Origin of the sequence: uncultured Roseibium sp. (assembly GCF_947496995.1) — a bacterium.
In the GTDB taxonomy this organism is placed as follows: Bacteria; Pseudomonadota; Alphaproteobacteria; order Rhizobiales; family Stappiaceae; genus Roseibium.
This window is the reverse complement of sequence record NZ_CANMFD010000002.1, coordinates 287,661-345,331: the sequence shown is the minus strand read 5'-3', so window position 1 is coordinate 345,331 and position 57,671 is coordinate 287,661. Positions and strand designations below refer to the sequence as shown.

Genomic DNA, 57,671 nt, shown 5'->3' with positions numbered 1-57,671 from the left:
AAATCGTCGACCGGACACGGATCCCCCTTGCCGATGCTGGTTCATGGTGGGCCCGGCAGGGCCGGAGGCGGGGAGGAGCTTGGCGGCATCCGGGCCATCAAGCATTACATGCAGCGCACTGCCGTCCAGGGAGCCCCGCATCTCTTGGGCGCCGTGACGGGCAAGTGGGTCACAGGTGCTCCGGGCCGCACGGACAGCCAGCATCCGTTCCGCAAGTCGCTTGCCGAACTGAAGATCGGCGACCGGCTGATGACGAAATCCCGGACCGTGACGCTTGAGGATATCGAACACTTCGCCACCTTCACCGGCGATACGTTCTACGCCCATATGGATGAAGACGCTGCAAGGCGGAATCCGTTCTTCGAGGGCCGCGTCGCACACGGCTATCTCATCGTCTCCTTCGCTGCAGGCCTTTTTGTCGACCCGGATGAGGGACCTGTCCTCGCCAATTACGGCGTCGATAACCTGCGCTTTCTCACGCCGCTGAATGCGGGAGACGACTTGAAGGCGCAATTGACGGCCAAGGAAATCTCGCCGCGGATTACAGCCGATTACGGCGAAGTCAGATGGGACTGTCTCGTGACCAACCAGAAGGACGAACCCGTTGCGCACTACGACGTCCTGACACTTGTTGCAAAGGAATGGTCGGGGAAAAGAACGTCATAAAAAAGGAGCGGGCGAGCCGGACAGGAATTCGGCTGCATGTTTCGGGGAACTTTTCCGTCACCGGTGGGTTGAGCCCATATGGAAACACGTATCTACAAGCTCACGCCCTCAGCCGCCGACTGGGACCCGAACTGGGATCTTGCGAAAAATCAGGGTGAAGTGATCGTTCGGGCGCAATCTCCGGCAGACGCCCGCATTGTGGCGAGTGAGGCGGAGCCTGATTTTCTGGACACGGGCGGTAAGCCCGCTGAAGGTGCATCAACGAGGAATGCCAGCGCTTTTCGCGATGAAAAGCTCTATGCCGTAGCGGAGCTTTCGAGCAGCGAGTTTTCTGCCGAAGGCCCGCGTGAACTGCTCCGGGGATCGATCGGAAACCCGCTCAAAGCCGGCTTTTCTTCCTGATCAGTTTTTCGGCCGGTTGTCCACCACCCGCTTGGCCTTGCCAGCGGAGCGTTCAACCGCGCCGGGTTCGGTCACGTTGATCACAGCCGATACGCCGACGACGCTCTTGATGTGATGCGCCAGCTCCTTGGAAGATCGCGCGCGCTGGTCTCCCGAAGCGGCTCCGGGCAGGGCCTCCACATGGACCGTCATCACGTCAAGGCGATCCGCCTTTTTCAGTTCGATCTGGAAGTGCGGCGACAGCCCCTTGCATTTCAGGATCTGTTCCTCGATCTGTGTCGGAAACACATTCACTCCCCTCAGGATGATCATGTCGTCCGAGCGACCGGTCACCTTTTCCATCCGCCGCATGCTGCGCGCCGTACCCGGCAGCAACCGGGTCAGGTCGCGGGTGCGATAGCGGATCATCGGCAGGCCTTCCTTTGTGAGGGTGGTGAACACGAGTTCGCCGATTTCCCCGTCGGGCAGCACTTCGCCCGTCTCCGGGTCGATGATTTCCGGATAAAAATGATCTTCCCAGATATGCAGGCCGTCCTTGGTCTCCACACATTCGTTGGCAACGCCCGGACCCAGAATTTCGGACAGTCCGTAAATATCGACGGCATGCATGTCGAAGGCCTGTTCGATTTCGCGGCGCATGGAATTTGTCCAGGGCTCGGCCCCAAAAACACCCACGGCGAGCGAACTTTCCCTCGGATCGATTCCCTGGCGGCGGAATTCGTCCAGAATGGACAGCAGATAGGACGGGGTCACCATGATGATGCGGGGTTTGAAATCCTGGATCAGGGTGACCTGGCGCTCGGTCATTCCCCCGGACACGGGAATGACGGTGCAGCCCAGCTTTTCAGCGCCGTAATGCGCACCGAGACCGCCGGTGAAAAGACCGTAGCCATAAGCGACGTGGATGATGTCGCCGGCGCGGCCGCCGGCAGCGCGGATCGAGCGGGCGACGAGATTGGCCCACATTTCGATATCGTTGGCCGTATACCCGACTACGGTCGGCTTGCCGGTGGTTCCAGAAGACGCATGAATCCGCACGATCTTGTCGCGCGGAACCGCGAACAATCCGAAAGGGTAGTGATCCCTGAGGTCGGACTTTGCCGTGAACGGGAACCTGGAGAGATCGCTCAGCGTCTTCAGGTCGGAAGGGTGAACACCTTTGGCGTCAAATCGCTCCCTGAAAAAGGGAACGTTTTCATAGGCATGGCTGAGCGACCATTTCAGGCGCTCCAGTTGCAACGCGCAGAGTTCGTCCCTGGATGCCGTTTCAACAGGTTCCAGATCACCGGGCCGCGGAGCCAGATCTTCCATGATGTCCTCCCAAAAGCCGGACGCAAGGGTCCGTCTCTCCTACTCAGGCAATATCGTGCCTTTTGTTGTTCTTGAATTGCCGCGGAATTCGGCAATCGTATCGCCGTTCTGATTTTCTATCGTCACATCGTAAAGACCTGACCGGCCCTGCCGGGACCGTTCGCGCGCCGTGGCGGTCAGCCGGTCGCCCAGATGGGCCGGTGCCAGAAAGGTGATCGAGCACTGCTGCGCGACCGTGACCTGGTTGTAGGTGTTGCAGGCAAAGGCGAAGGCGCTGTCGGCAAGGGTGAAGAGATAGCCGCCGTGACAAGTTCCATGGCCGTTGGTCATGCTTTTGGACACGTTAACCGACATCACCGAATGGCCCGGAGCGATATGGTCCAGGCTGAGGCCGAGGTCCTGCGATGCAGTGTCCTGCGACCACATCCGTTGCGCACAGGCTCTGGCGAGGTCTTCATGCGTCATTCAACTCTCCGAAAACATGTCGTCAGGAACCGGAGAACCGGGCCTGGCGTTTTTCCAGAAACGCGGCGACGCCTTCCCGGTAGTCGGATGTCCGCCCGGCCAGACGTTGCGCATCGCGTTCCGCATCGAGATGACTGTCGAGAGACTGGACCGACGCATCCTGAATGAGCTGTTTTGTCAGCGCCAGGCCGCTGGTCGCACCGCCTGCGAGTTGCCCGGTAAACGTCCTGGCTTCCTTGAGGAGTTCCATGTCGGGCACGGCCTTCCAGATAAGGCCCCAACTTACCGCCATTTCGGCACTGAGCGGGTCACCCGTCATTGCCAGCGCCTTGGCACGCGCTTCGCCGATCAGCCGCGGCAGAAACCATGTTCCGCCGGAATCCGGCACCAGTCCGATTTTGGAAAACGCCTGGATGAAACGCGCCGAATGGGCTGCCAGGACGATATCGCAGGCCAGCGCAATATTCGCGCCGGCTCCGGCGGCGACCCCGTTGACGGCGCAGACAACCGGTTTCGGCAACGCACGTATCTGGCGGACGAGCGGGTTGTAGAGGGTTTCAAGCGTAAGCCCCAGATCCGGCGCTTCGCTTCCCCCGCGCATGTCCCGGTCTGAAAGATCCTGACCGGCGCAAAAGGCGCGTCCGGCACCCGTCAGCAGAACGGCGCGAATGTCATCATCCGATTGCGCCTCGTCCAGGCATTGGCGCAATTCATGATGCATGGTTTCGTTGAAGGCGTTCAGCCGGTCCGGGCGGTTGAGGGTTATAAGGAGAAAGCCGTCCTGCCGCTCCGCCAGCACCGTTTGTGTGTCAGCCATTCGCTCCTCCCAAAGCGTCACAAGTTTTTGTGAAAGTGCTAAATTTGTGTGACATTAATGCACGATGGGCGGCTCCGGTCAAAGCCGGAATAGATCTTTTTTCACACGGGCCGCGCAGAGCGGCAAAATGGCGGTCATGCCGCAATCGTTCAGGACATCCGGTCCGGGAAAATGCCGGATACATCCGTAGCGTAACAGACCGTTGTCCCGGTGAGCGCAGTGCAGCGCCGGGACAACGTGAGACCGATTCCCCCGCAGGGCTCGGGGGAACTTATTGCGTTTACAGAACCGCGCGTACTGCCTTGCCTGTGGCGGCAACGACCTGGTCGATCTCTGCTTCCGTAATACACAGCGGCGGCGCGAATCCGAGGATATCGCCCTGGGGCATCGCCCGTCCGATGACGCCTTCCTTCAAAAGAGCGGCCGCCACTTGCGGTCCGACCTTTTTGGCAGGGTCGAAGAAGGCCCGGCTGTCCCTGTCTTCGACAAATTCAACAGCGCACAGCATCCCGTCGCCGCGGATATCGCCCACATTGGCGTGATCGCCGAGTTCGCCCTGCAGGGCGTTCTTGAAATAGGCTCCGGCGGATTTCGCGTTTTGGATCAGACCGAGCTTGTCGATAAGTTCCAGGTTGGCGACACCGGCGGCAGCTCCGATGGGATGAGCGGAGTAGGTCCAGCCATGGCCGATGGGACCGAATTCATCGGCGCCGTCTTCCAGAACCTTCCAGACCTTGTCTGAAATGATCGACCCGGAAAGCGGTGCGTAGGCCGAAGTCAGGCCCTTGGCGATGGTGATGAAGTCGGGTTCAATCCCGTAGTGATCCGATCCGAACATGCTTCCCAGTCGACCGAAACCGGAGACGACTTCGTCGGCGATCAGCAGGATATCGTGTTTCTTCAGAACCTTCTGAATGGCTTCCCAGTATCCGGCGGGCGGCGGCACGATGCCCCCGGTGCCGAGCGCCGGTTCGCCGATGAAGGCGGCAATCGTGTCCGGGCCTTCACGTTCGATCATGGCTTCCAGTTCCGCAGCGCAATGGGCGACGAAATCCGCTTCCGACATCGACAGATCCTCCCGGCGGAAATAATCGGGTGCGATCGTATGCAGGACCGTGTCGAACGGAAGGTCGAACTTCTTGTGAAAAAGCTCCAGGCCGGTAAGCGAGCCGGTCATCAGGCCAGAACCGTGGTAGCCGCGCCAGCGTGATATGATCTTCTTCTTTTCCGGACGGCCGAGAATGTTGTTGTAGTACCAGACCAGCTTGATGTTGGTCTCGTTGGCGTCGGAGCCGCCAAGGCCGAAATAGACCTTCGACATGTGTGCGGGCGCCCGCTCCATCACCATTTTGGCAAGGGTGATGGAGGCTTCCGTGCCGTGGCCGACATAAGCGTGGTAATAGGCAAGCTCCTTGGCCTGGGTGGCGATGGAATCGGAGATTTCCGTTCGCCCGTAGCCGACATTGACGCAATAAAGCCCGGCAAAGGCGTCAAGCAGGCGCGTGCCGTCCCGGTCCTCGATAAAGACGCCACTGCCGCCTGTGACGATGCGGCTCGGGCTTTCACCGCGCGCATGCTGTGCCAGGTGTGTGGAGGGATGGAAAAAATTCTCCCGGTCCCAGGCATCCAGTCGATCGTTCTTGAGCATGTTGTGATCCTTTCTTCTGGCCCTGAAATCAAAGATTCAGGTCAGGTTGTGAGTGTCGTTCCTGCCTGGGCTTTCACTACCCGCCCAAGTGTCAGTGTCGCGATTGCCGTATCCTGGACGCCGGTTCCGGTCAGGTCGCAAACGGTAATCTGATCGACGTGCGTTCTGCCCGCTGCGGTGCCTGCAATCACCGCGCCAAGCTCGACGGCTTTTTCCGTCCGGGTCATAAGGCCGTTTTCCAGGGCAGTTCTCAGTTCGCCAAGACTTGCGCACTGGCTTATGCGGTCGCACACCAGCACATCCGCCTGCGCCAGGATCCGTGGTGAAAGTTCGTTCTTGTCTTCCTGATCGGATCCCATCGCCGTGATGTGCAAACCGGGATGCAGGCAACCTGCGTCCAGAATGGCATCCCTGGCCGGTGTTGTGGTTACGACAAGCTGGCACGCGGCCACGAGCTCGTGTCTGTCTGGAACGGCCTGAACCTCGACACCTAGTGTTGTCCGCAATTCCGTTGCAAGCAGATCCGCTTTTTCCCGGCTGCGCCCCCAGACAAGAACCTTTTCAACCGGCCTGACCTTCGCAGCCGCAATGACCTGCAACCTGGCTTGAACGCCGGTTCCCAGAACGCCCATGGTCGTGACCGTTTCGGGTGCGAGGTGGCGGGCGACAACGGCGCCAGCGGCGGCCGTGCGAATATCCGTCAGATAGCCGTTGTCGAGAAACACCGCCTGCACCTGGCCGGTCTGAGCCGACAGAAGCACCATGAGGCCGTTGAGGCTCGGCAGGCCCAGGGATGGATTGTTGAAGAACCCGGGAGAGACCTTGATCGCAAATCCGTCAAGGCCGGGGACATAGGCGGTCTTGACGTCAACTTCGGCATTCACATTTGGGAGCGCCATGGAAAGCACCGGGGGCATGACAACGTCCCGTGTGGCAAGCGCGGAAAAGGCGCTCTCGATGCAGTCGATGATTTCAAGGCCCAACTGGACGACACGCCGCAACTCTTCTTCGGTGACGAGCCTGATGTCATGCGGCATACCGCGCTCCTTTCACGACTTTGGCTCCAAGCACGATATCCCTGCCACAGACGATATCGGTGAACTGCGTCATGTCGACGGTCCTGCCGGTGATGATGGTGGCGACCGGTCCCGTCAGGTTCGGGAGTTTTCCGGAAAGGCATGCCGCGATGCCGACGGCAGCGGCACCCTCGGCAACCAGGCGCTCCTCGAAATAAAGCACCTGCATCGAGCGGTAGATCTCCTCCTCGGAAACCAGGACGATGTCGTCGAGAAGATCCCGGCACATGCTGAAAGAGAGTTTGTTGTCCAGCCCGATCCCGCCACCGAGCGAATCCGCAAGGCTGGCGACCTCGGTGATTTCCACGGGATGACCGGCCCTGATGGACACGTCCATCGCGGCTCCGCGATCCATCGTTACTCCGATGACGTTTATGGCCGGATTGATGGATTTCGCGGCGAGAGCGACACCTGCCGCCAGTCCTCCGCCGGAGAGCGGCACAAGCAATGTCGCGAGATCCGGAAGGTCCTCAAGGATTTCAAGACCTGCGGTTCCCTGACCGGCGATGACATGGGGATCATCGAAGGGAGAAATTTCATGGATGCCGGGTTGAAGGCTCAATCTCCGGCACTCCGCCTGAGCATCGTCCTGACTGGTGCCGATGATCGTGACATCCGCGCCCAGCGCCCTGATGCCATCGACCTTGGTCTGCGGCACCAGTGAAGACATGCAAACGATCGCCTTGAGACCCGCCTGTCGTGCCGCATGGGCGACGCCCCGGCCGTGATTGCCGGTGGAACAGCAGGTGAGGGTGGTCGTTCCGAAGGGAACATTCCGCGCCGCATTGGTCGCGCCGCGCAGCTTGAAAGCACCTGTCGGCTGCAGGCTTTCCATCTTCAGATGGAAGGGCACGCCGGTCTCCTGCGTCAGGAAAACCGACGGCAGCAGCGGTGTCCGAACAACATTGCCGTCAATCGCCTTCCGCGCGGCGAGAATGTCTGCAAGTGCAATCTGCATGGAAGCCCTGAAACAAGCCGGAATTTGTGAGTGTGCGCTGGAGGTGATTAAGCCACCTCACGCCATTTGTGTACAAATAATAAGAAATCGCAAGAGGCGCTACGCGTGGCTGCGATTTTTCTTGCCCGGAAAACACGGTTTGTGATTATTTGTATACAAATATCTTTTCGAGGACACATGATGCCCGGGCACGACCTTCCTTTCAGCCAGTCGGAATACGAGCGGCGTCTCAAACTTGTCCGCAGCGACATGAGTGCGCGCGGAATTGACGTCCTCTTCGTCGAAGATCCGTCGAATATGTCCTGGATCACCGGTTATGACGGCTGGTCCTTTTATGTTCATCAGGGTGTTCTGGTGTTCCTGGACGAAGACCCGATCTGGTGGGGCCGGGCACAGGATGCCAATGGGGCCCGGCGCACGGTCTGGATGGATGACGAACGGGTCGCCTCATATGCGGACAACTACATCCAGTCTCCCGACCGCCATCCGATGCAGAACCTTGCTGCTCTTCTGAAATCCAGCGGCTACGCCGAAAAACGGATCGGTGTCGAGCTGGAGAATTACTATTTCTCGGCAAAGGCTTATCTGACCCTGCGTGAGGAACTGCCTCAGGCGGACTTTCCCGATGCAACCGGCATGGTGAACTGGCTGCGCGGGGTGAAATCCGACGAGGAGCTGGTTTTCATGCGCAAGGCGGCGCGCATATCGGAAAAGATCATGGATGGCGTTTTTGAACGGGTCCAGCCGGGCATGCGCAAGGCAGATCTCGTCGCTGAAATCTACGCCGACGCAATCCGGGGTCTGGACGATGCCTGGGGAGACTATCCGGCAATCGTACCGCTGCTGCCGAGCGGAGCGGACGCCTCTGCGCCGCACCTTACATGGGACGGCCGGTTCATGCAGGAGGGGGAGGCCACCTTCTTCGAGCTTTCCGGCTGTTTCCGCCGCTATCACGCCCCCCTGTGCCGGACTGTCTTTCTCGGCAAACCGCCGCAATACATGCTTGATGCCGAAAAAGCGCTTGTCGACGGCCTTGAGGCCGGACTTGAAACCGCACGTGCCGGCAACACGGCCGGCGACATCGCCCGGGCACTGGCCAAACCGCTGGAAGCGGCTGGCATTGAACGCGGCGCCCGCGCCGGATACCCGATCGGCATTTCCTATCCTCCCGACTGGGGAGAGCGCACCGTCTCCATCCGGGAAGAAGACACCACGGTCCTGAAACCCGGCATGACCTTTCATTTCATGCCCGGCTTGTGGATGGACGGCTGGGGGCTGGAAATTACCGAAAGCATCCTGATCCGCGAAGAGGGACCGGCTGAATGCCTGTGCAACCGGCCCCGCAGCCTCTTTGTGAAGACCTGAGGCGGCAACGGCTTTGGACCACATTTCCCGGACTGTTGAAATTCTCGACCGACTGATCGCTTTCCCCACCGTGTCGGCTGACAGCAATCTGGCTTTGATCGACTATGCCGCCGGACTGCTGGAGGACAGCGGCGCGCATGTAAAAATTTCACACGATGAGAGCGGCCGTAAAGCCAATCTCTTCGCGACATTGGGACCGCGAACCTCGGGGGGGCTGGTCCTTTCCGGTCATACCGATGTGGTTCCGGCCGGCGATGCGCAATGGAGGGGCGACCCATTCGCGCTGCGCGAAGAGGACGGACATCTTTTTGGCCGGGGCACCTGCGACATGAAGGGCTTCATCGCCGCGGTTCTCGCCAAGATGCCGGACTATGCGGCGCTGGATATCAAGCGGCCGTTGCATGTCGCTCTGACCTATGACGAGGAGGTCGGCTGTTTCGGCGCACGTCATCTGGTGGAAGAACTGAGGGAAACGGATATCAGACCCTCGGTTGCCATTATCGGCGAACCGACGGATATGCGGGTCATCGAGGGTCACAAGGGCTGTTATGAATATACGACCTCCTTTCACGGCACCGACGGCCACGGATCCGAGCCGGACAAGGGCGTCAACGCCATACACGTCGCCGCAGCCTTTATCGGCAGGATGATGGAACTTGCCGACGATCTGAAGCGCAAGGGCGGACCCGAAGGTGCCCGATTCAATCCCCCCTGGACGACCCTTCAGACAGGCAGGATCGAGGGCGGTTCGGCGCGCAACGTGATTGCCCGCCACTGCAGCGTCGAGTGGGAAATGCGGCCGGTTCGTGAGAACGACGCGCGGGAGGTCAAGTCAGCCCTCGAAACCTACTGCCGAGACGTTTTGCTGCCTCAGATGCGGGAAATTTATCCCGAAGCCGATATCGTTACCGAAGTTATCGGCGAGGTCGCGGGCCTTGCCGTTACGAGCGAGAACGAGGCCCGGGACATCGTCGCGGCGCTGACAGGCGAAAACCTGTGCGATGTGGTGGCCTTCGGGACCGAGGCCGGTCTGTTTCAGGCACTTGGCATGTCTGTGGTCGTTTGCGGGCCGGGATCCATAGCCCAGGCGCATCAGCCCGATGAATTCGTATCACTCGAGCAGCTTGATAAGTGCATTTCCATGCTCTCGGGTCTGGAAAGAACCCTGGTGCGCCCGGCATGACCAGGAGCGAGACACAGGATCCGGACATCGCCGGTCAGCTTGAGGCGGCGGCGACGGCGCAGGAGCGCTTCCAGATCATGTACACGGTCCTGCGCGACCGCATCTCGATGCTCGACTATCCGCCCGGCACGCAGTTGAGCGAGGAAGTTCTGGCGGGCGAATTCGGCATCAGCCGGTCTCCCTTGCGCAAGGCGCTGCAGATCCTGGAGGCGGACGGGCTCGTGCTCTCCCAGCAGGGTGTCGGCACACTCGTGACCGACGTCGATCTGGACGAGCTTGCCCAGGTTTACCAGTTGCGCATGGAACTGAACGAATTGACCGGCAGTCTGTCGCCGACCTTGGCTGACGATAGCCTGAAGACACTGTTCGCCAGCATGCGGCTGAGGGCAGAAAGACTGCGCGCCACACCTGACCGCCAGGCCTTTGCACGTCTGAATATCGATTTTTTTCATGCATTCCAGCTGCTGACGGAGAACCAGCCGCTGCGAGACGTGTCCGAAAAGCTTTTCTACCGGACATGCCGCATCTGGCTCACCCTGATCCCCGACAGGGATCTTGCAGCGGAAGTCGCCATTTTCAGCGATGAGATACTCGCCATCGCAGATGCCGTGACGGTGGGCGATGTCGGTGCGGCTGCGCATATAAGGCGGGCGCATCTGTCCATGGGATTCAAGCGCCTGACGGAAATGCAACAGGCCGAAGGCGCGCAGGCGGGATAATCAGGCGTTGACGAGGCTTCGGTGAGTTTTCTCCCCGGTTACTGCTCCGCCGGCCAGTCATGCAGGCTGAACTGCCGGGCCCAGTCCTGCATGGCCTCCAGGAACCCCTCAGGATCGTCATCTCCATCTACCGAGAGAAAGGGGAGTTCCTGAAGGGCGTAGCGATAAGACCTGAACCTTTCGGGAGACTGCGCGACGCGGCGGGCCAGCCAGTTCAGGCTTTCCGGCAGACCGCGTTCCCATCGTGAGGACGAGTAGTACAAGGCAAGAGGGGATGCATTCAGGCGAATGCACAGATCGGCCAGCGCGGGCAGCAGGATGTCGTCGTTCCTAACGTTCAACGGATCGCGAATGCGCAGGAGGACGGTGAAGCCGCGCCCTTGCACCACTGTCTGGGTGATGTTCAGGACGAAAGTGACCGACAGCGTCAGCACCACCATTCCGCTGACCGCGGCCACGGTGGAAAGATTGTCCCAGAGTGCCGAAGACGGCTGAACATTCGACGCGCCGACCGTGGACAGGGCGCTGCCGATAAAGGCGAAGGTAGACGCCCAGTCTGCAGGCTCTCCGGTCGATTTCATCACCAGAGCCTCCGGGTAACTGCGAAAGATGAGCAGCCAGCCGACAAAGGTGAGAGCCAGCCAGACAAGCGCCACGCCACTCATGACAACCGGTCCGGCAAGGCGCAAAGCCGCGCTTTCGCCCGGCAGCCGGGCGAGGAGACGGAACACGTACCAGTAGACCGCGGCGGCTCCGCGCGTCAGCGGGCCGGCCTTGTTGGCGCTGATGGTGGTGAAGGCGAAGTCAGCGGCTGTCACCGCAAGAACCAGAATTCCGGCTATCAGCAATATCACGTTCATCGAAAACCTTTGTTGTCAGGTTGCCTGCGGTCGGAACCGTTCTGAAAACACAGGATGTGCACTTCAAAATTCGGGGCCTGACCGGAGCGCGGGCCTATTCCCAATCGGTGCCGACGGGCGGCCTGTTGCGATGCTTCTCCGTTGCGACGACGTCATCTGCTTCCTTGAGATCCGCCTTCGTCCCAGGAGGCGGCGGCTGATTGTTGTCGGCGTCCGTCAGAGCAAAACGGTAGAACATCGGAAAGTGGTCCGAGCCGATGAAAGGCAGTCGTTCCATGTCGACGAGTTCAAATCGGACCGAATGAAAGATGTGATCCAGCGGCCAGCGCATGTACCAGCGCCTCGCGTCGAATGAATTGAAGAAACCCCGGCCCTGACGCGGGTCGAGCAGACGGGATAGGCGCAGAAACCGCCGGGTCGTTCTGGACCAGGCAACATCGTTGAGATCCCCGGTCACGATGGTCGGAAGCGGCTCTTCGCTCGCCATCTCACCCACAAGCAGGATCTCGGCATCGCGGCCCAGCGTATCTCGCGTCGGCAGGGGAGGTTCAGGATGGATTGCAACGATCCGCACGTCCTGACCGCCGGGCAAGGTGGCGATACAGGAAATGCTCGGCACTTCTTCGTTCAGGAGGAATTGAACATCGTAGCTGCGCAGCGGAAGTCGGCTGGCGAGGATCATGCCGTAGGTATTCGACTGCGGACAGGCGGCTATATGCTTGAACTTTGAAAGGGAAGGGCGCAGCGCCTCGAACCAGGCCTGATCGGTTTCCATGAATATGGCGATATCCGGGTCCCGTTCCGCCAGCAGATCGGCGACCCGCGCATAGTCGCGATTGCCCTGTTTAACGTTCGATACGAAAAACGAGATGACCTCGGCCTTTTCAAGGTCCCCGGCATATCGGGCGGTCTGGGTAAACCAGACGGGTGTGAACGGGAGCACATAGACCATCTGGATCGCCAGTGTGGTCACGGTCATGGCGGCCAGGACGATCATGGCCGTCTGAGGTATCGGAAGGAGCGCTGCAGCGATCAAGACAAGGGTTGCGATCCCGATCACTTGCAGACGCGCAAAGTCGAAGGAGCGGACCGCCCCGTGAGCGATGGGCAGGAGGGGCAGCAGAGTCGCCACAATACAAAGACCCGACAGGCACACGAGTATCGCAGTAATCAAGGTCATTCTGGTCTTTTTTCCCGACTGCAATTCCCAGCTTTCGCCAAAATCAGATGTTTGCCAACGTTCTGATTGCTTGAACGCCCCGGCGGACAAATCGTTCCCTTCAAGTTGTCTGGAATTTACTTCGGTTCGGCTTGGGAAGAACGCTCTGCGTTGCTTTCGCACCCCGGCACAAAAACATCCACGTAGGGAACCAAACTGGAATTTTCACGTTTCGGAGGAACTGGCGTGCGGCTTGTTTGGGCTGCGTGCTCCCCACCGAAAGCATGAGGACGACATGGCCAAAGGCACTGAGCAATCCCGTAAAACAGTCAAATTCGGCGACCAGACGGCGCAGCGCGGCGAGGGAGGCGAATTGCACCAGACTGCCGGGGAGGGTGTCCCCACCCTGACCACCGCCCTCGGAACGCCTGTGGCTGACGACCAGAATTCGCTTCGCGCCGGTCCGCGTGGCCCCACCTTGATGGAAGATCAGCATTTCCGGGAAAAGATCTTTCATTTCGACCACGAACGCATTCCAGAGCGCGTCGTCCATGCGCGTGGTTTCGGAGCCCATGGTTATTTCGAAGCGACCGACGACATTTCGGATCTGACCCGCGCCGCCGTCTTTGAAAAAGGCGAGAAGACGGATGTCTTCGTTCGGTTCTCGACTGTTGCAGGCAACAAAGGGTCAGCTGATTTGGCCCGGGATGTCCGCGGCTTCGCGGTGAAATTCTATACGCGCGAGGGCAACTGGGATCTCGTCGGCAACAATATCCCGGTCTTCTTTATTCAGGACGCCATCAAGTTCCCCGATCTCATCCACTCTGCCAAGCAGGAACCGGATCGCGGTTTTCCGCAGGCCCAGACGGCCCATGACAATTTCTGGGATTTCATTTCGCTCACGCCTGAATCGATCAACATGGCCCTGTGGATCATGTCCGACCGGACCATTCCACGTTCGCTCCGGTTCATGGAAGGCTTTGGCGTCCATACATTCCGATTGGTGAATGCGGACGGCGAAGCGAAATTCGTCAAGTTCCACTGGAAGCCGAAACTGGGCATGCAGTCCGTCGTCTGGAACGAAGCGTTGAAGCTCAACGGCGCCGACCCGGATTTCCATCGCCGCGACATGTGGAACGCAATTCAAAAGGGTGATTTTCCGGAATGGGAACTCGGCCTGCAGGTGTTCGACGAGAAGTTTGCAGAAGAATTCGAGTTCGATGTCCTCGACGCAACCAAGATCATTCCCGAAGAACAGGTTCCGGTTCGGATCGTCGGGCGCATGGTGCTAAATCGCTGTGTCGATAATTTCTTCGCAGAGACCGAACAGGTGGCCTTCCAGACGGGCAGCGTCGTTCCCGGAATCGATTTTTCAAACGACCCGCTGTTGCAGGGGCGCAACTTCTCCTATCTCGACACGCAGCTGTCGCGGCTCGGCTCGACAAATTTTACCCATCTCCCGATCAACGCCCCGCGCTGCCCATTCCATCATTTCCAGCAGGACGGACACATGGCGTTCCGCAATCCCAAGGGGCGGGCGAATTACGAGCCCAACTCCTGGGGCAGCGAAGGCGGTCCGCGGGAAGATCCGGAAAAGGGTTTCCGGTCCTATCCGGAGGAGATCGACGGGCAGAAGAGACGTTATCGCTCGGAAACCTTCGCCGATCACTACAGCCAGGCCCGTCAGTTCTATCATTCGCAGGCGGAAATCGAGCGGGCACACATTGCCGAAGCCTTCGTGTTCGAGCTGTCGAAAGTGGAAACGCCTGCCATCCGCGAACGTATCGTCTCGCATCTTCTGAATGTCGATGAGGCACTGGCCGAGAAGGTGATGGAAGGGCTGCGGTTGAAGAACAAGCCGAAGCCGGCCGATGCCGCGATGCAGCCCCGTGACGATCTCAAGGTGTCGCCGAAGCTTTCGATTGTTCGCAACGGCCCGGACAGCTTCTCAGGACGCAAGCTCGGCGTGCTCGTGACCGACGGCGTCGACATGGCGGTCGTCGACGGGCTGAAGCAGGCTCTCGAAAAGGAAGGCGCGGATATCGAATTCGTTGCGCCGATGATCGGAGGTGTTGAAGCCGCTGACGGCACGTGGATCGAAGCCCAGCAGAAGATCGACGGAGGTCCGTCCATTCTCTATGACGCTGTCGCGATCCTGGCCTCGGAAGACGGTTTGAAGGACCTGATCAACGTTCCCGAAGCCCGCGATTTCGTCGCAGACGCCTTCGCGCACTGCAAATACATCGCCTATACGGCCGCGACCAGGCCGTTGCTTGAAAAGGCCGGGATCTGGTCGGATCTCGATGACGGCTGTCAGGAACTTGCAAAACAGGGCGATGGTCAGGAGTTCGTCAAGTCCTGCCGGTCGCTCCGGTACTGGGATCGCGCCTCCAAGCTGGACTGATTTTCAGCCTTTCAGGACACGGCCGGCGGACAAAGCACTCCGCCGGCTGCCTTTTCGTTTCGATACCTCTATTTCATGAGGGTGTCGAAGCAATCGCGAACAGGAAACCGATATGACCGCCACGGCTTACCTGGTTGTCCTGCCTGCGCAGGGAAAACAGGACGACCCCTCGGAGATGGTGAAACTGAATGGCGCGAGCATCGAGGGCTATTGCTGGCTCTCGGAGCAAATGGTGATTGTCATGACGGATCTGAGCCGCTCGAAACTCTACCATGCGGTGAAGCGCCAGTTTGACGACGACCGGCCGCTGCTGGTCGCGCCTTTATCACAGGCGCCCAAATTCAAGGGCCTTGCGGCCGGATCCACGAAATGGGTTCGCCAGCACATGTAAGTTGGCAGACCGGCGAGCCCGACATGCTCCCCGGGACCTTGAAAACCCGGTCCGGAACCACGTCAGTTTTTTCCCATGAAAATCGTGCTGGCAACGCCGGTCACTGATTACGGTTTTCCTGGCGATTGCTGCTTACCTCTCCGGAACCACTCGGTCTCTTTCCCGTTGAATAAATACATAAGAAAAATGGGAACGGAGACTCCCGAAATGTCGAATAGAGATGCGTGTCAGGCTTTTCGTGCTTTTATCCAGAGCGCCGAGTTTCCTTGTGTCGGCGCGAAGTCAGCGCTTGCACGAGATGCATTGACGATTTTTACAGCCGGCAACATCCAGCGTGCCACGGACGATATCGAGTTGCATCGCGCGCTGGCTGAATACAACAAAAGCCTGGACCTCGACAGTCCGGTCGTTCAGTCGTTCGTCGCGATTTTCGACGGACCGGCGGATCTTGATGAAGAAGCTTTCGAAACAGCGCTGTGGGACCGCCTGCAATGCCTGCACAATCTGGACGTGGCGTCCGGAACGGAGTGGAGCGAAAGTGTCGATCCGGATCCGGGCTCTCCGCATTTCTCATTGAGCATCGGTAGCGAACCTTACTTCGTCATCGGGCTTCACCCCAATGCCTCCCGTCCTGCCCGCAGGTTTGAAAGACCAGCGCTCGTTTTCAACTCGCATGAACAGTTCGAGAAACTTCGGCTGGACGGCCGGTTCCAGAAGATGAAATCGATTATTCGCGAGCGCGACGAGCAGCTTGCGGGCGAAATCAATCCCATGCTGGCCGATCACGGCGAAGCCTCGGAAGCCCGCCAGTACAGCGGCCGTGCTGTCGGCGAAAACTGGAAATGTCCCTTCGAAGCAAAGGAAGTCGCGTAGATGCAAGTCCGTATCCCCCCTCGCAGCGGGACAGCCTTTGAAATCCGCAAGGGACAACTCCTCACTGTCATCGACCCGGAAGGCGAGCAGGTCTCCGATCTGGTTGCCTTCAGTACGGCGGATCGATCCGAGCGCATCTCTTCGGGACGCTCCATCGACTACGCAAGCCGTCTCTTCCTGACGACCGGGGACATTCTGTATTCAAATCGCTCAAACCCGATGTTCACCATCGTCGAGGATGAAGTCGGACGGCATGACTTCACCCTTACGCCGTGTTCATCGGACACTTTCAGAAAGATTTATGGAGACAGCGATCCCCACCACGGCTGCCAGGGCAACCTGGAACGTGCGCTGGAGCCCTATGGCATCGAAGGCGACGACATTCCCATCGCCTTCAATGTTTTCATGCATGTTTCGGTCGATGGTGACACCGGCGAAATCGCTGTGCTTCCGCCCAAAAGCAAACCCGGCGAGAAGACCGTGTTTCGGGCTGAAATGGACCTGATCGTCGGAATGACGGCCTGTTCGGCCGGTCAGTCAAACAATTTCAAATACAAACCGATCGAATTTGTCCTCAGCGACTGATGACATCCAGCCCTCCGGCCGGGGAGAAAAACATGCCCTCGACATCGCTGTTTGATGGACCCTGCCGGCTCGCCGCTCGAAAATCCGCCTGTTACGTTGCGACCGGTCTGGCACTCCACTCGCCATGGCGCGCACGATGGCTGTGTCTCATCACGCTCTGTATCGGGATCCTCTTTTCTGAAACGGCATTCCCGCAGGAGAAACCACCGGAAACCTGGTACGAAGTCGAGGCTCTGGCGAATGACCTGACGGAGGAGCAGCGTCAGGCTCTCGCAACGCCCAGAGGACTGGTTGAAACCTTTCTCAGGTTGAGCGAGGAGCAGCGCCTCGAAGAGGCGGCCATGTGCCTGAACCTCAGCGAATTTCCGGGTCAGCTCAATGCCTCGGAACCTGCGCGCCTGGCGCGGATGTTCGCAGGCGTCCTGCAACGCCGCGTGGTAATCGACTGGGCCGCCTTGCCGGATCGACCTGACGGAGTGAACACTGCACTTCCGACCAATCATCCGTTTTCAGGACAGCCGCGCCGGACTCTCAAGATCGCGGAATTGAGCGCCGAGGGGCGCCCGATCACAATCAGCATATCCCGCTACAAGCCTGAAGGTGCCGAGGCGGTCTGGCTGTTTTCCAAGCAGACGGTCTCGCGCATTGCGGAAATGCACGCTCTTTATCGACCCGGTTTGCTCGACCGGTACATCCCCCAGTCTCTGAATATCGAGGTGATCGGACCGGTTCGCCTGTGGGAGCTCTTTCTGGTCCCCTTGCTGATCGTGCTGTTCGTGGCAATGGTCATGGTACTGCGGGCCGTTATCGGCGCGCTTGCGCGTTACCTGCCGGTGAGGTTCATTCAGCGTGCCTCCCGAAAGATACGAACACCTCTGGCCATCGCCCTGACCGCACTGGCGGTTGAAAACCTTCTGGAGACCTTTCTGAGCTTTTCGGGGCCGATCAACTCCCTGCTTGCACCGGTTTTGCTCTTCACGTTGATATTCTGCCTGACACTCGCCGTCCTTCGAACCATCGATACAAGCCTGGATCTGGCGACGGAGCGCTATGTGGGCGATCTGGACAGTGAAGCGGACTCCGACCGTCGTCATCTCTACACCAACATCTACGCCGCAAGGCGCTACGTGCTGCTGGTCGCGGTGGTGGTCACGCTGGTTCTGTTTCTCATGCAGTTGAACCTGTTCGACAGTTTCGGCATGTCCTTGCTCGCATCGGCCGGGGTCGCCACGGTAATCCTGGGGATCGCTGGACAGACGGTCCTCGGAAATCTGCTGGCAAGCCTTCAGATCGCCATAGCCAAGCCCATCCGCATCGGCGATGCCGTGCTTTATGAAGGCAAGTGGTGCTACGTCGAAGCCATCTACTATACGTTCATAACGCTGCGGTCCTGGGACAGCCGCCGACTGATCGTGCCGGTAAAGTATTTCATCTCCCAGCCATTCGAAAACTGGACGATGACGGACGCCAAGAGCACGCGCAGTTTTTCCATGGAACTCGACCTCTGTGCGGACCCTGCAGCCCTTCGGGACGTGTTCGAGCGGCTGGTGAAGGACGAAGAACACTACATGCCCGACGAACTTCTGCTGGTGACCGTTGAGGAGTACGGCCAGTCAACGCAGAAGGTCATGTTCTACGCAACTGCGGACAGTCCCAGTGAAGCCTGGATGATGAACGTGCGGTTGAGTGAAAAGATGGGCAATTGGGTCAGGGAAAACAGACCGGAATGGTGGCCCCGCCTGCGTCTTGCCGATGTCGGTGTCACCAGCCGAGGGATGAGGGATGAAGTTCCGGCAAAGAGAGCAGGCTAGGATGCAGCCGACGCCGGATGCCCGGTCTTTCTGGGCGACCCGGATTGCAGAAATCAGCATCGCCGCGGATAGTCTGACCCACTTCGGAATTAATCCTTGGGCCGGCTGAATTGAGGAATGTTCTCGCGGAAAATGGTCTCCATCTTGACGGAGGTCGGCCCGGCGGCATTTTCGTCCCTCGGTTTGCCCAGCAGCCTGAGAACCGCTTCGATGATGGCGTCGGGATCCGAATTGATGACCGCATCCATCGAGCCTTCGATAAGCAGTCTGCGCGTATCGGGCGTAAGCCCGTGGCCGATGAAGACAACTTCCTCGGACTTTTCCTTTTCTCTCAGCGCTCTGGCGATACCGTCGGAGGAGCCGCCGACGTTGTAGATCCCCACAAGGTCCGGGTTCTGCTCCAGCAGCGAGATCGTATGGCGGTAATTCTGGTCGCGGTCGTCCCGTCCTTCGCGAATGCCGACAATGCGAAGGTTGGGATATTCTTCTTCCAGCAAGCCCAGAAACCCCATCTCCCGTTCGGCATGTGCCCGGTAATTGCGGCTGCCGGCCACCAGAGCGACGCTGCCCGTGTCTGAGCGGCAGAAACGTCCGAGCAGATAGGCCGCTGTGCGGCCCGCCGTCTGGTTGTCGAGACCGATATAGGCCTCGCGCGCGGGATGCTGAAGGTCGGAAACGATTGTCACGATCCTGCACCCTGCTGCACCGAGTTCCTCGACCGCCTCGCGCACCAGCGGGTGGTCGATGGCCATGAAGGCGATGCCGTCGGCCCACTTCGCATGATGGCGGACAGCGGCGGCCAGAGCGGCGGCGTTGAAACTCTCGATGAAAAAGCAGCGCACCTGCGTCTGATCGCGGGACGTCGTCTGCGCGATTTCTTTCAGCTTTTCTCCCAGGAGCCGGAAATAGGGGTTGCCGCCCATGGGGATCAGGAAGGCGATATTCGGCGGGCGCGGATGCTGCAGGCGTTCGAGTTCCGCGGCATCCATGTAGCCGAGGTCAAGCGCAGCCCGAAGCACCCGTTCCACGGTGCGTGACCTGACTCCCTTGCGCCGGTTCAGGACCCGATCGACAGTCGCAAGCGAAACATTGGCCATTTCCGCGACGTCGCTCATGAGAGGCGCCCGTTCCAAAGGTGCGGGCATTTTGCCGGGCTGTTTTGAAGACACCTCAATAAACCTCAAAAAATCTCGTTTGACCAGAAGCATGCGGTTTCCTAGCCTCAAGTCAAGTCGCGGGTTTTTCTGCTGTGAGGAGATTGAGCAGCCAGGGAAGACCCATCAAAACACATCAAGGGAGGAAATGATGAAACGTAATATCCTGACTCACTGCGCCGGCAGTATGACCCGCAGGTCCGCGCTTGCGCTCTGCCTGGCCGCTTCCGCTTCTGTAATGCTGCCGAGCCTGGCGTCGGCACAGTCGACCTCGCTGCGTTATGCCCATAACAACGAACCGGCAAGTGTCGCCGGCGCGCAGGCGGACTGGTTCGCCGAAGCCGTCGGCAAACATTCCGGTGGTGACATCGAAGTGCAGGTGTTTCCGTCCTCCCAGCTTGGAAAGCTGAAGGAGCTGGCGGAAGCCGTATCTCTGGGAACGATCGATTTTTCCCACAACACGGCCGGCGGCATCGGGTCCCTGTATGAGCCGTTTGCCGCACTCGACACGCCCTACCTCTACCGCGACGTCGACCATCTCATGAAGGTCATGGACGTCAACTCGCCGGTCATGCAGGAGCTGAACGAGGGGCTGATCGAAGCCGCGAACATCCGGGTGATCTACGCCCACTATTTCGGGCGCCGGAACCTGACCGCCAACAAGGCCGTTCGGTCTCCTGAAGATCTCGCCGGTGAAAAAATCCGCGCCGTACCGTTTCCGATCTACACCACGGCCGTTGAAGGCCTGGGCGCGGCAGCTGTTCCCGTCGACTGGTCCGAAGTGCCGACAGCCCTGGCAACCGGTGTGGTCGCCGGCCAGGAGAACCCGGTCAACGTGGTTCTCAATGTCAAGCTTTACGAAGTGCAGTCTCACCTGATGCAGACCGGCCACATGTCCAATGCCGAAGTCGTCGTGATGAACGAGGATTCCTGGCAGAGACTGTCCGATGAACAAAAGGCAGCCATCACTGCCGCCGCCAGTGAAATCCGCGAGCGCGCGACAAAGGCGATCGAGGAGAACGAGGAAAAGGACACCCAGGCCCTGCGTGATCTTGGCATGACCGTCATCGGACCGGATGATGGGCTCCAGGTCGAGGCCTTCCGGGAATCGGTGCAAAAACTTGTCGATGAGCGCTTCGGCGAAAAATACGGTGCGCTCTACGACAAGATCAGAGCGATCAAGTAAGACCAGACGGTCCGGAAAAGAGCAGGCGGTCATGAGCAGCATTCTTTCAGTCAGCCGAGAGGTCTTGATGCTCGCCGCACGTCTTTGCCGGACCGTTTCCGTATTCCTTCTGGCACTCATGGCCATTTTGATCGTCGCACAGGTTGCCGGTCGCAACATGCTTGATCTGGGTATGCCCTGGGCGGACGAACTGGCCCGTTTCTGCGGTGTTTCGCTCGTGTTCCTGGGCGTGCCGGTCCTGGCTCTGCAAGGTCGCCACGTGGCCGTCGACATCGTGCCGACGAGCCTTCCCGAAAGGCTGGGCCGGTACCTGAATTGCCTCAGCGAATTCGCCGTCCTGGCGTTCGCAGTCATCACCCTGATCGGCTTTCAGTCCTTTCTGTCGCGGGCCTGGAAATTCTCCACACCATCGCTGGGACTGCCAAACTGGGTCTTCTACGCACCGGCCCTGATCGGCTTCGCACTCCTCCTGATGATATCCGCCGTTCGACTTGCCGAGCTTCTCAGCGGCAACTCACCGGACGGGGAAAACAGCAAAAACCCATGAGCCTTGTCCTCGTCCTTCTGTTCATTTTCTGCCTGCTGATCGGCGTGCCGATTGCCGTGGCTCTCGGTCTTGCCTCGTCGGTGGTGATCGTTGCGTTCGGATTGCCGATCAACGTCTTGGCTCAACGTGCCGTCAACTCCCTCGACACCACGCCGCTGCTGGCGGTTCCGTTGTTCATTCTTGCTGCAAGCCTGCTGAATGCGATGGGGGTGACCACGCATATATTCGATCTGGTGCGCTTGCTCGTCGGCAGGTTCCGCGGCGCGGTCGCGCAGGTTTCCATTCTCGTCAGCCTGATCTTTTCCGGTGTCTCCGGTGCGGCGCTCGCCGATATCGGTGCGCTCGGCAAGATCCAGATCGATCAGATGACGGCGCAAGGTTACAAGAAGAATTTCGCGGCGGGGATCACCATAGCGGCGGCCACCATTGGCCCGATTTTCCCGCCGTCGATCCCGATCATCATCTATGCCAGCGTCGCCAACGTTTCAGCTGTTCAGTTGTTGATCGCCGGCATCGTTCCGGCTGTCCTGATCACCATTTTCCTCATGATCCAGGTTGCCATTGTCGCCCGGATCTACGACCTGCCCAGAGATACGGTCAGCCCGTCCTTGCGGGCGGTTGCCCGGAAGGCGCTTGTCTCCATACCGGCGCTGCTGGCCCCCATTCTTCTGATCGGTGGTCTGATCAGCGGCTATTTCGGCCCGACCGAAGTTGCCGGGGTGACAGTGGCCTATGCTCTCCTTATCGGATTTTGCATATATAGAACGCTGACCCCACGGGCGGTCCTTGAGAGCCTGAAGGAAACGGCGGAGGCGACTGCGGGCGTACTCTTCATTGTCTCCACGGCGGCGCTTTTCGCCTGGGTCCTCACCCTGGACCAGGTACCTGCAAAGGCGGGCGCTTTCCTGCTGGGTCTGTCGGATGATCCTTTCGTCCTGCTGCTTTTGCTGAATGTGCTGCTGCTCGTCGTCGGCATGGTGCTGGAATCCATCGCAGCCATCTTGATCATCGCCCCGATCGTCGCGCCCGCGATGCATGCGGCCGGCGTCGATCCGCTGCAGCTCGGGATCGTCTTCGTGCTCAATCTGATGATCGGACTGCTGACGCCGCCCATCGGCATGAGCCTCTACATGGTGGCGATCGTCGCAAAGATGCCCGTCCATTCGGTCATCCGCGGCGTGCTGCCGTTCTTCATTCCGCTTCTTCTGTCACTGCTCGCCGTTTCCGCCGTTCCGGCCGTCTCGACGATGCTTCCAAAACTCTTCATGCAATAGGTACAAAGATGAGCAGGTTCCTGGGACCGATCCGTCAGCTTGGCTACGTGGTTGACGACATTGAGGCCGCGATGGCCCACTGGTACGATGTCATGGGCGTCGGCCCGTGGTACTACAATCCCAAAGTCCCGATTGAAGACTATCTCTATGACGGCAAGGCCTATGAGGTGCACAACTCGGTTGCGCTCGCCAACAGTGGCCCGGTGCAGGTCGAACTCATCCAGACGCGCAACGATGCGCCGTCGATGTACAGGGATTTCAAACAGGCCGGGCACCTGGGTCTTCAGCATGTCGCATTCTGGACCCAGAACTACGACGGCGATCTTGCAAGGATGGAAGCCGACGGTTTCTGTCAGAAGATGAGTGGCAAGGTCGGCGAGAACGGACGCTTCGTCTATTTCGACCGGGAAGCCCATCCGGGCACCGTGATCGAACTGTCCGAGGTTGTCGGCCCCAAGGGCCGTCTGTTCGATCTGATCCGGGAAGCGTCAAACGGCTGGGACGGTTCCGATCCCGTCCGTCCGTTTCCGGACCTGTCCACTTTTTGAGGCCTGAATGACCCGAGAAACCATAACAGCGGACTATCTGATAGAAACGCCGCTCGATCCGGAAACCGTCGCGGGCATCATGGCGGGCGAGCAAAGCTGCGGGACCTTCGTCCGGGTCGCGGGGGAAACCGACGAACTGCGCTTGCGGGCCGCGGCCCAGGTGATGTCGGTCGAGGAGCTGGAGCCAGCCGGCGAGGCAAGTCTCCCGAGTTCCTACATGGAGCGCAAGGGATATACCGGCCCGTGGCGCCGGGCGAAGATCAGAATAGCCTATCCGACCGCCAATATCGGCGCCAATCTGCCGACGTTGGCATCCACTGTCGCGGGCAATCTTTATGATCTCGGCGAAGTGTCCGGTCTTCGTCTTGTCGATGTGACCCTGCCTGCGTCCTACAGGGCCCGTTTCGAGATGCCGAAACTCGGTGTCGAGGGCACACGCAAAAGCCTGAATGTTAAGGACCGGCCGCTCTTCGGGACCATCGTCAAACCGAATGTAGGGCTTTCTCCCTCCGAGATCGCCGATCTGGTCTCCATGATGTGCGAAGCCGGTGTGGATTTCATCAAGGACGATGAAATCTGCGCCAATCCGGACCATGCGCCGCTCGCAGAACGGGTTCCGGCCGTCATGGCCGTCATCAGGGCCTACCGCGAACGCACCGGCCGCAATGTGCTGATGGCGTTCAACGTCACGGACGAAACGGACGCCATGCGCCGTCATGCGGACCTTGTGGCGCAGGAAGGCGGGGACTGCGTGATGGCCAGTCTCAACTGGTGCGGACTGTCGGCAATGCAGTCCCTGCGCAAATCCACCCCGTTGGCCATACACGCACACCGGAACGGATATGGCGCCCTGTCGCGCCACCCGCTGCTGGGGATCGGTGTCGAAGCCTATCTGGCACTCTACCGGCTTGCGGGGATCGACCACCTGCATGTCCACGGGATCGGCGGAAAGTTCTCCGATTCCGACGACGAGGTGGTGACGGCCGGGCGGCGCTGCCTGCAGCCGGTCGCGGTTGATGCCAGGGACACTTCGGATCTGGTCATGCCGGTCTACTCTTCCGGCCAATGGGCAGGTACATTGCCCGCAACCATGAAAGCTGCCGGTTCGTCCGATTTCATGTTTCTTGCCGGTGGCGGCATCCTGGCGCATCCCGAAGGTCCCGCGGCTGGCGTTGCAAGCCTGCGTCAGGCCTACGAGGCGACTGCCGAGGGCATTGAGCTGGACCGGGCCGCAGAGGAATATCCCGAGCTTGCTGCCGCGCTCGCGTTTTACGGAGGACGGTGAGGGTGGCGCCGGTGCCCTATGTCTTCATCGGCGACGATTTTACCGGTGCTTCCGATACGCTCGCCACGCTTTCCGAGCGGAGATGGCGGACGCAGCTCTATCTCCGGACACCCGCTGCAGACACCGTAAGCAGCGAGAATCTTGATGCGCTCGGCATCGCAACGGATCTGAGGGCCTTGCCGCCAGAGGTGATAATCCGCCATATCGATATGCTTGCCCCGCAAGTGGCGGCGTTTCGTCCGCGCATTGTCCACTACAAGGTCTGCTCCACCTTCGATTCCGCGGTGCATACAGGAAACATCGGGGCTGCGGTCGGCGCGCTTGAACGGCATCTTCAACCGGCCGTGACTGCGATTATCGGCGGTCAGCCGAGCCTCGGCCGCTACTGTTCTTTTGGAACTCTGTTTGCCCGGGGAGGCGACGGCGAAACTTACCGCATAGACCGGCATCCGGTGATGAAACGCCATCCGATCACACCGATGACGGAGGCGGATCTGCGCCTGCATCTGGGTGGGCAGGGTCTTGATGGTCTTCAGCTCGTCGGTTTGACCGAACTTGCCAAGGGAGAGAAAGCCCTGGCATCGCTTCTGCGCGAGGCCGTTCAGCCCGGGCAAAAACGCTTTCTCTTCGATGCGACGGACCAGCATCATCTTGAGATCATCGGCAGGGTGCTCACCGAGATAGCAACAGGTAGCGGCGATCCGCTGCTGTTGGTCGGAGCGAGCAGCGTTGCAGAGGCGCTGGTAACCGCTAGGCCTATCCCCAGGGAAAGCATGCAAGCGGCTCCGGCGGATCACCCGGGCGCACCCTGCCTGATTGTCGCTGGAAGCCGCTCTTCCGTCACGGCCGAGCAGGTCGCGACCGCCGTGTCCTTCAGGAAACGTGCCGTGACTGCAAAAGACCTTGAAGACGAGACGCTTTTCGCAGCGCTCGTGGAGGAATGCTGTGAAAGCATCCGGGAAGGCAGGCACATGCTGGCCCACCTTCTCCCCGAGGAGGAATATGGGCTTTCCGCCAAGGACCTGTCGTCACATCTTGCCGAACTGGTGTCACGTGTCTTGGCCCGGGTCCCCTTGCAGGTTCTCGGAATTGCAGGCGGCGACACATCCAGCATCATCGCGCAGAACATAGGTCTGGAAAGCCTGGAATTCGAAAAAAGACTGGGGAAGGGCGTTGCCGTTTGCCGAGCCCGTTCCCGCATCGCTCATCGGGACGGCCTGCGCGTGATGTTCAAGGGCGGGCAGGTCGGGGCACCGGATGTTTTCGATGCTTTCGTTCTCGGGTCCTGAAGTGAATGGCCTCCAGCCGCAGCCGGTTGGAGGCCAAAAGGTCGGACATTTTCAGGAAATATCGCCTTCAGTCCGGCAAACACGGAACACTGCCCCGGCAGTTCCCTAGAACCCGAACGTGTCGGGATCCGGTCCGAGCCGTTTGTTCTGATCGAGCGCGTCAAGAACACTCATGTCCGCCTCGGAGAGCTCGAAATCGAAGATCCCGGCATTTTCCTGAATGCGGCTGGCGCGGACGGACTTGGGGATGGTCACGACACCATGCTGCAGGTCCCAACGCAGGACGATCTGGGCAGGGGTCTTGCCGTATTTTTCTCCAAGGGCGGCGAATGTTTTATCACTGGCGACCTGTCCCTGCATTAGGGGGCTCCAGGCTTCCACGACAATCTTGTGCTCCTTGCAGAAGCCAAGCAGGTCCGGCTGAACCAGATGGGGATGGAATTCTACCTGATTGACCGTGGGAACGACCTCGGCGACCGCCAGAAGTTCCTCAAGGTGATGAGGAAGAAAGTTGCTGACCCCGATGGCCTTGGCGCGGCCGCTCGCGTAGATCTCCTCCATGGCCTTCCATGTCTCGGTAATGTGTTCCCGGACGGGCCAGTGCACGAGGTAGAGGTCGACATAGTCGGTTCCGAGGCGGTCAAGGCTCTCCTGAAAAGCGCTCGAGGCCCGTCTTGAGCGCTGGTCGTCATTCCACAGCTTCGTGGTCACGAACAGCTCCTCGCGCGCAATGGACGTCTCGCGGAGCGCCTGGCCGACGCCGGTTTCATTCTTGTAGACCGCAGCGGTGTCGAGGCTGCGATAACCGGCGTCGAGCGCATGAAGGCACGCCTGCCGTGCTTCGTCATCCGACATCTGAAAGACACCGAGCCCCAGCCAGGGCATCCGTGTTCCGTTGTTCAGTTCAACCCGGTCGTTGATGTTGTTGAGTGTGCTCATCCTGTGCCTCCGTTCGGGTTTGTGGACTGCGGCCGCTTTTTCCGCTCACGCATGTCGGTTGTGTTACCAGGCATAATCTTCCGGCGCTGTCTTGTGTCCGGGAAAGATCTCGTCGAGCCGCGACAACGCCGTCTCGTCAAGCGTCAGGTCCAGGGCACGGATTGATGCCTCCAGGTGTTCGGACGTTCTCGGTCCGATAATCGGACCCGTGACGCCCGGCTGATGCAAGAGCCAGGCCAGGGCAACATCGCCGGGTTCATGACCCAGTTCGTCGCAGAAAGCCTCGTATTGTTCAATCCTTGGACGAAGCGCCTCCAGCGTCTTGGCGGCGCGGCCTTCCAGGCGTCTGATTCCCTGATTCTGCTTTCGTAGGACGCCGCCCAGCAATCCTCCGTGCAGGGGTGACCAGGGAATGACCCCAAGACCTAAGTCCCGGCAGGCCGGAAGGACCTCCAGTTCGAGGCTTCTTTCGATCAGATTGTAGATGGACTGCTCTGATACAAGCCCCATGAAATTGCGCGAACTGGCGACGCCCTGCGCCTTGGCGATATGCCATCCGGCAAAGTTCGAACTGCCGGCATAGAGGATCTTGCCCTGTTGAACGGCGATCTCCATTGCCTGCCAGATCTCCTCCCAGGGTGTGTCGCGATCGATATGGTGAAACTGGTAGAGGTCGATGTAGTCGGTCTTCAGGCGCTTGAGGCTGGCATCCAGCGCCCTGCGGATATTCAGGGCGGAAAGCTTGCCGTCGTTCGGCCAGTCTCCCATCAATCCGTAAAGCTTGGTTGCAAGGACAGTTTTATGACGGCGTGTGCCACCTTGCGAGAACCAGTCTCCGATAAGGGTTTCGGTATCGCCATAGTCGGGGCGGCCGTAGCGGTTGGCGGTATCGAAAAAGTTGATTCCGTGTTCATGCGCCGCATCCATCAGCGTGAACGCGTCCGGTTTTCCAGTGGTCCATGTGAAATTCATCGTGCCCAGGCAAAGGCGGCTGACTGTGAGGCCGGTGCGGCCCAAACGGGTGTATTCCATGAGTTTTCGATGTCCTGAAGATATCGCAAAGTCCGCTTTGCGGAAGGGTGAGATCCGGAAAAATTACAAGGTCCAGTGTAAACGCTTTGCCCTCGTGTTGACTACTGGTATAATAAGTACATATGATATTATCATAACGGCGATAATCCGGTATACCATATACAAAATAAACAATTGAAGGGGAGCGAAGGGGAGAGACAGACTGAAAATATGCGAATGAATGTAGATATTTGCCAGCAAGCAAGAACTCAAAAATAAAAATGATAACGGGTCTCGTTGAGCATTGAGGAGTGCTTCGGTGGGGTCCAGTTTGAAACGGCAAATGTTGTTAGTTACCGCATAATACAAGCAGAATGGGAGGAAGTTTATGAATCCGTTTCGCCAAATACTCTTGGCGTCCGCGGTGGGAGCCCTGTGGGCTACAGCCGCGACAGCACAGATGACCGATGTAGGTACGCCGAGAAACGAAACGCTCATCGTACAGACATTCGATGGCCGCTCGTCCAACGCCACGCAAATGAACCCGCTGAACAGATACGCACACTGGCGCGGGTTTCGCGAACTTGGCTGGAGCTATCTCTGGGAAATGGACACCTCGACAGGTGAATCCTACCCCGAACTGGCCGTCGGCTTTCCTGAGGTCCTGAACGACGACCACACCAAATTTCGCATCAAGATTCGTGAAGGCGTCCACTGGAGCGACGGCGAGGAATTCACGACCGACGACATCATTTTCACGATCGACACCGCCTTCAAGTATCGCGACAAGCTGACAAACGTCACGAACTACGTCACCTTCCTCAAGGACTGGAAGAAGATCGACGATTACACGTTCGAAGTCGAGACGCAGAAGCCGTCCTACGACTTCGTGACCCGGATGGGTGTCTATACCTGGGGCTCGCATATCGTCTGGCTGCCGGAACACGTTTTGGCTCCCATTGGCGATGAGATCGTCACCTACAACAACGAAAAACCCGTTCTGCTTGGTCCTTACACGGTCAAGGAATACGACCCGAACGGCTTCTGGCAGCTTTGGGAAAAGCGTGACGACTGGGAGCGTTCTGGCTGGGGAAATCTCGGCGAACCGACACCGAAATACATCCTTTACAAGGACTTCGGGACGGAAGAGACCCGCAGTCTGGCATTCGTTCAGAACCAGTACGACATCGACACCTTCATGAGCCCCGACACCATCGAGGCCGCCCAGAAGCGTAATCCGGCTATCGAAACCTTCGCGCCGGTGTTCCCCTTCCATGACATGAACGACGCATGCGGATGGGGTGTCTATTTCAACCTGCAGAAGTCGCCCTATGACATAAAGGAACTTCGCTGGGCGCTTGCCCTGTCGCTGGACCTCCAGCAGGTCGGCATCAGCGCTCTCAACGGCCAGTTCAAGTCGACGGCTCTGCCCGTTGCCGACACTCCGGTGACGCGGCCGATCTTCCACGAGCCGATGCGGGATTTCCTGACGAACCTCACGCTGTCAGACGGCTACAAGCCCTTCGACACCTCTTTCAACCAGGAACTCGTCAAGGTTCTGGCGGAGCAGGGTGTCGATCCCGAGAAACTGCCTGTGGGCGATGCCATTGTGGATTCCTTCGGCTTCGGCTGGTGGAAGCACGATCCGGCGGAAGCGGAAAAGCTGCTGGCCTCGGTCGGCATCGAAAAGGGCAGCGACGGGTTCTATGCGCTTCCCGACGGATCGCCGATGGTGCTTGAGTTCGTTTATCCGGCGGACTGGAACAAGATCCTGCAGCGGCTTGGCTTCTCGATTGCCGACAGCTGGCGTCAGGCCGGGTTCAACATCAATGCGCGCCAGGTCGATAACGGTGAATTCAACACCTACATGCGGACCAACGCACGCTTTCAGATGACGATCGCCTGGAACCAGCAGTGCGTCTTCAACGCCAACTGGCGCAACAACTGGCGGCAGTGGTCTCCCGAATTCGTCCTTCCGGCGGATTCCACCGACGCCGACCAGCGTCTGGACGGCAACTACGTTCGTATCACCGACCCGAGGATCTACGATCTGGTGGCCGCCGGTGCGACCGTTCCCACGGACGACCCCAAGATGGCTGAACTTGGACGGGACATCCAGGAGATCGTGGTCGAGGAGATGTACATGCTCCCGCTCATGAGCATTCCGACGACCATCCCGACCAACAACACCTACTGGACCAACTACACCAAGGCGGACAACTTCTATGCGCTGCCCTACTCGTGGTGGAGTTCGTTCAAGAAAACCGTCGTGAATATCGAGCCGTCAGGCAAGTAATCGCGGCCAGGTGTCGAAGACGAGGCGGTCCTACGCCGCCTCGTCGAACGTCCATCACGAAATTTGCGGGAGCACACCGTGGGCGTCCTAACGTTCATCGCCAAACGGATAGCGCTATATTTCGCTGTTCTTTTTATCGGACTATCCATCACGTTCGCCCTTCCACGGTTCATGCCGGTCAATCCGATTGACGGCTATATCGGCGAACTTCAGAGCCGTGCCAGCGCGACGATCGCGCCTGAGGGGCTCGCCGAGTTGCGCAAGAGCCTGGAAGAGCTTTACGGCCTTCAGGGCAGTGTCTTCGAGCAATATCTGGCCTACATGAAGCGGGTCGTGATCGATTTCGATTTCGGACCGTCCTACACGTATTTCCCGCATCCCGTCTCGTCCATGCTGGCAGAAGCCCTGCCATGGACCATGGGCCTGCTCATGACTGCAACAGTGATCGCCTGGTGCCTGGGAAACACGGTGGGCCTGGTGGCAGGCTATTTCTACAAGAAACGGGCCGCCTCGATCCTGGAGTTCGTGGGTATTCTGCTCTACCCGATCCCGTACTACATCCTGGCGATCTCGGTCCTGATGATCTTCGCCTACATATTCCCGATCTTTCCATTGTCCGCGACGTTCCCGGTCGGCGACATGACCTGGGCCAAGGTCGGCACGATCCTGTACAATTCACTGCTGCCGGGCCTGGCGCTCGTCCTTGCCGGTTTCGGATGGAACATCCTCAGCATGAAGGCGCTGGCGATCGCAACCAGCGAGGAGCCTTACGTTACCTTTGCGCGCCTCAAGGGGACTACGCATCGGACCCGGATGCTCCGCTATGTTTTCCGCAATGCGCTGTTGCCGCAGGTGACCGCCCTGGCCTTGTCCCTGGGTGTCATCTTCAACGGCGCGCTTCTGACGGAAATCATTTTTTCCTATCCGGGCATCGGACTGATCATGCGCCAGGCCGCCAGTGGCGGAGACTACAATGTTCTCTATGGCGCAATAACCGTCTCGATCATCGCGGTCGCCACGGCAGGGCTCCTGATCGACCTTGCGTATCCTCTTCTCGACCCAAGAATCCGGCATAAATAGATGGCAGAAATTGGCGAAACCGCACCTTCATTACCGGCGCCGGCAGTCCGGACCTCCTCGCGACGCAAGGAAACAATCCTCTGGCTGCTTACGCCCCGGTTGATCATCGGCCTGACCATCCTGCTCGTCATGGGAGGCGGCAGCATGATTCTTCCGGTGTTCGCACCGGTCGATCCCTCTTTTCAGGGGTCCTACACACGAAACCTGCCACCCTCGTTCGATCATCTGCTTGGAACCACCGCGCTCGGCCAGGATATCTTCTGGTATCTGGTCTATTCCATCCGCAACTCGTTGATCCTGGGCATCGTTGTCGCGATAGGGGTCACGGTGATCGCCACGACCGTCGGCCTCAGTGCGGGCTTTGTCGGTGGCAATTTCGAGCGGTTCGTGATGCTCATCGTCGACACGATCATCACCATACCGTTGCTGCCGGTTCTGATCATTCTGGGCGCATTGATCCGCGGCAACACCTCATTTCTGGCCGTGGGCTTCATCATCATCCTCTTCGGCTGGGCCTGGGATGCCAGAACCGTCAGATCCATGGCGTTGTCGCTGCGGGAGCGTGAGTTCATCAACATGGCGCGGTTCTCGGGGGCCAACACGCCACAGATCATCCTCAGGGAAGTCTTTCCCTATGTCTCCGCCTACATCCTGGTCGGTTTCATCAATGTGATCCTTTTTGCGATCAACACGGAAGCCGCCCTGGCGGTGATCGGCCTGTCGAAGGTCGAGGTTCCGACGCTTGGATCGATCATATTCTGGGCGCTCAATTTCAACGCGCTCTTTACCGGCCATTACGCCTGGATGATCGCCCCGATCGTGGCAACGGTGACATTGTTTCTGGGCCTCTTCCTGACATCGACCGGCTTCAACGCCGCATTCGCAACCAAGCGTGGTGTGCAATGATTGAATTGAATGACATCGTGGTCAGCTACCGGACCGGACGCGGCAGCATCAACGCTGTGGACGGGGTGAACCTGCAGATACCCGAAGGCTGCATCGTCGGCATTGCCGGGGAATCGGGCTGCGGAAAGTCGACGCTGATGCGCGCGATATACGGTGACATTCTCTCACCGATGTCGCTGTCTTCGGGGACGATCGAATACGGGTTCAACGACAGCAGCGGCAAACCGGTCACGAGTGAAAACGTTCGCGACGAATGGTTCAAGACGCTGTCCTACATCCCGCAGAGCTCGATGAACTCGATGAACCCGGTCATCAGGATCCGGGAGCAGTTCATCGATTTTCCCGGCACTGACCCGAACAAGAAACGGGTTCTGGAGAAGGTGAGGGAGTATATCGGCAAACTCGGTCTGCCGGCGGAGGCACTCGATTCCTTTCCGCATCAGCTCTCCGGAGGCATGCGGCAACGGATGATGATCGCCCTTGCCACATTCTTCCAGCCCAACCTGATCATCGCCGATGAACCGACGACCGCCCTGGATGTTGTCGTCCAGAAGGAAATCCTGCTTTTGCTGATGGAACTGCAGGAGCAGATGGGCAATACGATCCTGATCGTGTCGCACGACATGGGGGTGCACTACCAGGTCACCCACAAGATGCTCATCATGTATGCGGCCAAGGCCGCGGAATATGGCGATTCAGACAGTGTTTTCGCCGAGCCGCTGCATCCCTATACGAAAATGCTCATCGGGTCGCTTCCCACCATTGGAGAAGATCGTGCCCGGCACGGTATTCCGGGCAGTCCACCCAGCCTGTGGGGAGACCTGCATGGCTGCCGGTTCGCCGAACGCTGTCCGTTGGCGACCGGTCTTTGCCGGAGCCAGGAGCCGCCGCTCGTGGAACACAAACCCGGCCATTTCGCCGCCTGTCACTTCGCAGGTGCAGATCTTCCCGACACAGGAGACGCCGGATGGCAGTGATCCTCAAGACAGTCGGTCTGAACAAGGTTTACCGCCTTGGCAGTTTCTTCCGGGCGAAGAAAATTCAGGCGCTGGACAACGTCAACATCACCGTCGAAAGCGACCGGCCGGTGATCATCGCCGTCGTCGGGGAATCCGGAAGCGGCAAGACGACCCTGGCCAAGACCTTGCTGCGGCTGGAAGTGCCGACATCCGGCTCGGCCATCGTCTACGACAAGGAAGTCGCCGGCGCAGGCTCACGGCCCTCGCGGCGGGAGTTCCTGCAATCGATCCAGCCGATTTTCCAGAACCCTTTCGAGGCATTCAGCCGCTACCGGAACGTCGACGCCTACCTTCACGAGACCGCCATTCGCGTCGCGGGGCTTTCGGCAGAGGACGCCAGGGATGCGGTTGCCCATGCGTTGTCGTCGGTCGGTCTGGAATACAATGACGTGGTCGGCAAATACACCAACCAGTTCTCGGGCGGTGAACTGCAGCGGATTTCCGTCGCCAGGGCCCTGATACCCGAACCCAGCCTTATCGTGGCCGACGAACCGGTGAGCATGATCGACGCATCGCGCCGGATGATCATCATCAACCTGTTCAGGAAACTGCGCGACGAGGAGGGCCGCAGCTTCCTCTACATCACCCACGATCTGGCAACCGCCTATTACATCAGCGATTTCATCGCCGTGATGAAGAAGGGGCAGGTCGTCGAGTTCGGCAAGGCGCAGGCCGTCATGTCCGATCCGCAGCACGACTACACCCGCCTTCTACTCAATTCCATTCCCACAACCCGTCAGCGCTGGCGTCCTCGCAACGTCGCGCCGGCCACCTTGAACTGACGGCCCTAAAGGGCCTCGGACAATCAACATCAATACGCCAAGGGAGGGACGTTCCATGTCCAGCGCAACCACGATCGCACAATACGATATCTTCGAACACGAGATTAAGGCCGACATACCCGGCAATCCTTATCTCGACAACGAGTTCTGGGGTGTCTTCGCCCTGAACAACCGCAAGATCAGGGTCCCCGGGTTCTACGATGGCGATGGCGTCTTCAAGGTGCGTTTCAGCCCGGATCATCCCGGCAACTGGACGCTGACGACCGAGTCGGAGACCGCCGCGCTCAACGGTCAAACGGCAAGCTTTACCGCGACGGGGCCGCGTGAAGGGGTGCGCGGTCCGGTCCATGTGCGCAACCGGTTCCATTTCGCCTATGCGGACGGAACGCCGTATTTCCCCTTCACGACAACCTGTTACGCCTGGACCCATCAGCCGCTGGAGATGCAGGAACAGACCCTCAAGTCGCTGGAGGACACGGGCGCGTTCAACAAGCTGCGCATGTGCGTCATGCCGAAATCCTATCCCTACAACCAGAATGAGCCGCTGCACGACGTTTATGAACTTCGCGCAGATGGCAAATACGACCCGGACCGTCCGAACTTCGAGGCTTTCCGGCATTTCGAGAACCAGATTGCGCGTCTGGCCGAGATGAATATCGAGGCGGATGTCATCATCTTCCATCCCTATGATCGCTGGGATCACTGCATGTGGACGGAAGAGCAGGACTATCGATACCTGCAATATCTGGTCGCCCGCATCGCCGCCTATCGCAATGTCTGGTGGTCACTGGCCAACGAATACGACTTCATGCTCGACGTGAAGCCGATGGACCGCTGGGATCGTTTCTTCCAGATCATCGAGGAAACCGATCCGTATCTGCACCCGAAGTCGATCCACCAGGGCAATCCGGACTTGTGCTACGACCACAGAAAACCCTGGGTCAGCCACGTCAGCATCCAGCATTCCGATGTGTCGCAAACACCGGAATGGCGGACTCAATACGGCAAGCCGGTGCTCAATGACGAAATGCACTATGAAGGCAACATCCTGCAGTTCTGGGGCAACATCACGGCCGAGACCATGGTGCACCGCTTCTGGATGACCGTTCTGAAGGGCGGTTATGCAGGGCATGGTGAAACCTATGTGCATCCCCAGGACCTGTTGTGGTGGGCCAAGGGCGGAGAACTGCGCGGCCAGAGCCCGGAACGCATCGCCTTCCTGCGCAAGATCATCGAAGAGGACGTCAAGGAAGGCCTGACCCCGGTCGACGAGATCCCCGGTTTCCGCTCTCACCGGCTCGTCGCCGCGTCGAAGGAGGGCGACCTGACCTACGTCTATCTCGGCGAGCACCGGCCGGTCGTCCTGTCCACCGGCCTTCCCATGGAAGACGGCGACTACGAGATCGATATCATCGATGGCTGGAACATGACCATCACACCGGGCAAAAAGGTTCCGGCGCCCGTGCCGGTGGCCACCCGCCATGGCGCCATCACGCGCGGCGGAAAACCAGACGCGGCCTTCGGTGTCGAACTGCCGGGAAATCCGTATCTGTGCGTGCGCGTGCGCCGTCGCCGGTAACCGGCCTTAGCTAAAAAAGACGGGGAGGGTCACTGGTTGAGACCTTCCCCGCAAACCGCCTGTCGGCGGCACCCGTCCGGCGCGAGGGCTGCTCCCGCGCAGGATCGAACTAAAGTTCACCCGCTCCTTGTTTCCGGTAAAAGGCATTGGCAACGCCCCCAATCTCTTCCGGCATATCTGCGTTACCAACCGGTGCTGGACCACCCGAGGACACAAGCAGAGATCAGTCGACGTTCCCGCCGTATTCTGAAGCCGGTTTCTGTATCCATGTCACATCCATATCGACTTTGGCTGCGGCGAACAGGTTCATGACCGGACAGCGGAATTCGACATTCTTGCAAAGCTTTCGGAACCGGTCTTCAGATTCGTCGGAATAGACGGTGATGTCGAGCTTGCCACTTTCGAAATAGGGGCGGATGCCCGGCACGCCTTTCGGACCGCGCACGTCGATCTGGCTTTCGCAGGTAAAATCGACGCCAGCATAGTCAAAACTCATTGCCTTGGCGACACCGTTGATGATGACGCCGTCACAGCCGACCAGGGCGATCAACACGGTTTCGAGCGGGCTTGGGGCGGAGTTGGTTCCGCCGAGCGAGGCGGGCTCGTCGGTGTAGGTCGCCGCGAAGTCCCTGACCTGGATCTTGGTGCGGGTGCCTGCGGCGTTGGTTGCCTTCACATGGCGGACGCCGATCTTGCGTGTTTGCGGGTCGATGCTCGGTTCGATGATGTCTGCGTCGATCATATCGGACATGAAAGATCCTTCCGTCAGCTAAAGGGAATAAGGGCTCCAACGGGCGCGTCGCCTCGCAGGAGATCGAAAAGCAGCCGGATCACCGCGAAGACGGCCGTACCGTAAATCAGACCGGTCCAGATCCGCATGCGCGCCTTCACCAGCAGCATCCAGGCAATCAGGGCGACGGTCGGGAGGCTGAGACCGATGGCCCAGACCGCCACGGCGTAAAGGAACAGCGCAACCAGGACCCAAAGCTCATTCGCATCGCGGCTGAAGTCGTTGCGGTAGCCACGGGCACCGCGCACGAGCAGATAGAGTGCGAGCGGCAGTCCGGGCAGGATTGCCAGTCCCGGCATCAGGCGCGATGCCGGATTGAAGGAGAAGGTTTCCCAAAGCGCGTAGGCGAACATTACCGAGACGATGGCGGCCAGGACCAGCGCGATGCCGTGGCTCGGCGCGTTCAGCGTCGGCAGCGCATTCTCAGGCGCCGGCTCGGCTTTTCGGCCTCTGGCTCTCAGCCAGCGCACGGACGAGATCAGCATGGGAATGACAATGACCGAACCGATGATCAGCACGCCGGGGCGCGTGAGCCATGACCAGCCGTAGATCTGGTTGGTCAGCCAGAAATACTGCTCCATCGGCCCGGAGAGCACGAAGCCGACGAGAGCCGGCGCACGGGGCCAGCCCCCGTGTTTCATCAACCAGCCCAGACCGCCCAGGAGGAACAGCATGAAGATATCGCCCATCGTCGAGGTGGACTGATAAGCGCCGATCACCATGATCAGGACGAGCGGGGCGGCAATGATCGCGAACGGAATGCGTGTAAGACGCGCAAGGGCAGGGGTGATCGCAAAGCACAATCCGGCACCCACCACGGAAGTCAGGGCCACCGACCAGACGATCAGGAACATCAGGTCCGGGTTCTGGGTAATCATGCGCGGTCCGGGATAATAGCCGAACGAGAACAGGGCACCGAGGAATATGGCAGCCGCCGGTCCTCCCGGAACGCTGAACAGGAGTGTCGGCACCAGGTCGGAAATCACCGTGGCGTTGTTGGCGCCCTCCGACGCGGCGATGCCGCGGATCTCGCCCTTGCCGAAGCGCGATTTGTCTTTTGTCGAGTGAATGGCATGCCCATAGGCCACCCAGGTAGAGGCGGATGCCCCGACGGCCGGCACGAAACCGCCGAAAACGCCGATCACCGCCGCGCGCAAGACCAGCCACTTGGCCTTCCAGAAGTCCCGGAAACCTTCGCCCCAGTGATCGACTTTCACGCGTTCATGGCTGATGCCTCCGCCGGCGGCGAGCATCGAAATCACCTCGGCAACGCCGAAAAGCCCGAGAGCGACAATGGTCAGTGAAAATCCATCGAGCAGATAGACCTGATCGAATGTGTAGCGGAAATCGGCTGCCGCCTGGGCCGGGCCGACAACCCCCAGGAGAACCCCGAGACAGGCAGCGGCCAGCCCTTTGGCGAGATCCTTGCCGATCATCGATGCAGCATAATACAGGCCGACGAGCGCGAACATGAAGAGTTCGGGCGTCGACAGCATCAGCACGATCGGTCCGGCGACCGGGATAGCGACGAAGAGGATCGCCGCGCCGGTGAGACCGCCGACCATGGACGCAAGGAACCCGACGCCGAGCGCCCGCGATGCCTGTCCCTGCTTGGCAAGTGCATGGCCTTCGATCGCGGTCGGGGCGGAGGCGGGAGAGCCCGGCGCGCCGATCAGGACGGAGGTTATCGTGTCGGAGGTGTAGACAACCGAAACCGCGCCCAGAAGCATGGCGAGACCAGAATAGGGGTCGAGATAATAGATGAAAGGCAGAAGGATCGACACCGCCGCGACGCCGCCAAGGCCGGGCAGCATTCCGAAGACCATTCCGACAATCATACCCGTGAACAGCGCGGCCAGACGGACAGGGTCAAAGAGCGCTTCAAGCGCGATAAGCGCATTATCGATCATGAAAAGGTCCCGGGGAAAGGAAACCGCGTCTGGGCCATGTCAGCATGGCCCAGACATCGGCAGGGATCAGAATGTGACGCCGAACTTGCTGGAAAGAAGGTTGCGCAGGTAGTCCTTCACCTCGGCGCTCGGAGACAGCGCAGCCTTGACCGCGGCTTCTGTGTCCGGCCCGGCATTGAGCCGCGCACCATTGGTCACTTTCTGGCTTTCCTCCTGGAACTCCGGATCCGCATTGATCGCGGCGACCGCTTCGGCGAAGGCGTCGAGAACCTCCTGCGGTGTGTCCGGATGCATGTAGCCGGTCAGGCCGTAGGCATAGGTCACCGAGGCAATGCCCTGAAAGGCGTCCCATTCGATGCCTGACGGCGCCTTGCCGTTGAGTTCCTCATAGACTTCATAGACCGACGGCAGTTCCGGCGCGATCGGATCACGCGCTTTCAGGACGCCGTCCTCCATTGCACCACCTGTCCACAGCGGGACCGCACGGCCTTCGGCAACGGAAGGAACGACCTGTGTCAGATAGACCGGCGTGAACTGGTAATCGATGTTCAGTTCACCCTGTTCGAAGGCGAGCCGGACCGGACCGCGGCCGTTGAAACCGAGAACGGACTTCACATCGACATCGAGCACTTCGAACGACAGAAGACCTGGAAGGTCCGAGGCCGCTGCAGCGATCCCGCCGTAGATCAGCGGTACGCTTGAGTCCCTGATGCCGGCCGCGCTGGTGACACCCGTATCGGGCGACACATAGGCAACGGCGCTGAAGGGGTGGCTATAGGCGACACGGTAGTCGGCGAGTTTGTATTCGACGCCTTTCTGACCGAGAACGAATGGGTTCGCGGTCGAGGACGTGGTGAACAGGATTGTCGTGCCATCCGATTTGGCGTTCTGCTCGAACCAGTTGGCGCCGAGAATCGAACCGCCGCCGGGGCGTGACACCACATCGAGGTCAGGATTCCCGGGCAGATGCTTTTCGAGATAGGGCTCCAGGAATTTGGCCGACACGAATGTCGCGCCGCCTTCGCCGAACGGCACGACCACTTCGATGGTCTTGCCGGCGAATAGTCCGTCCTGGGCTCCTGCGGCCAGGGTGCTCCCCAGAACGATGGCGGCCGCAACTGTTAACCTCCGATTTTGCATGATTTTATTCCTCCCTTGGCAGATGCAGTTCTGGCTCAGCCGATCGTATTCTCGAGCGTTCCAAGCCCCGTGATGGTGACGCGCATCGTGTCGCCACTCTTCAGGTATTTCGGCGGATCGAAACCGATGCCCACTCCGACGGGCGTGCCGGTGGCGATGATGTCGCCCGGCAGAAGCGTCATGGTGCGTGACATGGTCTCGATGAGTGTCGGTATGTCGAAGATCAGGTCGGCGACCTTCGCTCGCTGCCGTTCCTCGCCGTTGATCTCGGTGACAAGTTCGAGCGAGCCCACATCGCCGATCTCGTCCGCAGTGGCAATCCACGGTCCCAGCGGACAAAACGTGTCGATGCCCTTGCCGATGACCCACTGATTATGGTTCTTCTGCAGTATCCGCGAAGTAACGTCGTTCACGGCCACATAGCCGAACACGTGATCGAGTGCTTCTTCCCTGGAAACCTGAAAGCAGCGCTTGCCGATCACCACGCCAAGCTCGCCTTCGTAGTCGGTGCTGTCCGTATGATCGAGCGACGCCTTGACGACATCTCCCGGAGCGCAAACGCTCGTCGTCGCTTTGGTGAAAATGACCGGGTGGGACGGCACGGCTTCCTTCGCACTGGAATCAAAGCCGCTGGAATGGAACTCCGCCGCATGGGCGTAATAGTTCTTGCCAACGCAAAAGATGTCGCGCAACGGCTCCGGAACAGGCGCAAGCAGATGAACCTCGCTCAGCGGCAAGCGTCTCCCGCCACTGGATGCCCATTCCGCAACAGCATTTTTTCCGCCCGAAATTACATTCAGTACGGCTCGCTGTGCGGTTTCGCCCTCAGCACATATCACCGCTTCGCCGCCATCGATATATCCGGCGGCAAGGGTCTGGCCGGTATTAAAGGTTATGAGTTTCATTTTCTCGACATTGTTAGGTTTTATCGATAATAATTATGATCATAGAAAATCCCAAGTGTCAATCAAAGCGCCAAGAACCGTGATAGACAAATGAAAACAGAACGTTATGCAGAAACTGGCGAACAGGACGTGGCCGATGGAGCGACACTCGCCGACGCCGCCTACGGACGGTTGAGACGCGATATCATCACGTCCGTGCGGGCTCCGGGTGAGCGCTTGAGGATCGAAAAACTCAAGTCGATTTACCAGATCGGACCGACACCGCTGCGCGAGGCAATGCAGAAACTCGCTCAGGACGGGCTGGTTGTCAGCGAGGGCAATCGCGGGTTCACCGTCGCACCGCTCGACCCGGCCGAGTTCAAGGACCTCAATCTGGCGCGCACCGTGATCGAGAAGGAGGCGCTCAGGCTTTCGATCGAACAGGGGGACGACGCCTGGGAGGCCCGGGTCGTGGCTGCGGGCTATATCATGGCAAAGGAGGATGCCGCCCTGATGAAGGCACAGGGACATGTGCCGGACAGCTGGGAGCGCGCGAATTCCGGATTGCACCTGGCGTTGGTCTCAGCCTGCGGATCCGCTTGGCTGCTCAAGCTGCGTGGCGGTCTGCACGATCTGTGCGAGCGTTACCGCCGGGCATCCGTCTATCAGAAAATAGGCGCCCGCGACCTGACCGCGGAACATGCCGCAATCGTTGACGCCACGCTGGCCCGAAACGCCGATCTGGCATGCCGTCTGATCGAGGAACATTTTGCACTGACCGCGTCGGCGCTTGCCGCCAGCCGGGAAAACGCTGGCACAGTCGAACGGGACAAAAAATGACAGGGTCTGTGTTTCTGTTTCTGATTGCGGGTCTTGTGGGTGGCGCTGTCAACGCGGCTGCGGGCGGGGCCAAGCTCTTCGTTTTTCCGCTTCTTCTGGCGACCGGATTGCCGCCTATTGCGGCGAATGTCACCCAGGGCGTTGCGCTCTGGCCGGCGCAATTGCCGGCAATCTGGGTTTATCGCCGTGAACTTGCAGGCGAGATGAAACGCCTCTGGCGCCAGATGATCCCGGCACTCGCCGGCGCTCTGCTCGGCTCGCTCGTCATGGTCAATTCCAGCAATGAAGCCTTCGTCAGGGTCGTGCCGTTCCTGCTGATCATCGCTGTGGTAGCCATCGTGTTGGGCCCCAGGACAACCGTGCTGATGCGTCGTGCCTTCCCCGGCGAACGGCTTGAGACGGCCGTCGCGGTATTGCTGGCGATTTTCGGCTTCTATGGCGGTTTTTTCGGCGCCGGTCTGGGCTTCATGCTTCTGGCTGTTCTGTCAGTCTCCTCGGGGATGGGGGTCAGCCATGTGAATGGCGCCAAGAACCTCTTTGCGGCAGCGATCCAGTCCGTTGCGGTCGTGCCGATGATGTTTTCGGGTCTGGTCGACTGGGTGGCGGCCGTCTGCGTTCTCGTGGGCGGTGTCGTCGGGGGCTATGTCGGCGCAAGCGTGACCAGGCGACTGCCTGAACCCGTGGTCCGCTATGGCGTTGCCGGCATCGGTCTCGTCCTGACGCTCTCCTTCCTGTTGCGTTGATGGTACGTCGAAACTCGGAAAGAACGGCGGAACGGGATCTGATTATATTTCATATCAGAATACTGAATTGGATATTCGGCCGTTTATATTCATAGGGGAAATTTTTAAATAGGGCTGACCAAACAATCCTATCCTGGAGAAGTCCTGTGAAAGCAATGATCCTCAACGAATATGGTGAGAGCGCCCGGTTTCAACCCGCCGATCTGCCCGAACCTGCGGTAAAGCCTGGACACGTCGTTGTCCGCATTGCCGCGACCAGCGTGAACACGGTCGACACGATGATCCGCCAGATGGGGACGGATTTGCCTCTTTCTCCAGCCTTGCCCGCAGTGCTCGGCATGGATTTCGCAGGGACGATCACCGAAATAGGGGAGGGAATTTCGGACTTCGCGGTTGGAGACGACGTCTATGGTTGTGCGGGCGGCCTGGCCGACCTGCAGGGAGCCCTCGCACAATATATGCTCGCGGACGTGCGTCTGATTGCACACAAGCCGAAAACTCTGTCAATGCGTGAAGCTGCTGCCTTGCCGCTGGTCGGCATCACCGCCTTTGAAGGCCTGAAGCGCGCCGGTGTGGCCACCGGCAGCAAGGTTCTGGTGCAAGGCGGCGCGGGCGGCGTTGGTCACGTGGCCGTACAACTCGCCAAACATTTCGGAGCTGATGTCTATGCTACAGGAAGCGGCGAACGGCAGCTCGCCGCCATAGAAAGGTTTGGCGGAACACCCATTGATTACGCGGCCCGGAAAGTTGAAGAATATGTAGCGGAATACACGGATGGGGCAGGGTTCGGGATTGTGTTCGACACTGTTGGTGGAGCCAACCTGACCAGTTCCTTTGAAGCCGCGGCGCTCAACGGCAACGTTGCCACAACCGTATCCCTTGTGGAGCTGGATCTGACGCCCGCGCATTTCAAGGGACTGTCGCTTCACGTTGTCTTCATGCTGATACCGATGTTGCACAATCTCAAGCGGGAAGACCACGGTGCTATTCTTGCCAGCCTTGCGGAAATCGCCGATAGCGGTGCCTTGAAACCGTTGCTTGATGACCAGTCTTTTGGATTTTCCGACGTCGGAGCCGCCTACGGCCGGCTGACCAGCGGCAACGCTATCGGCAAGGTTGTCGTGGAAATCTGAACCGCGCCGGGGAAGATATCGGTGCCGGTCACCTGTACCAATGCCCGCTTCATGCTGTCGTTTGGGCAGCATGAAGCAACACGTCTCTTCCGAAGCGTCAGCCTTGGTCCGCACAAAAATGACCCACCCTGATTGACCGGCAATGAGGTATTGGAGGACCTTCGGTTGGGGGCATTGAACTTCGCCCTGCGCAGGAGAGACCATTGGCCAGACTCATCGTGTACTACGTGCACCCGGGGCAACGCTTCAGCCGGGTGAACACTGCAATGGCAAAGGCTGCGCGCGCGGTCGGAGGCATTACCTTCGTGGATCTTTATGCCGAATATCCACGTCACGATATCGACGTGAACCGAGAGCAGCAGAGACTGCTTGATCATGACGTCTTCCTCTTTCAGTTCCCTCTCTACTGGTATTCGACGCCAAGTCTCCTGAAGGAATGGCAGGATCTGGTTCTGCAGCACGGCTTTGCCTATGGGCACGAAGGCGACAGGCTTTCCGGAAAGACCATGATGCTCGCGATCACGGCGGGCGGGCCGGAGGAGGCCTATACACCTGAGGGGTATCAGAACTTTCCGCTCAGGGTCTTCTTGACACCACTTGAGCAAACCGCGCGTCTTTGCGGGATGTCCTTCGCGGCACCCTATGTGCTCTATGGTGCAGTCAGGGAACCGAAGAACGAGGAAATTCAAGAACACGCCAGGGGCTATTCGGCCTTGCTCTGCGCAATCCGGGACAATCTCTACGACTTCACCTCAGCAGAGAGCCGGAAAATCGTTCAATCTGACGATCTACCTGTTTTGCAAAGATCCTGATCCATGGCCGATTTCCTCCTTGTTTCATTTGTATTTCTGGTCGCGGGGGTCGTGGCGGTACCGATCGCCACCAGATTGGGTCTCGGTTCGGTCCTCGGCTACCTGATCGCGGGAATCGTGATCAGCCCGGTTCTGGCTGCGCTTCATGTCGATGTAATTTCGGTCCAGCATCTTGCCGAACTCGGTGTGGTCATGATGCTGTTTCTTGTCGGCCTCGAACTTGAGCCGAAGGTGCTCTGGGCCATGCGGTCGAAACTGTTGGGTCTGGGCGGGCTTCAGGTTGCAGGCACAACGGCGGCGGTCATGGGCATTGCGATGGCTCTTGAGCAGCCCTGGAAAATCTCGCTCGCCATCGGCCTTGTCCTCGCGCTTTCATCAACAGCCATCGTCCTGCAGACCCTCAACGAGAAGGGGCTTATGCGATCAGAGGGAGGCCAGTCGGGATTTGCCGTGCTCCTGTTCCAGGACATCGCGGTCATACCCATGCTCGCGTTCATTCCCCTGCTGGCAATGCCGGATCTGATGGAAGCGTCCCAAGGTCTGACGGATGCATCCGCACATCTTTCCGATGCTGTGCAGGCAGGCGACGGTCGTCTGGTGGCGGAAAGCGAGGGCAGTGACCATGGTGGAGCCTTCAGTCTCGTTGCGGGATTGAACACCTGGCAGACCGCGCTGATGACCATCGGTGCCATCGGCGCGGTGATCCTTGGCGGTATCTATCTCACGCGCCCGGTCTTCCGGTTTGTTGCCTCGGCCGGCCTGCGAGAGCTCTTCGTTGCAACGGCGCTCCTGTTCGTGATCGGCATTGCGCTGCTGATGATTTCAGTTGGACTGTCGCCCGCGCTCGGCACCTTTCTGGCTGGCGTCGTGCTTGCCAACAGTGAGTACCGGCATGAGCTGGAATCCGATATCGATCCGTTCCGGGGACTGCTTCTCGGGCTGTTTTTCATCACCGTGGGTGCGGGGATCGATTTCGGTCTGCTGTTAGACAACGCCGGCATGATTCTGGCGCTCACCCTGGGGCTTATCGGACTGAAATTCGCGATACTGATGCTGCTGGGCTTGCTGTTCGGGTTGCCGGGCCGCGACCGCTGGCTGTTCAGCCTCGGCCTTGCACAGGCCGGTGAGTTCGGGTTCGTACTGTTGTCCTTCACCGTAGCCAACAAGGTCATTCCGCAATCGGTTGCCGATCAGTTGTTGTTGATTGTTGCCCTTTCGATGCTGCTGACGCCGGCTTTGTTCATCCTGCATGAAAAACTGATCTCGCCGCGCTTCACGAAAATTCAGGAACGTGAAGCCGATACGATCGACGAAGCAGGCGACGTCATCATTGCAGGTCACGGACGGTTCGGCGGTATCGTCAATCGCATGCTGAGAGCGGCTGGCTATTCCACGACCGTGCTTGATCACAACGCCTCGCATCTCGAATTCTTGCGGGCCCTTGGCTTCAAGGTCTTCTACGGCGACGCTACGCGCCCGGATATGCTGCATGCCGCGGGTATAGAAAAAGCCCGTCTGCTGGTCGTGGCAATTGACGGCAAGGAGCAGATCAACGCGCTGGTGGACTATGTCCGCAAGACCTACCCGCACGTCCACATCATTGTCCGCGCGGTCGACAGGAGCCACGTTTACGATCTTTTCGCGGCCGGGTGCAGCGACATCATTCGCGATACCTTCGATTCCAGTGTCCGAACCGGCCGCACCGCCTACGAAGCAATGGGCATGCATCCCTTCGACGCCGAACTGCTCGCCCGCAAGTTCGCCGAAGATGACCGCCATATCCTGCGCGAAATGGCCGAGGTCTATGACCCGGACATCCCGAACCACAAGAATGCAGCCTATGTCGAAAAATCCAGAACGCTGATGGCCGAACACGAGGCGCAGATATTCGGCAAGAGCCGCGCCTATGATACCCGCGAACACCGGGGCTGGTTGCCGCCGTCATCGGAAGATCTTGAAGACCTCATCGCCAGCCAGACGCAAAAGGCCGAGCCCGAATGAGGGCTGATCAATCGGGCTCGGGTCCGTTCACACCTTGGGCAACAGGATTCATGGGCGGGAGCTTGTCCCGGTGCCCGGATCGAACAGCCTTCGCAGTCCTGCGTCTGACGGCTCTCGCTGCCAGGGCGACGGCTTGCCAATGTGCAATCCTGTCGCGCGGGCGTCCCTTCGCGTCGGGACCGAAGAACCCGGAGCCCAGCCGGGTCATGGCTATGGTGAACTCCTGCCAGTCGACATTCGGGTGAAGACGGTCGACACGGCGCTTCCATGTGCCGGCGGAAAGCATTGCGCGACTGAAATTTCTGGTGCCTAGATCGCGCTTGAATTGCCGGTAAGCGTATGGTTCGGAGTTGATTATCCGGTCTCGCAATTCAAGAAACCTAGCCGATCGCAGGAACCTTCGGACGGAAACGACAACAACAACGAAGAGGGCCAGTGCGCTCAACCAGACGCCAGCCGATTTCCAGAAACCGGTGTTGCTGTCGTCCGCAGATTGCGGCTCCGCAATCGGCCCGCCCGATACTATGAGATCGATTTCGGGCAGCGTGACCGTTTCAACCTCGCCGCTATCGAGATTGTACCAGTCCAGAGACGCTGCCGGGATCGTATAGCTCCCGGCAAACTCGGCCATGAGTGTCACGGCCTCGCTTCTGCTGCCGCTGATGACGCCGCGGTCTTCGGTTTCCTCCAACATGGGGCTTTGCGCGTAGTCCGCCAGGCCATTCTGACGGGTGAACGGCGCCAACGGGGGCAGGAACATCGGAGATACGCCGGAGACCCTGGCGACCGTTTTCAGGATAAGCGCGTCCCCGGCGGCAAGGTTCGAAGGATCGCCCTCGACTGTTCGCTCAAGCGTAAGGGAGCGGGCGGCGATGAAGGGGGACAGGTTCTGCGCCTCTGACGGAACGACACCGGAGATCTCCAAGGCAGGCGTTTCTACCTCCACACGAACCGGTTCGCGCGTCTGCGGATCCGCATAAGTGACCGTCAGCGTGTCCTCCGGGATTTTGAACCGCCCGGGAAGCATCGGTGAGATGTGATAGGCTCGCGTCACGCCGGACCAGGTTTCCCCATCCACCGTTTCACTCGTCGGCCCGGTTCCTCGCGAGGGCACACGCACGATGACATTAGGCACTTCGAAGGTCGGAAAGACGGCCGGTTCGGGAAGCCAGGTCGGCACGAGAATGGTGATCCGGAGAACCAGTGCCTGACCGGGTATCGTGCGCGTCTCGTTCAGATCCGTTCTGACAATCGGCGCGACCGGCGTCTTGGTCTGTTCCTGGGCCTGTTCCTGGCCCTGAGCATGACCGAAAATCAGGAAAAACAGCGGTAACGTGAAGGCAAACAGCCGTCTCATCGGGTGCTCCTGGCAGCTTCCAGGGCGAAACGGGACTTCAGGAAATCGCCGGTGCGCGTGTCCACGGTGCGCATCCAGGCTTCCGCGGTTTCAGGAACGATCTCGCCGGTTGGCTGTTGCGCTTCGCTCTGCGCACCGCGCCCGGCGTGATTGTCGAACACGACATCGTCGGCGCCCATGCCGCTTTCTTCGCCGGTATCCGACTGTTCGCGTGTTGTCTCGATATAATCGAGAATGTGTTTCGCGAGTTCCAGATTGTTCTGAGCCGCAGCATTGTCAGGGTCTCTTTCCACGGCCTTTTCGAAGGCGGTAATCGCTTCTCTATATTTGCGCGAGCGGATGAGCGACAGGCCTTCGCCCATGGCGGCATTGGAACCTTCCTGCCATGCATACAGCTCGGCCGAGGTTTCATAGCGTCCGGCGCGGAAAAGAACGTAGGCTTTCCATTTGGGATCCTCGAACAGGCTCGCCGCCTTGTCGAAATCCCTGGCTTCAAACGCCAGACGTCCTTGCTGATCCGGTGTCAGGAACCAGTCCCGCCATCCATCGGCACGCACAATCCCGGGAGAAAACGCGATCAGGGCGGCGATGAACCAGGCAGACCACTGCATTGTCCAGCCACGCCGGAACCACAACAGAGCGATCAAAGCCGCCGGGACCGCGAATACCCAGCCCTGATCCTTCCAGTTCTGCCGTTCGTCCCTGGAAAGAGCTTCCCTGTAGGAAGCCTCGATCCGGCGCATGACCTGACTGACGTCGGAACTATCGACTGTGAGGTCGACAAGGGTGGCTGCGGGGACTGCTTCCAATGCGGAGCGGGTGGCCTCATCCCGTCCGATCTGCCAGAAAACGACCGGAGCGCCGCCATCAGTCGATTGTTCCGCGAACAAAGGTCCGTCGGCATCCGTCAATCGGTCGAGAACAAACAGGACAGAACCTGGCATGTCCTGTTTGCCGAGAATGTCGTTGGCCATGAGAAGGGCCGGGGAGGCGGATTCACCGTCTCGCGGCATGACATCGGGAGACAGCCCTTCAAGAAACGGCTTGAGCACGGCCGGGTCTTCCGTCAGGGGCACGACTTGATGGGTTGTTCCGGCATAGGCGATCAGCGCGGTTTTGGCGCCGGAACGGCGTTCAAGAAGGTCGCTTATCTTCTGTTTGGCGCGTTCCAGCCGATTGGGTGGAATATCCGATTGCATCATGCTGCCGGTGACCTTCAGCGCCACGACCAGAGGTGCAGTGTCCGCGACCAGTGGATCGGGCAGACGAGACCACGTCGGGCCAGCCGCTCCCAGCAGCATCAGCATGATCGCGGCACTGACACCGTCAATGGGGAGCAGGCGCACACCCGGCTCGGCGCCCACGCTCAAGGCTTCTGCGAGATGAGGCGCGATACCGGCCGGCAGGGTCTCCCTTGTCTTCCCGAAGCGGCGCACGGTCCACCATAGTACGGCAATGAAGGGCAATCCGGCCAACCACCAGGGACGGATGAAATGAAAAAGCGACAAGGCGTCGGAAAGCTGATCCGGCATCATGCCTCCCTCCGCCGATACGCCGAAATCTGGAGAAAGGCGACAGTCAGAAACCCGACAAGCGCAGCGGCCGCCAGCAAAAGATGACTGAGAGACTGCCTCGGGCGATAGCTTTGTGTTTCGACCTCGCGCGGAAGCTGTTCGGCGACTCTGGTGTAGATCTCCGCCAGGGCCTCCTCGCTGCCGGCGAACTGATATGTTCCACCGGCTGCGGACGCAATGGCCTCAAGCGTCTTCTCGTCGAGCCTCTGATCGCCGCTCCCTTCCGGGTCACCTACACCGATCGTCAGAATATCGATGCCGTATTGTGCGGCGATGGACGCCGCATTTACCGGTGTCATCCGGCTGCCGGTATCGCCGCCATCGCTGAGGACGATCAGAAGGCGTTCGTCTATTTCGCTGGCCTGAAAGGTCGCAATCGCAAGACCTATCGCATCGCCGAGCGCGGTATGCGGCCCGGCCATGCCGACTTCGGTCTGGTCCAGCAGCGCCCGTACGGATCCCAGATCCTCGGTGAAGGGGGCCTGCACAAAAGCTTTGGTTCCAAACACGATGAGAGCAACACGATCATCCTCGCGGGTAGAGATAAATTCTCCCACCACGGCCTTCACCGCCTCCAGCCGTTGGGTGCGAGTGCCGTCAAGCGCAGGGAAATCCCGTTGGTCCATCGAACCGGACAAGTCGATGGACAGCATGATGTCGCGGGCGGATTTTTCCACCACGACGGGGTCACCGACCTTTTCGGGCTGTGCCAATGCCACCACAAGCAGACCCCAGATCGCCGCCGCCGATATCATCTGCAGGATCGAACGACGAAAGATGACCGATCCGGTGGAGGGGGTGAGGCCGGTGGCGACAACGATCTTGCGGAAAAATGGAAACCGTGTCCCCGGAACCTGTTTCCTGTGCGCAGGCAGGAGGTAGAAAACCGCGAGCGGGAGCGGCAGCAGCAACAGGACGAGCGGGAAGGCGAGGTCGATCATGCTCTGGGCCCGCGATGCTTGCGTATCCAGGTGCGAACGAGAGCCTTCAGGGAAGTTTCCTTTTGACCCGCAGCATAGGGCGCGCTCGCCAGTTGTTGCCCCGGGCCCGCCGAAAACCCGCTGCCGCCATAAGCGCGGTCCAGAAACGTCAGCCAAGTCCTGCCGTGCAATGACGCGACTTCGTTTCGCGGGAAGGCAACCAGCGCCGTCCGGCGTACAAGCGTTGCCAGGTGGGCCGCATCGTCCGGGTAGTCCCGCAGTTCGCGCAGGGCCTGACGGCGATAGGCATTTTTCCGACGATGTCTCAGGAATTGCCAGACAAGGGCGGACAGACCAAGCAGAAGGGCCAATCCCAGCCAGATCCAACCGGCGGTCTGGGGAAACATGGAGATCGTTGGAGGTTCTTGCACGGGCTCAAGCAGATCCATCAGATCGACCAGATTCAGGCTTTTCCAATCGTCCTTCATCTACGGCGTTTCCGGATTGAAACGCGATGACCGGTCAGGCGAAGGATCTGGGGAAGGGTATCTTCCCCGCTGTCGAGCGGCAAAATGGGCACCCCGAAGCGCCGTTGCCAGGAAAGCAGCTTGCTCAGCCGTTCGCTGGCGAATGTCTTGAGCGACTGCTTGGTCTGGTGACTTGAGGTGTCGAGTTCCGCCTGCAGGCTTCCGTCCGAGACAACCAGTTTGACCCCTTCAGGGATATCACGGGAGATCGGATCGGTGACGGGGCACAGAACCACGTCGTTGTGTCGTGACAGCGTTCCGATCAATTTCTCCGTCAGTGCATCGATCTCGTCGAAATCACTGATGATGACGATGAGGTGGTTCCGCCTGGCGATCCGGAGCGCGGATGCGAGCGGTTGATTGAGCGACATGGCCGGGTCCACGGCAGGTGCATCCGCGGCAAGCGCATGGTTTGCCCGCTCAAGGGCCAGCAGAAACCGGTCAAGCGCCTGACGGCTTTTCCTTGGCCGCAGTTCCCCCACGGTCTCATCGCCAAAGACGATACCGCCGATACGGTCTCCCTGATCGAGAACCCTGAATGCGATCAGTGCAGCGGCCTCGGCTGCGGTGACCGATTTCATGTTGTGGCGTGTACCGAAAAACATCGACATGCGCTGGTCGACCAGGAGCAGCACCGGGCGGTCGCGTTCTTCGGTGAAGACCCGGATATGCGGAGATCCGGTGCGGGCCGTCACATTCCAGTCAATCGTTCTGGGATCGTCGCCCGGCAGGTATCCGCGCAGTTCCTCGAAGTTCAGACCCCGGCCGCGTAGCCGGGAGGCATGCCTGCCGTTCAACACGCTGGCGGCCGGCTGCTCAGGCAAAAGACGCAGGCTGCGCCCCTGAAACTCGAGCGCGCGCAGGCCGGATCGGGTGACGTGGATGCGTGGATCGTCGTCCGCACGAACGGTGTCCTGCCTGACGGTCAGGCCAACACGGGTTCTGGCGGCATGATCTCGCATCTTCCTTGCCTTCAGGTCATGGCGACTTGCGCCGCAATGTCCTCAATGACCCTGTCCGGGGACAGGCCGTCACCGTCTGCTTCGAAACTGAGGGAGAGCCTGTGCCGGAAGACATCGTTCAGGATGGACCGGACGTCGACGGGATCGACATAATCACGGCCCTTCAACCAGGCATGGGTCCGGCTGCATTTGTCGAGTGCGATGGACGCGCGCGGACTGACACCGATTTCAATACAGCGGGCAAGGTCCTCCGAATAAAGCTCCGGCGTGCGGGTCGCCTGAACAAGATCGGCCATATAGCGTTCGATGGCTTCGGACACATGCAATCCGGCGATTTCGGCACGGGCGGCGAATACGACATCTCTTGATATCGGCGCAGGGCGCTCCTTGGCGGGAGCGGTCTCGCCATCATCGTTTTTTGCAAGCGCCGCCTGTTCTTCGCCGCGCACCAGACGGATGACCTTCACCTCATCCTCCACCGGCGGATATGTGATCATCACATGCATCAGGAAGCGGTCCATCTGGGCCTCGGGCAGGGGATAGGTTCCTTCCTGCTCGACCGGGTTCTGCGTTGCCATGACCATGAACAGGGGCTCCATCACATGCGTGGTTCCCGACACCGTCACCTGGCGTTCTTCCATGGCCTCAAGCAGCGCAGCCTGCACTTTCGCCGGCGCGCGGTTGATCTCGTCGGCCAGCACGATATTGGCGAAGATCGGTCCCTTTTCGAAGCGGAACGTGCCGGTTCCGCCCGACTGGTGATAGACCTCCGTCCCGGTCACGTCGGACGGCAGCAGGTCAGGCGTGAACTGGATTCGGCTGAAATGCGCGTCGATGTTTTTTGCCAACGCCTTGATCGCACGGGTTTTGGCAAGACCCGGCAGGCCTTCGACCAGAAGGTTACCATTGGCAAGCAAGCCGATCACCAGCCGGTCGATGACGCCCTCCTGGCCAATGATCGACTGCTGCATCCGGGCTTTCAGATCGAGAACCTGATCAAGCGTATCTGTCATGCGGGCGGTATCCGATGCGGAGGAAGTTCAGTTTCAGGGGAGGGCCTCTGTCAGCACCTGACCGCGCGAACCGCTCGGCGGCTTGATCTTCAGATAGGCTGCAATGGTCGCGGCAACATCGACCGTCTCCACCCGCCTTGCGATCCTTTGCGGAGCGATGCCCGGCCCGGAGAAGATGATGGGAACATGTGTGTCGTAGGACCAGGGAGAACCGTGGGTCGCCGCGACGGTCAATCCGTCGAATTCACCAACGAACCAGTGCGGTTCGAAGACGATGTAAATATCGCCGGACCGATCCGGATGAAAATTGGCCAGGACCGCCTCACTGACCGCTGTCCTGGCGACATTCCCCGACCGCAGATCATCGCTTGAAATCGCATAGGCAATGCCGGGCATTTTCTGCAGTTCCTCGGCAAGCCTGCGGGAAACGGCCGGCTTGTCCAGCCCCTTTTCATCCAGCACGGCCTGATCGAGATAGACGTATGGCTGGGAGAAACTTTCCACCAGTTCCTCGGCAATGCCGAACTCGGCTTTCATTGCCTCTATCGCGGGCCTTTTGTCGACATCCTCGAAATTGAAATAGCTCGCAGGGATCCCCAGAGAGGTCAGATAGCCCGGGACTTCCGCGGCGCCATGGTCGGCCGACAGCACCACCAGAGTGCGCTCGAGGCCGACATGCTCGTCGACGTATTTGAGAAAACCGGCAAGGGTGCGGTCCAGCCGGCGCAGATTGTCTTCCGTCTCCAGACTGGAAGGCCCGAAGATATGCCCGACATAATCCGTGGAAGAAAAGCTGACTGAAAGATAATCGGTCACCTCGTCCGCCCCGATCTGCTCCGCATCGATCAGGGCCTTTGCAAAATCGGCCGTCAACTCGTCTCCGGCGGGACTGAGGGTCAGCAGCGTCGTATAGTATTTGCCGTCGCCGGCGCCGTATGGGTGCGGAAACGCACGGCCGAAACCGGGGAAATCGGTCTCCCATTCCATGTCGTCGGCATCGCCGAAACGGTAGGAGGCTTTGGCGTCTGAAAGTTCCCAGGCACCATCTGCATAAGAGCCTGCCAGCCCGTTGTCATTCCAGGCGCTCACCCAGTCCGGGTACCGATCCATGTAGTAGCTGGACGTTATGAAACGGCCTTCGCTTTTCGAAAACCAGAAGGCCTTGCCGCTGTGCCCGGCCATGGAAATTGCGCCGCGATCCTTGACCGAAACTCCGAAGACCTTGGGTCCGCCCGCGACACCCAGCGAGATCTCGTCCGCGATTGTGGACGACAGGATCGCACTTGGCGAACGGCCGTCCGTGGTCGCGGCCCGTTGCGTTGGGTCTATCTCGGAAGACTGATCCACGCCGCCCTGGCTGAGCAAGGGGTAATCCGCATCCTGAACGTTGTAATAGGGGCGGCCGGTCTTGCGGTCGAACCAGAGGTTGGCGACCATGCCGTGGACCGCGGGATCGGTTCCGGTGGCAAGGGTCGCATGACCGACAATCGTCTCGGTATTGGCGTGCCTGTGGTGGGCGTCGGAGTAGACAGCGCCATTCTCCAGAAGATAGGCAAAGCCGCCTTCGCCGAAATGCTCACGGTTCCGGTCGAGCAAATCACCGCGCAACTGGTCCACCGTGATCTGCAGCACCAGACGCGGAGCCTGGGTCTCGGCGAGAACGGTTCCGGACCAGAGGCCTGTCAGAAGGGCGCCGGTGGTCAAGCACAGCTGCTTTGCCCGCAATTTCATCTGAACCTCTCCTTGAGAATCCGGGAAAAGACCGCAATTCGAACGCCCCACGAAGGGGGGGCTTTTTTTGCCGGGGAATATCGCTCGCAAAACCCAGGCGGAGGATTCGCCGCCTAGGTTGGGTCGTTCCGCGCTTTACTTCGATCCCGTCGAGTCGGTCATCATTTCCATGACTTGGTCGATGGAGAAGCTGGCCGGTTTCTGGCGTGGCGGGAATTCCTGGAACGTTTTCAGGAATTCGGCGACATAGGCCTGCGCCGGCACGAGGAAGAACACCCGGTCGATCATCCAATCGTAATAGGTGTTCGAGGTCACATGCGCGCGTTCATAAGGATCCCGCCGCAAGTTGGTGATCAGCGGAATGCGCAAGACCGTCCAGGGCTCGATCCAGGCACGCAACGTGGCGAACTCTTTCTGTTCAAGGAATATCGCCTTCCAGTCTTCATAACGCAGAGCTGTGAGTTCTCCGGTGTCCGCAAAATAGAAGATTTCCTTGCGCGGTCCTGCTTCCTCTTCGCCAAGAAGATGCGGCAGGAAATTATAGCCATCGAGATGAACCTTGTAGTCGCGGCCGATCGCCTGAACGCCGCCATCCTTCAGCTTTTCCTTGATGTCCGGATCGCCGGCGGCAGCCAGATATGTCGGCAGCCAATCCATGTGATGCATGATTTCGTTGGAAATAGATCCGGCTTCGACTTTGCCCGGCCAGCGAACCATGGACGGCACGCGCCAGCCGCCTTCCCAGTTGGTGTTCTTTTCGCCGTAGAACGGAGAAGACGCCGCATCCGGCCATGTGTTCATATGCGGACCGTTATCGGTCGAATAATGAACGATGGTGTTGTCCGCGATGCCGAGTTCGTCCAGCACCGCAAGCAACTGGCCGACATGGCCGTCATGCTCCAGCATGGCGTCGCTGTATTCGTCCTGTCCGGAAATGCCGCGCACTTCGTCCTTTATGTGCGTGCGGAAATGCATCCGTGTGCCGTTCCACCAGACGTAAAACGGTTTGCCCTGATCGTTGGCGCGGCGGATGAAGTCGATGGCGGCGGTGACCGTTTCATCATCGACGGTTTCCATCCGCTTCTTGGTCAGAGGACCGGTGTCTTCGATCGCCCCGTCAGCAGATGATTTGATAACGCCACGTGGGCCAAATTTTTCCCGAAAGGCCGGGTCTTTCGGATAGTCCGGGTTTTCCGGCTCTTCTTCCGCGTTCAGGTGATAGAGATTTCCGAAGAATTCATCGAACCCATGGTTGGTCGGGAGCATTGAATCCTTGTCGCCCAGATGGTTCTTGCCGAACTGACCGGTCATGTAGCCGTGCGGTTTCAACAGGCCGGCGATGGTCGGATCTTCCACCTGCATCCCGAGATCCGCACCCGGTAGCCCGACCTTGGACAGGCCCGTCCTGAAGACGCTCTGACCCATGATGTAGGAAGACCGGCCGGCGGTGCAGGACTGCTCGCCGTAATAGTCGGTGAACATCATGCCTTCTTTGGCAATCCTGTCGATGTTTTCTGTCCGGTATCCCATCAGACCGAAAGTGTAGGCCGAGATATTGGATTGACCGACGTCATCTCCCCAGATGACGAGGATGTTCGGCTTGGCGTCCTCTTGTGCAAAAGAAGGCGTGGCGATTGCCAGAAGCAATACCCCCGCAGCACAGGCAGATAGTCTGCCGGTAATCGATCTCATTCCCGTAAACATGGTGTGATCCTCCCAATTGCACAATTTATCAATGCATCCAATTTGGTCCGCAGTTTTCCCAGATGTAAAAGTCATCAAGAATTAGAATTCTCTCTGCGTCAATGGAAAAGCTGTGAGAGGATTATTCACTCTTTTTGGGTTTATAGTATAGCTAAGTAGCTTATAAGCCGAATGAATTAGGTATATTTCATCTTGAGGTAAACTGTCGCTTCAGATCAAGAAGCGCCGCGTTGTCGGGAACATTCTGCAGGGCTCTTTGAAGAGCAACTTCGGCAGCTGCCAGATCGCCTTCGGCCATGTGCAGCCGAACCTGCATGATCCAGGCTTCCGCCAGTTGCGGATCAAGGCTCGTCGCCTCCTGAAAGGCGCGGATCGCGGCTCTGGAGTTTCGTAGCACCAGCGCAGTCCCGCCAATCGCCATATGGGTTTCCGGAAAATCCAGCTTGGCAGAGAGAGTTTCCTGCCATTCACGTTGAGCCGACCGCGCCGACAACCGGGTTCGTTCCGGCGTGTTGTCCAACGGAACGCGGAGCATCTGACGCGCCGCGGCGATGCGCACGGATTTGACCGGATCCTCCAGGGCATCTGTCAGGAGGGCAATCCCGTTTCCATCCGTATCGAGCCCGGCGAACGGCACGGCGGCGGCGCGAACAAGAGGATCCGGATCCCGCAGAAGACCGGCTGCCAGAGCGCGTTGCTCCGGCCCGCTTCGATTTCCAAGCAGGTTGAGAGCCGATGCACGGACGATGCCGGGAAAAGATTCGTGAAGGGCAATATCGAGGAGGTCTTCACCGACGCCGCTCGCATCGGCTCTGGCATTGGCAAAAACCTCGGCAAAATGCGGTCCCCTGTGCCGGCTGTCGGGATAACGGTTTTCCAGGACTTCGGCGGCCCAGCCAGCGGTTTTGTCTGTGTGGCAATCGGTGCAGGCATTCGGCGTGCCGATCTTCACGCTGAGATCGGGGCGGGGCACGCGGAAGGAATGATCCCTTCTGCCGTCGACACCCATGTATGTTCGCTCGATCATGTGGCAGGAGACACAGGCTGCCCCCGCGCTGTCCGGCTCATGAAAGTGGTGAGTTGGGTCGTCATAGGATTTTTTGGGAAGCGAGGCGAAGGCGGGGTTGCCCGCGCTTGAATGGCACTGCGTGCAAACAGCATTGCCATCAGCTTTCAGCCGGGCGCTGTGCGGGTCATGGCAGTCTGAACACCGGAGACCCTTGGCGTACATCTTCGACTGAAGAAAGGAGCCGTAGACATAGACTTCGTCCAGGATCTGCCCGTCCGGGTGATAAAGCCCGTCGCGCAGCAGCGCGAGCCGGTAGCTGTCGTGAAACGGCGTGCCGGGCATGGGGCTCCCGTCCTCGAGAGGCTCCCGCCTTGAATGGCACCCGGCGCACTGCTGAATTTCGGTTTCTGCAATCGTCTCCCTGAAACTCAGCAGAAGTCCATGACCGTCTGTACCGGGAAAGGAACTCCGCAACACGGACTCCTCGTTTTCAGCCCATGCGACATGGGCTTCGCCGGGGCCGTGACAGGCCTCGCAGCCGACGCCGCTCTCGGCCTGTGTGCTGCTATACTGCCGGGTGCGGGCATCGTAATTCTTGCGGAAATCCGTCGCGTGGCATTCGGCGCAACGGGCATTCCAGCTCTTGTAGGGACCGGACCAGTGAAAGCCGTCATCCGGAGGAAGAACCTGATCGGGATAGAGGTGGAACCAGCTCTTTTTTTCCTGATCCCAGACAACATCGAAAGACTGGAGTTTTCCCGGTTCCGTTTCGACAAGATACTGTTGCAGGGGCTCGATCCCGCCGACACCTTTGACCTCAAGCACCTTTGGCCCGTCGGTAAAGTCCTCGGTCTCGATAAAAAAGCGTTCGTCCCGGTGAAAGAAGCGTGTCGTGCGTCCGGCATGCTCAAAGACCGCTTCATCGAAATCGCCTGCGACGCTCTCGGTGGACGCCGGTCGCCAGGCTTCGGCATGGTGACTGGATTTCCAGGAACTGTACTCAGCCGAATGGCAGGTGCCGCAGGATGCGGAG

Annotated in this window: 51 protein-coding genes (2 of these 51 cut by a window edge); 27 read left to right on the top strand and 24 right to left on the bottom strand. The window is 59.4% G+C overall.

The features are described 5' to 3' along the window. Both paaZ and Q1B40_RS10230 read left to right on the top strand, forming a co-directional pair. Positions 1-666, top strand: the 3' end of a protein-coding gene (paaZ, locus tag Q1B40_RS10235) for a phenylacetic acid degradation bifunctional protein PaaZ (protein ID WP_299813402.1). The gene continues 1,389 nt to the left of window position 1, outside the view; the window shows 666 of its 2,055 coding nt (coding positions 1,390-2,055); the start codon falls outside the window, past its left edge; the stop codon is at positions 664-666. Positions 667-744: 78 nt separating this feature from the next. After that, positions 745-1,068: a hypothetical protein gene (locus Q1B40_RS10230; RefSeq protein WP_299813400.1), complete on the top strand. Its 324-nt coding sequence runs from the start codon at positions 745-747 to the stop codon at positions 1,066-1,068. Here Q1B40_RS10230 and paaK read toward each other — a convergent pair whose 3' ends face one another. From paaK to eutB, 6 genes are all read right to left on the bottom strand, one after another. After that, positions 1,069-2,379: a phenylacetate--CoA ligase PaaK gene (paaK, locus tag Q1B40_RS10225; protein WP_299813398.1), complete on the bottom strand. Its 1,311-nt coding sequence runs from the start codon at positions 2,377-2,379 to the stop codon at positions 1,069-1,071. 39 nt (positions 2,380-2,418) lie between these two features. Next, complete coding sequence (gene paaI, locus Q1B40_RS10220; protein WP_299813395.1) at positions 2,419-2,844, bottom strand: hydroxyphenylacetyl-CoA thioesterase PaaI; 426 nt, start codon at positions 2,842-2,844, stop codon at positions 2,419-2,421. Positions 2,845-2,866: 22 nt separating this feature from the next. Next, on the bottom strand, positions 2,867-3,661 hold the full coding sequence (gene paaG / locus Q1B40_RS10215) for a 2-(1,2-epoxy-1,2-dihydrophenyl)acetyl-CoA isomerase PaaG (protein WP_299813393.1): 795 nt from the start codon (positions 3,659-3,661) through the stop codon (positions 2,867-2,869). Between the two features lie 280 nt (positions 3,662-3,941). After that, positions 3,942-5,309 carry an aspartate aminotransferase family protein gene (locus Q1B40_RS10210; RefSeq protein WP_299813391.1) on the bottom strand — a complete coding sequence of 456 codons (1,368 nt, stop codon included), beginning with the start codon at positions 5,307-5,309 and terminating at the stop codon, positions 3,942-3,944. A gap of 41 nt (positions 5,310-5,350) precedes the next feature. Beyond that, on the bottom strand, positions 5,351-6,346 hold the full coding sequence (locus Q1B40_RS10205; RefSeq protein WP_299813389.1) for a cyclodeaminase: 996 nt from the start codon (positions 6,344-6,346) through the stop codon (positions 5,351-5,353). Then, positions 6,336-7,343 carry a hydroxyectoine utilization dehydratase EutB gene (gene eutB, locus Q1B40_RS10200; RefSeq protein ID WP_299813386.1) on the bottom strand — a complete coding sequence of 336 codons (1,008 nt, stop codon included), beginning with the start codon at positions 7,341-7,343 and terminating at the stop codon, positions 6,336-6,338. Before eutB ends, Q1B40_RS10205 begins: the two co-directional genes overlap by 11 nt. Positions 7,344-7,523: 180 nt before the next feature. Between eutB and Q1B40_RS10195 the strand changes: the two genes are divergently transcribed. Genes Q1B40_RS10195 through Q1B40_RS10185 form a run of 3 tightly spaced genes read left to right on the top strand, consistent with a single transcriptional unit; the run spans position 7,524 to position 10,610 of the window. Continuing rightward, complete coding sequence (locus tag Q1B40_RS10195; protein WP_299813384.1) at positions 7,524-8,708, top strand: M24 family metallopeptidase; 1,185 nt, start codon at positions 7,524-7,526, stop codon at positions 8,706-8,708. A gap of 13 nt (positions 8,709-8,721) precedes the next feature. Further along, entirely contained in the window at positions 8,722-9,891 is a 1,170-nt protein-coding gene (argE, locus tag Q1B40_RS10190) for an acetylornithine deacetylase (RefSeq protein WP_299813382.1), read from the top strand. After that, positions 9,888-10,610: a GntR family transcriptional regulator gene (locus tag Q1B40_RS10185; RefSeq protein ID WP_299813380.1), complete on the top strand. Its 723-nt coding sequence runs from the start codon at positions 9,888-9,890 to the stop codon at positions 10,608-10,610. The genes argE and Q1B40_RS10185 overlap by 4 nt, the downstream gene beginning before the upstream one ends. Positions 10,611-10,648: 38 nt before the next feature. Here Q1B40_RS10185 and Q1B40_RS10180 read toward each other — a convergent pair whose 3' ends face one another. Then, complete coding sequence (locus tag Q1B40_RS10180) at positions 10,649-11,470, bottom strand: hypothetical protein (RefSeq protein WP_299813378.1); 822 nt, start codon at positions 11,468-11,470, stop codon at positions 10,649-10,651. Between the two features lie 94 nt (positions 11,471-11,564). After that, on the bottom strand, positions 11,565-12,650 hold the full coding sequence (locus tag Q1B40_RS10175; protein ID WP_299813376.1) for an endonuclease/exonuclease/phosphatase family protein: 1,086 nt from the start codon (positions 12,648-12,650) through the stop codon (positions 11,565-11,567). 274 nt (positions 12,651-12,924) lie between these two features. Here Q1B40_RS10175 and Q1B40_RS10170 point away from each other — a divergent pair, with 274 nt between their 5' ends. The 5 genes from Q1B40_RS10170 (at position 12,925) to Q1B40_RS10150 (ending at position 18,693) form a co-directional block, all read left to right on the top strand. Next, the gene (locus Q1B40_RS10170; protein ID WP_299813374.1) at positions 12,925-15,033 is read left to right on the top strand and encodes a catalase; all 2,109 of its coding nucleotides are present in this window, start codon (positions 12,925-12,927) and stop codon (positions 15,031-15,033) included. A gap of 112 nt (positions 15,034-15,145) precedes the next feature. Continuing rightward, positions 15,146-15,424, top strand: a complete 279-nt coding sequence (locus Q1B40_RS10165; protein ID WP_299813372.1) for a hypothetical protein — start codon at positions 15,146-15,148, stop codon at positions 15,422-15,424. A 75-nt stretch (positions 15,425-15,499) separates the two neighbouring features. Beyond that, the gene (gene gntA / locus Q1B40_RS10160; RefSeq protein ID WP_299813370.1) at positions 15,500-16,297 is read left to right on the top strand and encodes a guanitoxin biosynthesis heme-dependent pre-guanitoxin N-hydroxylase GntA; all 798 of its coding nucleotides are present in this window, start codon (positions 15,500-15,502) and stop codon (positions 16,295-16,297) included. Further along, positions 16,298-16,882 (top strand): urea carboxylase-associated family protein, encoded by a 585-nt coding sequence (locus Q1B40_RS10155; RefSeq protein ID WP_299813368.1) that lies wholly within the window; start codon positions 16,298-16,300, stop codon positions 16,880-16,882. It begins immediately after the preceding gene. Between the two features lie 32 nt (positions 16,883-16,914). Further along, positions 16,915-18,693, top strand: coding sequence for a mechanosensitive ion channel domain-containing protein (locus tag Q1B40_RS10150; protein ID WP_299813366.1), 1,779 nt, complete (start codon positions 16,915-16,917; stop codon positions 18,691-18,693). A gap of 89 nt (positions 18,694-18,782) precedes the next feature. Here the strand turns inward: Q1B40_RS10150 and Q1B40_RS10145 are convergent, their stop codons facing one another. After that, on the bottom strand, positions 18,783-19,808 hold the full coding sequence (locus tag Q1B40_RS10145) for a LacI family DNA-binding transcriptional regulator (RefSeq protein WP_299813364.1): 1,026 nt from the start codon (positions 19,806-19,808) through the stop codon (positions 18,783-18,785). A 190-nt stretch (positions 19,809-19,998) separates the two neighbouring features. Here Q1B40_RS10145 and Q1B40_RS10140 point away from each other — a divergent pair, with 190 nt between their 5' ends. Genes Q1B40_RS10140 through Q1B40_RS10115 form a run of 6 tightly spaced genes read left to right on the top strand, consistent with a single transcriptional unit; the run spans position 19,999 to position 25,976 of the window. Then, positions 19,999-21,033 carry a TRAP transporter substrate-binding protein gene (locus Q1B40_RS10140; RefSeq protein WP_299813363.1) on the top strand — a complete coding sequence of 345 codons (1,035 nt, stop codon included), beginning with the start codon at positions 19,999-20,001 and terminating at the stop codon, positions 21,031-21,033. A gap of 31 nt (positions 21,034-21,064) precedes the next feature. Next, positions 21,065-21,580 carry a TRAP transporter small permease gene (locus tag Q1B40_RS10135; protein ID WP_299813361.1) on the top strand — a complete coding sequence of 172 codons (516 nt, stop codon included), beginning with the start codon at positions 21,065-21,067 and terminating at the stop codon, positions 21,578-21,580. After that, complete coding sequence (locus Q1B40_RS10130; protein ID WP_299813358.1) at positions 21,577-22,854, top strand: TRAP transporter large permease; 1,278 nt, start codon at positions 21,577-21,579, stop codon at positions 22,852-22,854. Before Q1B40_RS10135 ends, Q1B40_RS10130 begins: the two co-directional genes overlap by 4 nt. 8 nt (positions 22,855-22,862) lie before the next feature. After that, a complete protein-coding gene (locus Q1B40_RS10125; protein WP_299813355.1) occupies positions 22,863-23,402 on the top strand; it encodes a VOC family protein in 540 nt (179 codons plus the stop codon). 7 nt (positions 23,403-23,409) lie between these two features. Continuing rightward, positions 23,410-24,687 carry a ribulose-bisphosphate carboxylase large subunit family protein gene (locus Q1B40_RS10120; protein WP_299813352.1) on the top strand — a complete coding sequence of 426 codons (1,278 nt, stop codon included), beginning with the start codon at positions 23,410-23,412 and terminating at the stop codon, positions 24,685-24,687. 2 nt (positions 24,688-24,689) lie between these two features. Continuing rightward, positions 24,690-25,976 carry a four-carbon acid sugar kinase family protein gene (locus Q1B40_RS10115; RefSeq protein ID WP_299813349.1) on the top strand — a complete coding sequence of 429 codons (1,287 nt, stop codon included), beginning with the start codon at positions 24,690-24,692 and terminating at the stop codon, positions 25,974-25,976. 105 nt (positions 25,977-26,081) lie between these two features. On the opposite strand, the gene Q1B40_RS10110 is transcribed toward Q1B40_RS10115, so the two are convergent. Further along, positions 26,082-26,915, bottom strand: a complete 834-nt coding sequence (locus Q1B40_RS10110) for an aldo/keto reductase (protein WP_299813346.1) — start codon at positions 26,913-26,915, stop codon at positions 26,082-26,084. Positions 26,916-26,978: 63 nt separating this feature from the next. Then, positions 26,979-27,947, bottom strand: a complete 969-nt coding sequence (locus Q1B40_RS10105) for an aldo/keto reductase (protein ID WP_299813343.1) — start codon at positions 27,945-27,947, stop codon at positions 26,979-26,981. Positions 27,948-28,386: 439 nt separating this feature from the next. On the opposite strand from Q1B40_RS10105, the gene Q1B40_RS10100 reads away from it, so the two are divergent. The 6 genes from Q1B40_RS10100 (at position 28,387) to Q1B40_RS10075 (ending at position 35,588) form a co-directional block, all read left to right on the top strand. Further along, on the top strand, positions 28,387-30,222 hold the full coding sequence (locus tag Q1B40_RS10100; protein WP_299813341.1) for an ABC transporter substrate-binding protein: 1,836 nt from the start codon (positions 28,387-28,389) through the stop codon (positions 30,220-30,222). Positions 30,223-30,300: 78 nt separating this feature from the next. Then, a complete protein-coding gene (locus Q1B40_RS10095) occupies positions 30,301-31,302 on the top strand; it encodes an ABC transporter permease (protein WP_299813338.1) in 1,002 nt (333 codons plus the stop codon). Beyond that, positions 31,303-32,208, top strand: coding sequence for an ABC transporter permease (locus tag Q1B40_RS10090; protein ID WP_299813335.1), 906 nt, complete (start codon positions 31,303-31,305; stop codon positions 32,206-32,208). Then, a complete protein-coding gene (locus tag Q1B40_RS10085; RefSeq protein WP_299813333.1) occupies positions 32,205-33,185 on the top strand; it encodes an ABC transporter ATP-binding protein in 981 nt (326 codons plus the stop codon). The genes Q1B40_RS10090 and Q1B40_RS10085 overlap by 4 nt, the downstream gene beginning before the upstream one ends. Beyond that, positions 33,176-34,009 carry an ABC transporter ATP-binding protein gene (locus tag Q1B40_RS10080; protein WP_299813330.1) on the top strand — a complete coding sequence of 278 codons (834 nt, stop codon included), beginning with the start codon at positions 33,176-33,178 and terminating at the stop codon, positions 34,007-34,009. Before Q1B40_RS10085 ends, Q1B40_RS10080 begins: the two co-directional genes overlap by 10 nt. Before the next feature lie 55 nt (positions 34,010-34,064). Further along, on the top strand, positions 34,065-35,588 hold the full coding sequence (locus Q1B40_RS10075; RefSeq protein WP_299813327.1) for a DUF5060 domain-containing protein: 1,524 nt from the start codon (positions 34,065-34,067) through the stop codon (positions 35,586-35,588). Positions 35,589-35,811: 223 nt separating this feature from the next. Here the strand turns inward: Q1B40_RS10075 and Q1B40_RS10070 are convergent, their stop codons facing one another. The 4 genes from Q1B40_RS10070 to Q1B40_RS10055 form a co-directional block, all read right to left on the bottom strand. Beyond that, positions 35,812-36,339, bottom strand: a complete 528-nt coding sequence (locus tag Q1B40_RS10070) for an OsmC family protein (RefSeq protein ID WP_299813324.1) — start codon at positions 36,337-36,339, stop codon at positions 35,812-35,814. Positions 36,340-36,353: 14 nt separating this feature from the next. After that, on the bottom strand, positions 36,354-38,288 hold the full coding sequence (locus tag Q1B40_RS10065; protein ID WP_299813321.1) for a tripartite tricarboxylate transporter permease: 1,935 nt from the start codon (positions 38,286-38,288) through the stop codon (positions 36,354-36,356). 66 nt (positions 38,289-38,354) lie between these two features. Further along, on the bottom strand, positions 38,355-39,428 hold the full coding sequence (locus Q1B40_RS10060; protein WP_299813318.1) for a hypothetical protein: 1,074 nt from the start codon (positions 39,426-39,428) through the stop codon (positions 38,355-38,357). A 35-nt stretch (positions 39,429-39,463) separates the two neighbouring features. Continuing rightward, the gene (locus Q1B40_RS10055; protein ID WP_299813315.1) at positions 39,464-40,333 is read right to left on the bottom strand and encodes a fumarylacetoacetate hydrolase family protein; all 870 of its coding nucleotides are present in this window, start codon (positions 40,331-40,333) and stop codon (positions 39,464-39,466) included. A gap of 90 nt (positions 40,334-40,423) precedes the next feature. Between Q1B40_RS10055 and Q1B40_RS10050 the strand changes: the two genes are divergently transcribed. The 5 genes from Q1B40_RS10050 to Q1B40_RS10030 all read left to right on the top strand — a co-directional run bounded on the left by Q1B40_RS10050 (position 40,424) and on the right by Q1B40_RS10030 (position 45,841). Further along, positions 40,424-41,152, top strand: a complete 729-nt coding sequence (locus tag Q1B40_RS10050) for a GntR family transcriptional regulator (RefSeq protein WP_299813311.1) — start codon at positions 40,424-40,426, stop codon at positions 41,150-41,152. After that, positions 41,149-41,895 (top strand): sulfite exporter TauE/SafE family protein, encoded by a 747-nt coding sequence (locus Q1B40_RS10045; RefSeq protein WP_068411829.1) that lies wholly within the window; start codon positions 41,149-41,151, stop codon positions 41,893-41,895. The genes Q1B40_RS10050 and Q1B40_RS10045 overlap by 4 nt, the downstream gene beginning before the upstream one ends. A gap of 155 nt (positions 41,896-42,050) precedes the next feature. Then, a complete protein-coding gene (locus tag Q1B40_RS10040; RefSeq protein WP_299814887.1) occupies positions 42,051-43,028 on the top strand; it encodes a zinc-dependent alcohol dehydrogenase family protein in 978 nt (325 codons plus the stop codon). 203 nt (positions 43,029-43,231) lie between these two features. Continuing rightward, positions 43,232-43,840 carry an NAD(P)H-dependent oxidoreductase gene (locus tag Q1B40_RS10035; protein ID WP_299813306.1) on the top strand — a complete coding sequence of 203 codons (609 nt, stop codon included), beginning with the start codon at positions 43,232-43,234 and terminating at the stop codon, positions 43,838-43,840. A gap of 3 nt (positions 43,841-43,843) precedes the next feature. Further along, positions 43,844-45,841 (top strand): cation:proton antiporter, encoded by a 1,998-nt coding sequence (locus Q1B40_RS10030; protein ID WP_299813303.1) that lies wholly within the window; start codon positions 43,844-43,846, stop codon positions 45,839-45,841. A gap of 7 nt (positions 45,842-45,848) precedes the next feature. On the opposite strand, the gene Q1B40_RS10025 is transcribed toward Q1B40_RS10030, so the two are convergent. The 9 genes from Q1B40_RS10025 to Q1B40_RS09985 form a co-directional block, all read right to left on the bottom strand. Next, a complete protein-coding gene (locus tag Q1B40_RS10025; RefSeq protein WP_299813300.1) occupies positions 45,849-47,198 on the bottom strand; it encodes a hypothetical protein in 1,350 nt (449 codons plus the stop codon). After that, entirely contained in the window at positions 47,195-48,733 is a 1,539-nt protein-coding gene (locus Q1B40_RS10020) for a VWA domain-containing protein (protein WP_299813297.1), read from the bottom strand. The genes Q1B40_RS10025 and Q1B40_RS10020 overlap by 4 nt, the downstream gene beginning before the upstream one ends. Next, the gene (locus tag Q1B40_RS10015; protein WP_299813294.1) at positions 48,730-49,713 is read right to left on the bottom strand and encodes a VWA domain-containing protein; all 984 of its coding nucleotides are present in this window, start codon (positions 49,711-49,713) and stop codon (positions 48,730-48,732) included. The genes Q1B40_RS10020 and Q1B40_RS10015 overlap by 4 nt, the downstream gene beginning before the upstream one ends. Then, a complete protein-coding gene (locus Q1B40_RS10010; RefSeq protein WP_299813290.1) occupies positions 49,710-50,180 on the bottom strand; it encodes a DUF4381 domain-containing protein in 471 nt (156 codons plus the stop codon). Before Q1B40_RS10010 ends, Q1B40_RS10015 begins: the two co-directional genes overlap by 4 nt. Then, entirely contained in the window at positions 50,177-51,181 is a 1,005-nt protein-coding gene (locus Q1B40_RS10005; RefSeq protein ID WP_299813287.1) for a DUF58 domain-containing protein, read from the bottom strand. The genes Q1B40_RS10010 and Q1B40_RS10005 overlap by 4 nt, the downstream gene beginning before the upstream one ends. A gap of 11 nt (positions 51,182-51,192) precedes the next feature. Then, positions 51,193-52,194: a MoxR family ATPase gene (locus Q1B40_RS10000; protein ID WP_299813284.1), complete on the bottom strand. Its 1,002-nt coding sequence runs from the start codon at positions 52,192-52,194 to the stop codon at positions 51,193-51,195. A 33-nt stretch (positions 52,195-52,227) separates the two neighbouring features. Beyond that, positions 52,228-53,925, bottom strand: coding sequence for an alkaline phosphatase family protein (locus tag Q1B40_RS09995; RefSeq protein WP_299813281.1), 1,698 nt, complete (start codon positions 53,923-53,925; stop codon positions 52,228-52,230). 135 nt (positions 53,926-54,060) lie between these two features. Further along, positions 54,061-55,629: an arylsulfatase gene (locus Q1B40_RS09990; RefSeq protein ID WP_299813278.1), complete on the bottom strand. Its 1,569-nt coding sequence runs from the start codon at positions 55,627-55,629 to the stop codon at positions 54,061-54,063. A 187-nt stretch (positions 55,630-55,816) separates the two neighbouring features. Next, positions 55,817-57,671: the 3' portion of a multiheme c-type cytochrome gene (locus tag Q1B40_RS09985; RefSeq protein WP_299813275.1), read on the bottom strand. Its footprint extends 44 nt past the window's final position; 1,855 of the gene's 1,899 nt are visible here — the last part of the coding sequence; its start codon lies beyond the right edge, outside the window — the gene reads right to left on this strand; it ends in the stop codon at positions 55,817-55,819.

Excerpts from the sequence above, each read along its gene's own strand:
- Q1B40_RS10230 (WP_299813400.1), top strand. The coding sequence starts at position 745 with ATGGAAACACGTATCTACAAGCTCACGCCCTCAGCCGCCGACTGGGAC.
- paaK (WP_299813398.1), bottom strand. The coding sequence starts at position 2,379 with ATGGAAGATCTGGCTCCGCGGCCCGGTGATCTGGAACCTGTTGAAACG.
- paaI (WP_299813395.1), bottom strand. The coding sequence starts at position 2,844 with ATGACGCATGAAGACCTCGCCAGAGCCTGTGCGCAACGGATGTGGTCG.
- paaG (WP_299813393.1), bottom strand. The coding sequence starts at position 3,661 with ATGGCTGACACACAAACGGTGCTGGCGGAGCGGCAGGACGGCTTTCTC.
- Q1B40_RS10210 (WP_299813391.1), bottom strand. The coding sequence starts at position 5,309 with ATGCTCAAGAACGATCGACTGGATGCCTGGGACCGGGAGAATTTTTTC.
- Q1B40_RS10205 (WP_299813389.1), bottom strand. The coding sequence starts at position 6,346 with ATGCCGCATGACATCAGGCTCGTCACCGAAGAAGAGTTGCGGCGTGTC.
- eutB (WP_299813386.1), bottom strand. The coding sequence starts at position 7,343 with ATGCAGATTGCACTTGCAGACATTCTCGCCGCGCGGAAGGCGATTGAC.
- Q1B40_RS10195 (WP_299813384.1), top strand. The coding sequence starts at position 7,524 with ATGCCCGGGCACGACCTTCCTTTCAGCCAGTCGGAATACGAGCGGCGT.
- Q1B40_RS10185 (WP_299813380.1), top strand. The coding sequence starts at position 9,888 with ATGACCAGGAGCGAGACACAGGATCCGGACATCGCCGGTCAGCTTGAG.
- Q1B40_RS10180 (WP_299813378.1), bottom strand. The coding sequence starts at position 11,470 with ATGAACGTGATATTGCTGATAGCCGGAATTCTGGTTCTTGCGGTGACA.
- Q1B40_RS10175 (WP_299813376.1), bottom strand. The coding sequence starts at position 12,650 with ATGACCTTGATTACTGCGATACTCGTGTGCCTGTCGGGTCTTTGTATT.
- Q1B40_RS10170 (WP_299813374.1), top strand. The coding sequence starts at position 12,925 with ATGGCCAAAGGCACTGAGCAATCCCGTAAAACAGTCAAATTCGGCGAC.
- Q1B40_RS10165 (WP_299813372.1), top strand. The coding sequence starts at position 15,146 with ATGACCGCCACGGCTTACCTGGTTGTCCTGCCTGCGCAGGGAAAACAG.
- gntA (WP_299813370.1), top strand. The coding sequence starts at position 15,500 with ATGAAAATCGTGCTGGCAACGCCGGTCACTGATTACGGTTTTCCTGGC.
- Q1B40_RS10155 (WP_299813368.1), top strand. The coding sequence starts at position 16,298 with ATGCAAGTCCGTATCCCCCCTCGCAGCGGGACAGCCTTTGAAATCCGC.
- Q1B40_RS10150 (WP_299813366.1), top strand. The coding sequence starts at position 16,915 with ATGCCCTCGACATCGCTGTTTGATGGACCCTGCCGGCTCGCCGCTCGA.
- Q1B40_RS10145 (WP_299813364.1), bottom strand. The coding sequence starts at position 19,808 with ATGAGCGACGTCGCGGAAATGGCCAATGTTTCGCTTGCGACTGTCGAT.
- Q1B40_RS10140 (WP_299813363.1), top strand. The coding sequence starts at position 19,999 with ATGAAACGTAATATCCTGACTCACTGCGCCGGCAGTATGACCCGCAGG.
- Q1B40_RS10135 (WP_299813361.1), top strand. The coding sequence starts at position 21,065 with ATGAGCAGCATTCTTTCAGTCAGCCGAGAGGTCTTGATGCTCGCCGCA.
- Q1B40_RS10130 (WP_299813358.1), top strand. The coding sequence starts at position 21,577 with ATGAGCCTTGTCCTCGTCCTTCTGTTCATTTTCTGCCTGCTGATCGGC.
- Q1B40_RS10125 (WP_299813355.1), top strand. The coding sequence starts at position 22,863 with ATGAGCAGGTTCCTGGGACCGATCCGTCAGCTTGGCTACGTGGTTGAC.
- Q1B40_RS10120 (WP_299813352.1), top strand. The coding sequence starts at position 23,410 with ATGACCCGAGAAACCATAACAGCGGACTATCTGATAGAAACGCCGCTC.
- Q1B40_RS10110 (WP_299813346.1), bottom strand. The coding sequence starts at position 26,915 with ATGAGCACACTCAACAACATCAACGACCGGGTTGAACTGAACAACGGA.
- Q1B40_RS10105 (WP_299813343.1), bottom strand. The coding sequence starts at position 27,947 with ATGGAATACACCCGTTTGGGCCGCACCGGCCTCACAGTCAGCCGCCTT.
- Q1B40_RS10100 (WP_299813341.1), top strand. The coding sequence starts at position 28,387 with ATGACCGATGTAGGTACGCCGAGAAACGAAACGCTCATCGTACAGACA.
- Q1B40_RS10090 (WP_299813335.1), top strand. The coding sequence starts at position 31,303 with ATGGCAGAAATTGGCGAAACCGCACCTTCATTACCGGCGCCGGCAGTC.
- Q1B40_RS10085 (WP_299813333.1), top strand. The coding sequence starts at position 32,205 with ATGATTGAATTGAATGACATCGTGGTCAGCTACCGGACCGGACGCGGC.
- Q1B40_RS10080 (WP_299813330.1), top strand. The coding sequence starts at position 33,176 with ATGGCAGTGATCCTCAAGACAGTCGGTCTGAACAAGGTTTACCGCCTT.
- Q1B40_RS10075 (WP_299813327.1), top strand. The coding sequence starts at position 34,065 with ATGTCCAGCGCAACCACGATCGCACAATACGATATCTTCGAACACGAG.
- Q1B40_RS10070 (WP_299813324.1), bottom strand. The coding sequence starts at position 36,339 with ATGTCCGATATGATCGACGCAGACATCATCGAACCGAGCATCGACCCG.
- Q1B40_RS10065 (WP_299813321.1), bottom strand. The coding sequence starts at position 38,288 with ATGATCGATAATGCGCTTATCGCGCTTGAAGCGCTCTTTGACCCTGTC.
- Q1B40_RS10060 (WP_299813318.1), bottom strand. The coding sequence starts at position 39,428 with ATGCAAAATCGGAGGTTAACAGTTGCGGCCGCCATCGTTCTGGGGAGC.
- Q1B40_RS10055 (WP_299813315.1), bottom strand. The coding sequence starts at position 40,333 with ATGAAACTCATAACCTTTAATACCGGCCAGACCCTTGCCGCCGGATAT.
- Q1B40_RS10050 (WP_299813311.1), top strand. The coding sequence starts at position 40,424 with ATGAAAACAGAACGTTATGCAGAAACTGGCGAACAGGACGTGGCCGAT.
- Q1B40_RS10045 (WP_068411829.1), top strand. The coding sequence starts at position 41,149 with ATGACAGGGTCTGTGTTTCTGTTTCTGATTGCGGGTCTTGTGGGTGGC.
- Q1B40_RS10040 (WP_299814887.1), top strand. The coding sequence starts at position 42,051 with ATGATCCTCAACGAATATGGTGAGAGCGCCCGGTTTCAACCCGCCGAT.
- Q1B40_RS10030 (WP_299813303.1), top strand. The coding sequence starts at position 43,844 with ATGGCCGATTTCCTCCTTGTTTCATTTGTATTTCTGGTCGCGGGGGTC.
- Q1B40_RS10025 (WP_299813300.1), bottom strand. The coding sequence starts at position 47,198 with ATGAGACGGCTGTTTGCCTTCACGTTACCGCTGTTTTTCCTGATTTTC.
- Q1B40_RS10020 (WP_299813297.1), bottom strand. The coding sequence starts at position 48,733 with ATGATGCCGGATCAGCTTTCCGACGCCTTGTCGCTTTTTCATTTCATC.
- Q1B40_RS10015 (WP_299813294.1), bottom strand. The coding sequence starts at position 49,713 with ATGATCGACCTCGCCTTCCCGCTCGTCCTGTTGCTGCTGCCGCTCCCG.
- Q1B40_RS10010 (WP_299813290.1), bottom strand. The coding sequence starts at position 50,180 with ATGAAGGACGATTGGAAAAGCCTGAATCTGGTCGATCTGATGGATCTG.
- Q1B40_RS10005 (WP_299813287.1), bottom strand. The coding sequence starts at position 51,181 with ATGCGAGATCATGCCGCCAGAACCCGTGTTGGCCTGACCGTCAGGCAG.
- Q1B40_RS10000 (WP_299813284.1), bottom strand. The coding sequence starts at position 52,194 with ATGACAGATACGCTTGATCAGGTTCTCGATCTGAAAGCCCGGATGCAG.
- Q1B40_RS09995 (WP_299813281.1), bottom strand. The coding sequence starts at position 53,925 with ATGAAATTGCGGGCAAAGCAGCTGTGCTTGACCACCGGCGCCCTTCTG.
- Q1B40_RS09990 (WP_299813278.1), bottom strand. The coding sequence starts at position 55,629 with ATGTTTACGGGAATGAGATCGATTACCGGCAGACTATCTGCCTGTGCT.